A 57,671-nucleotide genomic window follows, 5' to 3' on the forward strand; every position below is an offset into this window, starting at 1 on the left:
GCGGGAACCAAGGTATTGGATTCACGCCCAGCTAATGAGAATAAGTCGATACGACGTAGGCGTGAATGTGAACAGTGTAGTCGAAGGTTCACAACGTTTGAAATGGTTGAGGAAGCACCTTTAATTGTGATTAAGAAGAGTGGTAATCGTGAAGAATTTAGTCGTGACAAAGTCATGCGTGGATTAATTAGAGCTTGTGAGAAACGTCCAGTGTCTGTAGAACAATTTGACCTGATCGTCTCAGAAGTAGAGAAAGCATTGCGTGATACAGCAGTAACCGAAGTGGATAGCCAACAAATCGGTGAATTGGTTATGGAGGAGTTATATCGGGTTGATGAAGTAGCATATGTGCGATTTGCTTCTGTATATCGTCAATTCAAGGACATTAACATGTTCATGAAGGAATTAAAGAATCTTTTATCCAAAAGTACAACAGGGGAATAAGGACAAATCTATTGACATAACATTCATTTTTTGATAAATTAATGATTGTTGTTGTATTCAAATGGGGCCTTAGCTCAGCTGGGAGAGCGCATCGCTGGCAGTGATGAGGTCAGGGGTTCGATCCCCCTAGGCTCCACCAACATTTTAAATTCAAACGGCAGAAATGCCGTTTTTTTGTTTCGATTGTTGTCATTTGACTCATGATAGGTGTAGACAGTTTGTCGACACATCAAAGTGAAATAGATGATATGATATAAAGATGAATACATCCAAATGATTGTTAGGTTCCACGAGTTTAAATTGAAATAACATTATAAAATTAGGAGTGGTAATTTGAGAAGACAAAAACCAATGACACTAGAAGAGTTAATGAGCGATTTACAAGGTCAGAAAACGTTTCAAGAAGATCCAAATCACATTTCATTAGAGAATTTGTTTAATGACGCGTTCATGAGTAAACATTCCAGTCACAAGAGTTTTGAAGATTTCTTGATCAAAGGGAACTTTCAAGTAAGGACAGAAGAAGATGTCAACAACATACCGGATGAACTTTTTGATCGTCATGTTGTTAGGGAGACTAAATTTGCTGATTGGAAATCAATGTTGGAAACGGCGAATTTGGAATACAAAAGTAAGTAATGTGTAACCAGACTGGATATGATAACAAGGATATGAAATACTGTCAATTTTTTAGCTATAGCTAAAAAATGGCAGTATTTTTTTTAGTACAATATAGGTAATTCGTATGACTAATAATATCTTTTTTGATTTATTTTTCCAAACCCAGTACTATAGTATTACATTGTTATATACATTACTTGGATGTGGAGCGGAAAATATGGGGAAAGTTACACGTACAGCTTTACGATTAACCATTCGGAAGAAACTGCTCATGATGTCATTAACATTACTGATTCTTCCTGTATTGGTATTAGGGGCTGTTGCTTATCAGATTTCAGTCAAAGAAACAAATGCTCTAATTGAGAGTAAATTGAGTTCAAGCGTAAACCTAGCATTAGCATTGATTGAGAATTTAGAAAAATCAGTTAAATCGGGGTTGTTGACAGAAGTAGAAGCACAAGAACAGGTACGCACCTTGCTTCTTGGAGCTAGAGATGAGGACGGTACTCGTCCAATTAATAAATCTATCGATTTGGGTACAAATGGATACTTCTTTATATTAGATGATAAAGGAAAACTACTCGCTCATCCTAAACTTGAGGGAGAAAATATCTGGGATAAACAAACATCCAACGGCACGTATTACATACAGGATTTGATTAAAGCAGCATTAGACGGTGGTGGGGCTACTTACTACAAATGGCCATTACCAATATCGGACAATAAATCTAACAATCAGGAAGGCGAAGCGCTGAAAATATCGTACGCCAAACTTTCCCCCACCTGGGGATGGGTCGTTGCGTCGGGCTCCTACATGAAAGATTATAACACCGGTCAACAGAACATTCTTCAGAGTATCATAACAACATTGATCATATGCGTTGTTATCGGAGTAGCAGTAATACTCTTATTTTCCCAACATATCTCAAAGCCAATTATACGTATAGCAAGAGAAGCTGAACGAATAGCACAAGGTGACCTAAGTGGTGATGAGATCATTGTACACAATCGGGATGAGATCGGACAACTGGGCAGTTCCTTTAATCAATTATCCAGAAATATTAGGAAATTAGTAGAGAATTTAAGTTTAAGCTCGAATAGTTTGGCTTCCTCATCTAAACAGTTGTCATCCACATTAGGTGAAACAACAGGGGCAATCTATCAGACTTCAACGTCAATTGCGGATGTGGCTAACAATAATGAGATACAGGCTATTTCTGCGCAAGAGACTTCCCGGTCGATAGAAGAGATGGTAGAAGGAATCCAACGAGTAGCTGAAGCTTCCTCACATGCATATCAATTATCTGTCTTAACGCTCAAAGAAGCTGATACTGGCAATGGCCTTCTTATTAATACTTCTCTGCAAATGAAAGCAGTAAGTGATTCTATAGATAACTTAAGTATTGCTGTTACAGAACTAAATGATCAATCCGAACAAATAGAAACAATCGTTAGTACGATCAAAGGAATATCTGAACAAACAAATTTATTAGCTCTTAATGCGGCATTTGAAGCAGCCCGATCAGGGGAGCATGGCAAGGGTTTTGGAGTAGTTGCTAGTGAAGTTCGTAAGTTAGCTGGACAAACTAGTGAAGCGGCAGAGCAGGTTTCTGCGATGATTGAAGAGATCAGACAGAGTATTGGCAAAGCCCATCTATCTATGAGTAAAGGCCAAAACGAGGTTGCGGCAGGTGTTCGATCTATTGATGAGACAGGGAAGGCATTTGAGCGTATAGTGGAAGCTACCCGGACAATCGTAGATCAAGTGAAAGATTCAACGTCGGCCGCACATCAGATGTCCGCAAGCTCTGAACAAATATCTGCTTCAGTTATTGAGGTCGAGCAAGTTTCACTTCACTCTGCAGCTGCTGCACAGAGCGTTTCTGCAAGCGTTGAGGAACAGCTTGCATCTATGGAGGAAATTGCATCTTCTGCTGCCAAGTTACGAGATATGTCTGATGAGATGCGTACAGTAGTAAATCGGTTTAAGATGGGATAGAATGCTACTCTTCTGAAATTATTTTGATTATTAGGAAAAACGAATATCTTTTGTATTAAACAATAACAAAGCCTGACGGCGAATGCTCGTCAGGCTTTGTTCACTTGTTAACGATTAAGAACCACCATACACTTCAAAATCAAAAAGTGAATATCCGTATGCTGTGCCTCTGGTTACGCCAAGTACTCTTACATATCTTCCGGTCTTTGGAGTTGTGAACGTAATATCATCAATTGCGCCATTACCGGTTGTTGTCGTATAAGCATCTGTCCAAGTGGTTGTGTCGTTGGAAACCTGGATTTTGTAACCTTTAGCATAAGCATCTTCCCAGTTTAATTTTACCCGGTACACGCTTTGGGTCACGGTAAGATCTACATAGATCCACTCGTTATTATTTCCTTCAATACTTGCCCATCTTGTTGATGAGTTGCCGTCAGTGGCTTTGGAAGCTTCGAGTCCTGCTTCTTCTACTGAACTAGCTACAGCTGTTTTGCCAAGTGCGAGGTTCGTGCCTGTTGTTGGCGTTGAACTTGTTGTAGCAGTTACAATACTACTATTAGCTGAAAGATTCCCAGCGGCATCAACTGCTTTCACTTTATAACTATATGCTGTGGATGCAGTTAAGCCTGTATCATTGAAGGTGGTACCTGTTGGAGTGCCAACTTGAGTGCTACCGCGGAATACTTGATATCCGACAACACCGACATTATCCGTCGAAGCTGTCCAGCTTAAATTGATTTGATTGCTTGATACAACTGTTGTAGTCAGGTTAGAAGGAGTTGTAGGTGCTTGTGTATCCGGTGTTGGTGTTACGCTTCCAGCCGTTGGTATCCACCAATTCCCTGAAATGAAGAGCATATTAAGCAAGTTGAAGGAATCGCTGAAATATCCCTCTTTCTTGTTCTTCATCCAGTCCCAACCCGAATTCACCCATGCTTGATGAGCGCTGTTTGTTGTTGCTGCTGATATAAATGGTGATACGAACACGGCAGTGGCATATGATCCTCTTGCCGTACCATTCAATTGATATCCGTCTTTAATGTTACCTGGCGTTCCAGTTGTCTTACCTTTAATCCATACCGCCATTTTGTTAGCAATATCCCGGCCTCTAGTGTCTCCGTAAAAAGCATAGTCCATTACAATTCTTAATGGAACCCGGCTTGCATTGTAGTTATATTCGTTATCATACGTATCCTCCAAGAAATTGGATGGAGCTGGTTTAGGAGGATTGTTAATAACAAAGTCAGAGATTAGACCTGTAGTAGATGAGTAAGTTGTTGAGAATTGACCGTAAACGTTATACAAGTTATTGATGACATCTAACCATACTTGATCTCCTGTAACTTCATTGAAAGCTCTTAAGTGGGAGAGCATCCAATCGGATGGACGCGTGTTTAATGTGTTTTTCTCATCCCAATCTCCAAGATTAAGCCTATTATTTGTTGTCACATTGCTTACTTTAATTCCATTGGTAATCATTTTTTTGGCTTCTGCCAAATAGTTAATCGTACCAGCCGATCCCCATTGACGATCTGCAAGAATCAAGGAATAAGCGATATCTAAATCACCGTCGGTAGCTGAGTCGAAATGACCTTGGGCACTACTGCTATCCGCAACAATCCAACCCATTAGATTAGGATTCACACTACTTTTGAAAGCTCTTGCTGTTTTGAATAAGCCGTCATAAATTGTTTTGGCATTAGAATCGTATCCAGCCATCAGAGCGGTGATGACCATTCCATATCCTTGACCTTCTGAAGTTCCAAGCCCAGTATAGCCTTCAGTATCACCAGTGCTATCGCCCTTCACATAATAACCACCAGGTAGCGAGGATAAGTTATTTTTTAAGTATTTTCCTTTCCAATAGTCATAATAACTTGAGACTGCGCTGTTCAAAGCTGTCTGGGTTACATGGTTAGGCTTAATTATGCCGGGATAACTGACTTGCTGAGGAAACGGTTTTAGTTCTCCTGCAGCGTGAGCTTTCGATTGAAATGGAGCAGGCGCACCCAGTAGTGTCATAAGCATTGTTAGACAGAGAAGAACCAGACCCGTTAATTTCATCATCTTTTTGTTCGATTTTAAAGTGTACAATTAAAATTCCTCCTTTAAATTATAATCTAACAAACCTCGACGCTATCACGGCCTCCTTTCCATATAATAGACATACAATAAATTAAAGCGCTTTAACTTTTGGACAGAAACCAATATAATATAAGCGCTTTAACTTTGGGGTTATATAAAAAGTAATTTAGAAGAAACTAAAGGTGCATGACGTGCCACCGCTAGATCAACTAGGTTACTTTTAGCCCTTAATTCTAGACGTAAATGTTGCTACTTTCTTCATAATGAATTTAACATACAAATTTTGTATGTGTCTACAGTTATTTCTTTTTTAATTGAATAAATTATCTCGACTCTTTGTTGACGGTTAAGTCCAGCGATCATTATAATTCTTCTATGACTATTCCAATTATTTCTACTAAATTATATATCCCCCCACCTCGGCCAAACCTTGTGATCCGCTCCCACCTGATCGAGCAACTAAACGAAGGGCTACACGGTAGACTAACCCTTATCTCTGCTCCTGCGGGCTTTGGTAAAACGACGTTAATCAGTGAATGGGCTGCGGGTTGTGATCGACCCGTCGCTTGGCTATCGATGGACGAAGGCGATAATGATCCGGCATGTTTGCTAACATACTTAGTCGCATCTCTGCAGACGATTGTAACGAATATTGGAAATGGTGTGTTGGGTTTGCTACAGTCCCCTCAACCGCTACCAATCGAATCGATTCTAACAGTCCTGCTCAATGAAATCACCACTATGCCGGATCCTTTTATTCTTATCCTTGATGATTACCATGTTATTAATGCCGAATCGATAGATAATGCTATCGCCTTAATACTCGAGCGAATGCCGCCACAGATGCATTTGGTCATCGCTACCCGTGAAGATCCACGGTTACCTATGGCCAAGTTACGCTCCCGAAACCAATTGACTGAAGTGCGAGCCACAGACTTGCGGTTTGATTCCTTTGAAGCAACTGAATTTCTGGGTCCAATAATGGGATTAACCCTTTCATCGGAAGACATCGACATGCTTGAATCCCGAACAGAAGGTTGGATTGCTGGCCTCCAATTAGCTGCTCTTTCGCTGAGGGGACATAAAGATGCTTCCACGTTTATCAAATCATTCACGGGCAGCCATCATTTCGTGGCAGACTATCTGGTTGAAGAAGTATTGCAACAGCAGTCCACGAATATCCAGACTTTTTTGTTGTATACATCTGTTCTTGACCGATTGTGCGGTCCTCTTTGTGATATGGTTCTTCTTACTGGCGTAGGAGGGAACTTCGCTCCCTCATCTTCAGGGCAAGAAATCTTAGAATATCTCGAACGCAATAACTTGTTCATCGTCCCATTGGACAATGAGAGACGCTGGTATCGCTATCACCATCTCTTTGCTGATTTATTGCGGCAACGATTACGTCAGAGTATCAACTCTTCTTTAGGGGATGAAGGTCGTGTTGTAGCCGAATTAAATATACGTGCAAGTACATGGTATGAAGACAATGGACTGGATATTGAAGCTTTTAATCATGCTGTTATTGCCAATGATATTCATCGAGGGGTTCGTTTGATAGAGGGTGAGGGAATGCCCTTGTTCTTTCGTGGTGCGGTGATCCCTGTAATGAATTGGCTGACTTCAATGTCACAAGAGGAAATGGATGCAAGTCCTTCGTTGTGGGTAATGTTCGCATCTTCATTGCTGTTGGTAGGCCAATTAACTGGTGTTGAAATGAAACTGCAAGCTGCTGAAAAGGCCCTGCACAGTGCCGAACGTGACGAGAAGACGAGCGATCTTATTGGACATATTGCCTCCATACGTGCAACGCTTGCTGTCAGTAAACATCAGGCAGAAACGATCATTGCAGAGTCGCGCCTTGCTCTGGCAAACTTACACCCAGACAACTTGCCTGTTCGTACAGCCACTATCTGGGCGCTAGGGTATGCTTATGAGCTTCAGGGGGATCGCACTGCAGCGTGGAAGGCTTATACCGAAGCATTATCGATCAGTCAATTGATTGGGCATGTCATGATCACCATTATGGCTACACTCGGACTAGGGAAAATACAGGAAGCTGAAAACCAGCTTTATGTTGCGGCTGAGACTTATCGGGTTGTTCTCAAATTAGCAGGTGATCCACCGATGCCAGTTGCTTGCGAAGCGCACTTAGGCTTAGCTCGTATAATGTATGAATGGAACGACCTAGATGACGCTTTGCAACAAGGATTACAGAGCGTCAACCTGGCACAGCTTTTAGAACAAACGGATAGAGTTGTTGCAGGTGAGGTAGTTATCGCAAGGATAAAGCTTGCCCAGGGGGAGGAAAGAGAAGCGACCTCTATATTAGTTAAGGCTGACCATTTCGCGCGCCAGAATAATTTCGTGAATCAGATACCCTATATTGCAGATGCGCAGGTACTTGCATTGCTGTACAAGGGAAATCTTGCGGAAGCGGCTGATGTGGCAGAGAAGCATAAACGTTCCTTCAGCCAAGCCAAGGTACATCTTGCACAAGGAAACATGCAAACGGCATTGTCTATACTTGAAACATTACGAATGCAGGTGGAAGAAAAGGATCTGAAGGATGAACAACTGAAAATATTAGTTCTAATGGCAGTTACTTTACACGCAATTGGGGCAAAGGTGAAATCTATACAGATATTGAAAAATACTCTGATGATATCACAACCCGGTGGGTTCATTCGGATATTTATCAACGAAGGTATTCTGATGGATAGATTGTTGCGTGAAGTGGCTACACTCGGAGTTATGCCGGACTATGTAGGTAAGATATTACCTGAATTTCAAGCAGAGAAAATAAAAAGTGAAGTCAAAGCCGGTTATCCATTTATCCAAGCTACAAAGTCTCATATTGAGCCATTAACCGGGCGAGAGTTAGAAGTACTACATCTCATTGCCCAGGGATTATCGAATCGTGAGATTAGTGAGAAATTATTTCTTGCTCTAAGTACGGTTAAAGGGCATAATCAGATTATTTTTGAAAAACTACAGGTAACAAGACGTACTGAAGCTGTAGCGTGTGCTCGCAAGTGGGGTCTGTTGTAAGCCTCCTAAGTAAGTAGCTCTCAAAAGTTGAATTGGTGAAATCTTTGGAAGACTGCTGATCAGGCTATTAATTACACGACTGAGGATTTCACAATGAAAAGCTAGCGTTATGATATCATTTTGAACGGATACATCAACTAAGATCTTGTGAGTGTGGTTGATGTATTATTTGTGAGTTATTTGTGAGTGTGAAATGATACGATTTGATAGAATCTAATTTCACTATAAAAGGGCGATATATTTGAAAATACTAAATTATAGCAAGTGGCTAGGAATCCTTTTGATTTTTACGATATCTTTTGGGCTCTTTATAGGAATTTATTCTCTTATAAAACCCAATTCCAACGTCATTCTTGCTAAGAATGGTATGTTGGATTTGACCCACTGGGACTTTGCTAGTCGAGGGTTGGTTAATCTGAATGGGGAGTGGGAGTTCTACGAAGATCAGTTACTGGATCCGTCCGACTTCATTCAAGAAACACCGCACAAAGTATCCTACTTGAAAGTTCCAAGTATTTGGAGGGGAGAAGAGAATAGTAAAGAAGGTATGAATAGAAAAGGCTACGGAACGTACCGTTTAAAAGTGATTATCTCGAATGAAGAAGAAATCTATGGGGTGAAATTAAATAGTGTTCGAATGTCCCATCAATTATTTATCAATGGTAAGTTAGAGGGTGGAATAGGACAACCTGCAACGGAGAAAGAGACACATACACCTGGAAATACCCCGTACAGTACCTTTTTTCAAACGGATGAACGTGAGATCGAAATTATAATTCAAGTTGCAAATTATATGTTTATGACGGGAGGCATTGTCAATTCAATTCAGTTCGGAATGGACCATGATATCAACACATTAACGGGGATCCAATTTGGTATCAATGTTTCAGCGGTTATGATTTTTGGAATGTTTGGTGCCTATCATCTGAATTTCTATCTCTTGCGTAGGCGAGAGAAACCCTATCTGTATAGTGGTCTCTATTTATTAGCGCTCTTAACTATTCAACTATTCTCTGGTGAGAAGATTGGTCTGAAATTATTTCCTAACCTTCCTTTCGAATTCACCTACAAGTTGCTTGATTTCAGTACATTTCTCAGTGCAGTTATCATCATTTTATTTTTCCATTCGATTGATAAGCGTCTACTGTCGAAGCAAAAGATACTTCAGATGCTCGCACCGATTATGGTGTACCTAGTGACTATAATAGTAATACCGTATCCGACGGTTAGTGAAATTAAACCATTGTTCTTCCTATACTTAGGAATCGTTGTCTTGTATCTACTTGGCAAGATGTTGTATTTATACAATAATAAGGATCCGGATTCAACTAATCGTAAAGAAATGATACTGTTCATCGGAGCTATTATTTCGTTAGGTATCTATATGACATTTGGGATTCTATATACTGAGAATGCCGTTGATACCGCTCTTGTGGGGACGATGGGGGTAGTTGGATTCATAACATGTATGAATATTTTGTTGGCTTTACGTTTCACGAATGCTTATGAGAAGACGGAAATTCTCACGCATCAACTCATGATTTCGAATCAGCTTAAGGATGAATTTCTGACTAATACTTCTCATGAACTTAAGACTCCGTTGCACGGTATTATGAATATTACTTCCTATTTACTTGATGATGAGGAACATATTTTATCGGTAAAGCAGAAACAGAATCTTAGATTGATCAAAGATACCTCGATAAAGTTGTCTATGTTGATTAACGATATCATGGATCTTACACGATTGAAACATGGAGAATTACGTTTGTATCCTACTGTTTTAGATCTTAAGGTGGTAACTCAATTCGTATTCGACGTACTAGAATTTGAGCTTTTGGGTAAAGATGTGAAGTTGGTGAATCTTGTCGACTCGGATATCTGGATTGTGGCAGACGAGAATCGGCTACGTCAGATTCTTTATAATCTGATACAGAATGCCATCAAGCATACGGAAAAAGGGTCGATCAAGGTGAGTTCACATGTAGTTGACGATAAAGTGGAAATTACAGTGGAAGATACCGGTTTAGGAATTGCTGAAGATAGATATGAGGAAATATTCGAGTATTTCGTGCAAGTGAATGAACCGCTACCGCAGGATGGATATACAAGTATGGGGGTTGGATTGTACATTAGTCGTAAGTTAGTAGAACAGATGAACGGGTATATCCGTGTAGAGTGGTCAGAGGTTGGAATAGGTACACGTATGACATTTATGCTACCTAGTGCGGTACATATGCATGTCTATCGAGAAGCAGCTAGTACATTTATAAGTCAATCTCTGATGGAGTGCAATGATCCACTAGATTTCATCAATCACTATGAGTACACGGTGCTGATTGTGGATGATGAAGCTTCTAACATCCGTATTCTACTAAATATTTTAAAAAGACATCACTATAATGTTATTACAGCTTTCTCTGCCGATGAAGCATTAGCAAAATTGAAAGAGTATCCTCAAGTAGATCTGGTTATTCTGGATGTTATGATGCCGAGAATTTCAGGAATTGAACTGTGTCAGATGTTGCGTAGTCAGTATTCCATTCTTGATCTACCGATTTTATTTGCAACGAGTAAGGACAGCTCACAGGATATTGCTCTTGGATTTAGGGCGGGAGCTAACGATTATGTAACAAAGCCATTTGATGCAGATACATTGATTGCAAGAGTTCAGACCTTGATCGCTATGAAGACTGCGATTGAAGAGGCTATTCTCAATGAACTTGCGTTCCATCATGCTCAGATCAAACCACATTTCTTATATAACGCACTAAGTAGTGTGATCTCCTTTTGTTATACAGATGGAGAAAAAGCGGCCTATTTATTATCGATGCTGAGTCAATATTTACGTTTTATTCTGGATATGGATCGTACGACTCAGTTCGTTCCCCTCCATCAAGAGTTGGAACTCATTCATGCATATGTTGAAATCGAAAAAGCTCGGTTTGGAGATAGATTCGAATTTGTTGCTCATATAGAGGACAGTGTTCGTGCTAGGGAGATTCCTTCATTGTGCATCCAACCGTTTGTGGAGAATGCGATTCGTCATGGATTATTTGAAAAAGAAGGATATGGTAAGGTTTCGCTTATGATAGATGAGGGAGACGAATATATAAAAATAATCATTGAGGATGATGGCGTGGGTATTCCAGACGATCTACTTTATCAAATGATCAAAGGTGATGGTAAAGTGGGAGGAATCGGTATTCAGAACATACGCAAGCGAATGGATGTCATTACAGGGGCAACATTTACGATAAGCTCCGATTTAGGAGTAGGAACCAAGGTGACGATCTATTTGCCTGTACATCATGATGGGAAATAGGTGCTTATGAGGAGAGTAGAAGCTCGGAAAATAGGTAGCTAATACCTATGCAAACTTTATAGGAGTGGTTAATTGATCGTCTGGACATGTGCATCAATCTACTTAGATACATAAATTTATGATATTGAAGATGACAGAGAGAAGATCATAATCTCTCTTTTTTTTCGCTTATTTCGATATTAGCCTCAATACTCCTCAAATCATTCGATCTTGTGAGTTATTTGTGAGAACGATTTGGTAGAATTCCAATGAACCTATACTAAACAAAGTACATAGAGACATAGAGAGGAGAACCACAATAATGAAGGCCAAAATCATGATCGTAGATGATACCAAGTTTTTGAGAAAACTACTCAGAGATATATTTGTATCCAATGGTTATGAGGTAGTTGCCGAAGCGGGAGACGGTGAAGAGGCAGTACGCCTATTTAAGCTACATAAACCTAATTTAATAACGATGGACATAACCATGCCTAAGATGAATGGGATATCTGCGCTCATCGAAATAATGAAAATTGATCCCGACGCTATTGTAATCATGTGTTCTGCCATGGCACAGAAGAGTTTAGTTCTCGATGCAATAATGGCGGGAGCGAAAGATTTTATTGTAAAGCCCTTCAATAAAGATCGGGTGATTGAGACGATCAACAATGTTTTGAGTGGATAAGACACCCTTGTGCAAGGTTTAACAGGATCCCGAACACATAACTAAAATAGATGGGTATTTCATGAAGTAGAAGAAACCACTTAACATCAATGGGGTGGTCTTTTTCACTTTTCTTTCTAAATGATAAGATTTAATTATGTATAAATATTCGTAATTGTATAATATTTTGCATAGGAGTAACAAATATATGTCTTGACAGATGATAATGAGAACCATTATCATATTGCTAGTAGATGCAAATGAAAATCATTATCATTTCCATTATTTGAAACTATGGTATGAGCAACACAATTATACATACTCGGAGGGATAGATTTTGAAAAAATTATCATTATTACTACTTATTGCGGCTCTAAGCGTGATGACTGCATGTTCATCCACGAACAAAGCAGACACAGCTGAAACAAATACAACAAGCAATGAAACGAAAGAAGCAAATACAGCGGAAGCTACAAGCAAGGTATATAGTTTGGAGAACGATGGTGTTGATCAAGCATTATTCACAGAGGCATTGAGTCAATTTCCTACGACAGTACCAGAGCGTATTGTAACGACATCTGTGCCACTAACAGAAATGCTACAAATACTAGGAATTACACCTGTAGGAGTACCAACTTCTAAAAATCCGATTCCTGCAGAATTCGATGCAGTAGAACGAATTGGTTCACCGATGGCACCGGATCTTGAAGTTGTGACAAAGCTAAAACCAGATTTGCTTCTAGGTGCGGAGTCACTTCGCAGCAGCTTAGACAAAAGTATGGAAGGTATGAAGTTAGATAAAGCTTACCTAAGTACTGAATCATTTGATGATTTGAAGCTTAGTTTGAAAGTACTAGGTACTTATTTTAAGAAAACAGATGAAATGAATGCCACACTTACCAAGATATTGGAAAAGGAAAATGAGTTAGCTAAGCTTGCAGAAGGCAAGAAAGCACCGAGTGTCATGCTTGTTATCGGAACTTCAGATTCTTTCATGGTTATGAGTGAGAAATCTTATCTAGGTAGTCTAGTGAAAAAGGTGAATGCAGATAATATCGCGACTTCCGTATTGAAAGTGACGGATACTTACTCTCCAATCAATATGGAGAACGTTGTAGCTGCTGATCCAGACATTATACTTGTATTAGCCTCAGGCGATCATGGTGCTTCCAAAGACATGTTCGAGAAAGAAGTAGCGAAGAATAGTACATGGACTAAGCTCTCTGCTTATAAAAATGATAAAGTACACATCTTGGATTACAGTGTGTTTGGTGTAACTTCGATTCTTAACGCTGAGAACGCCCTGACTGAAATTTCAAAATATTTCTATGAATAGATAGAGGAGACAGCAAGTGATAAATACATCTCGAAGCAGGATCATTGTTACTTTCACGTTAATTTTGGCTATTCTTGCTGGTATAATCGCAATCGGAGTAGGTGGCGTGTACATACCGATACCAGATATATTAAGTACATTATTTAGTTCTACTTCCGAAGCTGTGAATACTACGATCATATGGGATATTCGATTGCCACGTGTATTGCTAGCGATGATCATCGGGGCAAATATTGCTATTTCGGGTGCACTCTTGCAAGCAGTAATGGGTAACCCACTTGCGGATCCTGGATTAACAGGTGTGACAAGTGGGGCTGCTGCTTGTGTTCTTGTGATTATGCTTGCTGCACCAGAATATACACAATTTATTCCGATTGCTGCTTTTGGTGGTGGATTAATTGCTGCATCCATCGTGTATGCCCTAGCATGGAGACGAAGCGGGATTTCACCAGTAACGATCATTTTATCTGGTGTTGCCGTGAACGCTCTCTGTGGCGGATTGATTGGATTATTGACGATCATGTATAGTGATCGTCTCCCAGCAGCGGTTCAATGGCTGAACGGTAGCCTTGCTGCGAAAGGGAATAATGCTTTGATGATGGTTCTCCCATATGCAATTGTTGGCTGGATACTATCATTCTTTGCTATACGTAAAGCGAATATTATTCGCCTAGGTGATCAAGTCGCATCTAATCTTGGTGAGAATGTTAACAGAATTCGAATTCTGTTGTCCTTATTAGCTGTATTCTTGGCAGCGATCTCTGTAGCTGCCATTGGAATGATCGGGTTTGTTGGTCTTGTTGTACCGCATATGGCTAGATTACTAGTTGGCTCAGATTATAAGTATATGATGCCAATGAGCATGGCATTAGGAGCGCTTGTTCTGCTGATAGCAGATACAGGTGGACGCACGTTGTTCTCGCCATTGGATATACCTGCGGGAATTCTGATGGCTGTCATAGGTGCACCTTATTTCCTATACCTGATGAGAAAGAAGGCGTTCTAACATGTTTACTGTCGACTCGATTTCGATTAAGTATGAGCAGAAGAGCATCATTAACAACTTCTCTTTCTCCGCTAAACAAGGTGAAATTGTGTCCATCATTGGACCTAACGGCTCAGGAAAGTCGACGATACTCAAAGCGTTATCGCGGCTTATTCCTTATCATACAGGTTCTGTAGTACTTGAAGGTACAGATTTGAAATCCATGAGTGCCAAACAAGTTGCACGTAAAATGTGCATGTTAAGTCAGAAGAACCAAGCCCCGAGTGATATGACTGTGATCGATCTAGTCTCATATGGAAGATATCCTCATAAGAAGTGGTTTGAGAGATTGGACAATGAAGATATGGAAATCGTCCATTGGGCACTTGAGAAGACACATCTTACCACCTATAAGGATCGACCGATTGTGTCTTTGTCGGGTGGTGAATCGCAACGTGCATGGATTGCTATGGCACTTGCTCAGCGTCCTAAAGTGTTGTTGCTTGATGAACCGACAACCTATCTGGATATATCCCATCAACATGAAGTTCTTGAGCTTGTACGTGAGTTGAACCAGGATATGGGTATGACTGTTGTGATGGTATTGCATGATCTTAATCAAGCTTCTTGTTATAGCGATAGTATTGTTGTCGTGCAAGGTGGCGAAAAGGCGATGCATGGCACACCCAATCAAGTGATGACAACGGACATGATTAGGAAGGTTTATCGGATGGATTCGGAAATTCAATATATTCCGACAGAAAAGAAACCGCGTATCCATTTGTTAAGTACCGTGAAATAGGCGCAAACAAAATATAAGACAATATATATGGAGGAATTCACAATGAAAAAACCAGTAGATTTAGAGAAAAACAAGGAAAATTATTTACAGTTTATTGCGAATCGTAGAAATCTAATATTGAGTTTAATAGATGAAGATGGTAAGCCATTTATTAGTTATGCTCCTTTCGTTAAGAAAGAAGGTAAGCTTTATATCTATATTAGCAAGATTGCAGATCACTATAGACTTACGGAAAACAATGAGTTTGTCGATGTGCTTCTTATTGCGGACGAGTCTGCAACGAACAATAAATTTGCTACAGAACGTGCACGTTTGAATTGTACTTCTAGCAATATCGGTAATGATGGACATGAGGATATCTTCGAGTTGTTCAATGCAGATCACGGTTCGAAAATGATGGATTTGTTGCGTGGACTTGATTTCTCACTATTCGAATTAACCCCTGTACAAGGACGTTATGTCGTAGGTTTCGGTATGGCATTCGATATCGACGTGGATGCGAATCTGTTTAGTCATGTTGTCATTGATAAGAAGAAAGACGCTTAAGTAAAGGAGCCTATGACAAATGACTTTTAATACTGTACTACCGATCTGGCAAGCGATTCAGACGAGATTTCACAAGACAGTGAAGGGATTACCAGAAGAAGATTTGAACCTACAGATTGGGTCTTCATCGATTGAATCTTTGATTCGTCATAACGCGGAAGTGGAATTTATGTTCGCGGATTGGTTCTTCGGCAAGCAGTTACCAGAGGATCATAACAAGGCAAAGAACGACGATGTGTTGAGCAATAACGAGTCGGTTAATCGTGTGGAAGAGTTGGTCGAACTACTAGCATCTTCGAACACGCATTTTATTGAAGCTATGCGGGAGCTTCCTGAGGACTCGTGGCATCAAATTGTTGAATCGCGTATGGGTCCATCAACACCTCTTGAAGCGGTAGGTAGACTTATGTATCATACAGGGATTCATTCAGGGCAGATTTCACTTATTCAGAAGAACGCTCTTCGAATCGAAGAAGCGACTAATACTACTGTCTAGTAGTTTGAATGATGAATGACGTGTTAAATATTGCTTAAATATGAACGGCAGAAATGCCGTTTTTTTTTGCGTTCATTGATTCGAAATCAGAATAAGTGCTGAGGGTAACAACGATCACAAATAACAATTACAATTACACGAGATGGCATTAGTAAAGTATGATTACGAGAAAGAGCTTTTTATCTGTTGGGTACTATGAGTCGATAGAAAAGAAGCAATCCGCTATATATCTGTAGAAGTAACCAATAAAGGGGGATATAGAGATGACAACTAATCAAAATATACGGTATGCAATCGGTGAATCTGTTCGATATCTTGAATCTTATTCAAGTATGGCTATGGAGTGTTGTGAAGATAGTCGAAGAAAATGGAATGGTGCTTGGTGGCATATGGCTACTCTTTATGAAATCGGAGAAGTGAAACAAATTCCGGAGTCCGCTATTGCCAGAGCAAAATATTTGTTGGAAGCTCAAACATGGCCTGTTTTCGTCATATCCGACAACGACCACCCAATAAGTGAAACGGATAAAATGAAAATGGATTGCTGTCATTGCGAGCTCGCCGTGTACTATATGATATTGGTAGCCTACGGTTGTGATTTAGACAAGGAACTGCCTTGGATTCGGAAATGGTTCTTAAAGCATCAGTTATCTGATGGTGGACTGAACTGCGAACCTAAAGCTTATACTCATTCTAATAAGAGTTCAATCGTTTCAACACTTCCTCCACTTGAGGCAATTCTATGGTATACGAACCGCGACTTCACTATGCAGGAAGAGGTTTTCTTGGATGAAGGGGCACGATATTTAATTGAACATCGTCTTGTTTGTTCCAAACAAACTGGACACATCATCGATAAAGATTGGCTGAATCCTTGTTTTCCAAGATTTTTTGAATACGATATCTTACGTGGTATGTCCTTCTTGGTAGAATGGTCTCGTCGGAGGAACAAACCGTTGCCGATTGGTCTGCTTAATGAAGGAATGCAACAACTGAATAGCTTTCGTAAAGTAGAAGGGTTGCAAATTGGCAGGCAAGTATTCGATCCACAAGGCCCATGGGGAGGACACACATTCCCGCTGTTAGAAGCCTTATCGAAAAAGGGTGAAGTTTCTCCTTATCTAACCAGACAATTGGAAGATGTTCGGGCGCAATTGGAATATAGCTCTAATGTGTGAAGCCATATTGGAAGAGAATAAACCGCAACATATGAATTAGAGTGAGCGAGGAGGAGATAGGGTGATACGCATTTCATGTAAAAGTGAAGACTGTTTAGCAACTATTTTGCCAACCACTGCTGAAAAAACAGGTGGCTATTGCATGCCATGTCGGCAGGAGATGAATCACCAAGAGAGGCAACGATATATAAAAGAAAATCGAAAAGATGTGGATTTGTATGAGGGGATTGATGATCCGGTTGAAATTCTTAAGATCATGCACACCCCTACCTCACACGATCCATTAATTCAATACATTCCATATGGACTGAGCAGGGAGCAGTTATACATATCTTTATCTGAGGAAGACACAGACAGAATGTTAGTTTATGGTATGAGTCTATTGGATTTTGGTGATGAGGACACAAGCCAGGACATTTTGTTATCTTTGCTTTGTTATAAGAATAAGTCGCTAGCTACCTCAATCCAGGGGCTTATCTCACATGACTTATATTATCCGGGGTTATTGTTTAAGGGAGCCTCAGATGAGGAGCGGGATCAACTGCTGAATCAAGTGGAACGAGATAAGGAAAGTCGCAATCATCTATTAGTTTCGTTAGCTTGGATTGGAGATGAGCAGGTAGTAAAGCGGTTTTGTGAATGGAGGAAATCTCCCCCGCGATGGGTGGAGGAGCTCCACATCCGGCCTGAACAATATACTTATGAAGCAGGTTGGGAGCTTACCTCAATTGGTAATCGTCGTAATCTGTTTCATGAATACAACTATGCCATCGAGAAGATAGAAGCTAGTGATTTAAGTAATGAAGCAATTGAACCTGTAATCCTACTGACTGCTAGCTCGCATACCTGTCTGTGGTGTGGAGGGAAGTTGACTACACTGTTGGATCTGAAAGTGTGTCACCCATCGCTTCACTTTTTGTCTATGACTGGAGAGCGGTTTAAGCTAGATACGTGTGTTATATGTAGCTGTTATAGCGTTATGTTTATGGATGTTGATTCAAATGGTGAGTCCAAATGGAGCACATATAATCAGAAACCAGATTATTTACCAGTAATTAATATTGAAGATTATGATAACCAACATTTATCTGCAAGTAAGTTATTTAGGTTATCTAGTCAGCCTCGAAATAGCTACCACGCAGCTCACTGGACGTTAGAGTCAACTATTTCACAAGTTGGTGGGCATCCGACTTGGATACAGGATGCGGAGTACCCGATATGTCCTTGTTGTTCCAAGCATATGTTCTTTATCAGTCAGTTAGATTGGGGAGAACTAGTGGCGTATGGAGAGGGAATTTATTATACGTTTATATGTTCGAATTGTAGGATTACAGCTACATCATTCCAGCAATCATAGAGGGAGTCATTTTCTCAAAGTAAATCACAATAACACACGACTATGATTTAGAGTGATTCATTTGAAATCGACAACCGCAACCTTTCATCTTGTATGAAAGCGCTTTGCCAACTATACTAATGGTTGGTATTCAACATAATAAATAACATGATGGGGGAGTCTGCATGAAATTAGCAACATCAGTGAGTATTCCGCAGATCAAACGACGAAGGAGGCGTTGGCCACGAGTCATCGGGATTATAGGGCTTATTATTGTTATTTTAATTGCATGTGCGGGTGGCTATGTATATTGGTTACTGAATAAAACTGTGCCTGTTATAAAGGGCGAATTAAAGATTAGCGGGTTAGAGAAGGTTGTGAATGTATGGAGGGATGAGTCTGGGGTTCCGCATATAGAAGCACAAAGCGAACATGATCTATATTTAGCTCAAGGATACGTGACTGCACAAGATCGTATGTTCCAAATGGATATGAGCAGAAGGCAAGCGTCAGGTCAATTAAGCGAAGTCGTGGGTGCTAAAGCTATTGATCGTGATAAGTTCTTTCGAACATTTGGGTTACGTAGGGCAGCTGAAGCTTCATTAAGTGCGTATTCTGATTCCTCTAAGCAGGTGCTTGAATGGTATGCACAAGGTGTGAATAATTACATAAGTCAGGCAAAAGAAGCAGGATCACTACCCATTGAGTTTACAATTCTAGGATACGAGCCAACGGAGTGGGTGCCGATTGATTCGTTAACCATCGGTAAGTTTATGGCTTATGATATGGCAAATGGCTGGGAAGGGCAAGCGTTCCGTTACCAACTTATTCAGCAAGTATCTGCTGAAAAGGCGAAGTCATTATTTCCAACTTATCCGAAGGATGGCGCAACTATTATTCAAGCAATAAAGGACAATCCCATTGACTTATCGGCATTGGCATCTATTGCAATAGCTCCAGATCCGTATAATGGCAGTAACAATTGGGTTGTATCTGGAGCTAAGTCAGCTTCGGGTAAACCGATGTTGGCGAATGATCCACATTTAGGATTAGATTCCCCTGCAATTTGGTATGAGACGCATCTCTCTGCGCCTGATTTGAATGTTAGCGGTGTGATTTTTGCAGGCGTCCCAGGCATTATACTGGGGCACAATGAGCACATAGCTTGGGGTGTTACTAATTTAAATCCTGATGTTCAGGATCTTTACATTGAAAAGAGAAATCCGGACAATCCTGATCAGTTCGAGTATATGGGTAAGTGGGAAGACGCGAAAGTGTATAACGAAGAGATCAAAATTAAGGGTGAATTACCACTTTCCTATAAAGTAGCAGTAACGCGGCATGGTCCAAATATATCGGAATTTGCGAAGGATCAACAGCAGGACACAGCGCTTGCCATGAGATGGACAGCACTAGATCCGACGACCGAGCTCGAAGCAATTCAAATGTTTGCGAAAGCGCGTAATTGGGATGAATTTAAGAAAAGCTTAGAGTTCTTCAATGCTCCCCCACAAAATTTTGTGTTTGCTTCCAATGACGGCACGATTGCATATCGAGCTAACGGATTAATTCCAATTCGTAAGAAAGGTGATGGATCAGTTCCCGTACCAGGATGGACAGACGAATATGAATGGACAGGATTTATACCTTGGGATGAACTTCCAACGACAGTGAATCCACCAGAAGGGTATATCGCAACTGCGAATAATAAAGTAATCAATGATAGTTATCCCTACCATATTACAGATAACTGGTCTCAACCCTATCGTGAAGCACGAATTCAGCAAGTGCTGAACAATAAAGATGTGCTGACAACGGAGGATTTGCAAGAATTACAGTTCGACCGTAACAATCTTCAAGCTGAAGAATTTCTCGATGGATTAATCAAGCAAGTCAAGGGGAACGCAAACCTTCGGTCCATTGATGTGGAAACATTAGAACTACTGCAGAACTGGAATAAGGTGAATGATGCGGATCAAGCTGCCCCGCTCGCCTATGAACTATGGATTCAACGATTGGATGATGTATTGTTCAAACCTGAAATATCTGATGACATGATGAAGCTCTTTAATAATAAAGCTACCGCTAAGGATGAGATGATTCGTAAGACGCTTAGAGGTGAGAAGGAACCATGGATTGATGAAAAAGGAGGATTGGAACAAGTAGCACTGCAGGCGCTTCAGCTTGCAGTAGATCAAGCTGTTTCTTTACAAGGAAAACAACCTTCTAAATGGCAGTGGGGCAAGTTCCATCAAGTCGAGTTCCCCCATCCTTTAGGTTCTGTTAAGCCATTGAATTTGTTCTTCAATCCTAAGCCCGTTCCTATGGGTGGAAGTAAAGTAACGGTTGGCGCAGCAGGTTGGAACAAGGATACCGGCGAAGTGTATCATGGTGCACCTTGGAGAACAGTGATCGATTTAGCTGATCCATCGAAGTCGTATAATGTAGTTGCTCCTGGTCAATCTGGTAATTTAATGAGCAGTTGGTATAAAGACCAGATAGATGATTGGAGTACTGGACAATACCATACGACCAGTACTGTGCCATCCGTCTATCAGGCTGAGGGAAATCAGTTACAGTTAATTCCGGAATAATGAATACAAGAAACTTTCCAAACCACTTTTTAAGGGGAATGGAAAGTTTTTCTTTTTTTACGAATAGAGATGAATAGAAAACACCTTATTGCATAATTTTTCCTTGACGATAACTACCATTTAGTGCTAATTTATATACTAATTCATATCGGCATAGTTGTAATTAGAGAGGGGAGATGACCATGTCGCAAGCGGGAACTTCCATGTTAGAAATTGACCATATCCATGTATCTTATGAAGATAATAAAAGTATCATTAGCGATGTTCATCTAACGGTGAATCAAGGTGAATTCATCAGTATTATTGGTAAAAGCGGGTGCGGTAAAAGTTCGCTTCTCAACGTGATTGCTGGGTACATTCAACCGAATCAAGGTAATATTGTTATTAATGGTCAGCGAGTAAGTAAGCCAGGACCGGATCGCGGGTTTGTATTTCAAGATTTAGCTTTATTTCCTTGGCTAAATGTACTTGACAATGTTGCTTTTGGATTACGTATGGCTGGAATTAGCAAAAAGGAAAGAGTGGAACGTTGCAAAGAAGCCATTCTAATGGTCGGACTTGCAGGGTCAGAGCATAAGAGCATTTCAGATCTTTCTGGCGGTATGAAGCAACGGGTAGCCATAGCTCGAACATTGGTGACTAAACCAAGTATTCTTTTAATGGATGAGCCTTTTAGTGCACTGGATGAACAGACGAGGGAATCTCTACAAGAGGAGCTACTCCGTATCCAGAAAGAGACGGGAATGACTGTCATTTTGGTTACTCACAGTATTGATGAAGCGATCTATTTATCGGATCGGGTTGTAGTGTTTGATGATCAAGGACAAATTCATAACATTGTGAATATTGGCTTGGGAAGACCACGAATTCCAGAAATTCGGGTTTCATCGTATTTTAATGAATATAAAAAGCAGTTAATGATGGATTTAAGATATGACTTTCAAATCTACTACGAGTCAGAAGGCTCAGGGATATAACAAAGGGGAATGTAACCATGAAAGAGAGATCAGGATCCACCAAATTGTTCAGTATGTTAGGTAGCCTTGTGTTAGCCGTGGTAATCACTTCCGGTTGCGGAAACTCAAATACAAATAAGCAGGCTGAAGTAATAGATAAATCTCAAGAGGGAACACAAACGCAGCAAATCCAAGAGATCAAGGTTGGTTATGTGAATTTGATTGCCGCGGCACCGGCTATTATTGCCAAGGAGAAGAAGCTACTTGATAAGCAGGGATTAAAGGCTGAGTTCTTTTCTTTTAAGAATGGACCGGATTTGTACAAGGCTCTATCCTCAGGGAAGTTAGATATCGCGTATGCGGGAATGCCAGCGGCTGTTAATTGGGGCTCACGCGGAGCAGAATTCACAATAATTGCTAAAGTAGATCAAGGGAAAAATGGGCTGTTCACGAAAGAGTCATCTGGGATTACACAAGCTGCTGATCTTAAAGGGAAAAAACTTGGGAATCTGGTTAAAGGTAGCGGCGTAGATTATCTGATTCGTGCGGTATTACTTCCAGAAGGTCAGCTTGACGATCAATCCGTCACATTAGTACAAATGGAGACACCTAACATGGAGACTGCGATAACAAATGGGACAATCGATGCGGCTGTAGCCGGCGAACCGTTCTTGACCTTTGCAGAGTTACGTGGACTCAAAGTCGTACAGGAACTTCCAGACCCGGCATTTGTAGTTCTCGGTTCGAACGCTTTTTTAAAAGAGCAACCGGACGCTGTGAAGAAATTCATTCAAGGTCATATTGCTTCAATTGAGGAGTTGAATCAAAATGTGACCGAAAATGCCGAGGTGTTGGCCAAAGCATTTAACGTTCCGGAAATTAAAGGAACGGATAAAACGTACACTCCGACTGAGGTAATCACGCAAGCATTGAAGCGTAACAAGTTCGAATATAAATTTACCGATGACGATCTGTTATATTACCAAGAGGTGGCAGACAATAGCTTCACGATTAAATCAATCGAAAAGCAACTCGATGTATCAACGATCATCGATACAACTTGGATTAAATAACCGGGCCTTCGAAGGCAGGGGGAATATCATGAAAAAATTTCATTTCGGCATACTTGCCATCCCTTTTATCATCATTGTGTGGATGTTGGTTGCAAGGAATTATCCTCCCATTATATTTCCGGGACCATGGAGTACTTGGCTTGAACTGAAGAAGCAGCTCATATCTCCTGAATATTACCACCATATTGGGATCAGTCTTTACCGATTGTTCTCTGGATTTGCAATAGCGGCGATCTCAGCATTCGTATTTGGATTGTTAGCAGGGGTAAGTAAAGCATTTCGACAATTCCTATCTCCAATGACCATGTTGTTTCAAGCGACACCACCGATGGCTTGGGCGCCATTGCTCATATTGATGTTAGATTTAGGGAATGCACCGATGATTGCGGTCATCGTTATTGCCGCATTTTTCCCTATACTCGTCAATGTGATCCAAGGGATGGAGCGTATCAAAATTACGCATATTCGTGCAGCTCAGACACTTGGCGCTAATCGCCTTCAGTTGGCATGGCATGTGTATTTGCCGGAGGTTATGCCGTCTGCGTTCACAGGCGTCGTCGTAGGGTTTGGAATCGCGTGGCGTTCACTTGTTGCAGCAGAGATGATTGGTGGGAGTGCTGGGATTGGTTGGCTCATCTCTTCCAGTGGACAAATAGGCAACTCACCGTTAGTCATGGTAGGCATCATCACAATTGGTATATTGGCCATGTTCTTCGAATTTGTACTGTTGTATCCGTTGAAGAAGCGGTTTGCATCATGGGCCCTTAAGGGGTAATACAACATTTAAGGAGGTAACCATAATGAAAATTTATATACAGCGAGTGAAACGTTTTCTACATCTAGCACATGCACAGAATCGCACAGTAACTGTCGATCAAAGTGTGGAGCGAGGCGGCGAGGATTTAGGCTTTCGTCCTACCGAGTTATGGCTCATTGGGTTGTCATCTTGTTCGGTAATGACACTGCTTCGTTATGCAGAACAGAATACATTTCCACTTACAGATGTATCCGTTAATGCGGAAGATACGGTAGATGAGAACGGGGATATTTCAGCAATCGATTTCGGAGTCAGCTTTACAGGAGATTTAACGGATGAACAGAAAGAAAGTCTGCTTCAACATGTGAAAAATAACTGCAAGGTGCTGCGTACGGTAGGCTCTCATATCACTATCAACTTTAAAGAGTCGCTCTTAACGGATACGCCTAATGAAGGTATGAGTTGTACATTAGAAGGCGGCAATTGCTGTACCTAATATTTATTAAAGCAGGCGGGTCCTATGTGGACCCGTTTTTTGTTATTATTTTCGTAAGGAATCTATTGAATTCATTAAGGTTCAAATCTTATTACTCTTGATGAATTCAAGAAACTCTACAATAATATGCGATACTGCATCTTCTTGCGGCATATGAATAAATTGGCTTAGTCGAACGATATCCCCTTTATACAATTCGATGAGTTCCAACATGGACTCAGAATGATTGTGCTTTGCCGCATGTAGTAAAGTTAGGAATTCGCTGTCTGGGATAGTTTCTGTATCATTTTTCGCTTCCATTTGTTCACCGCCTGTTGGCTCATTTGTAGTTGTCGTGCAACTTCTGATTCGGTCTGATCTTGGATATAGAGTTTATACAAAATGATCTTTCCATAGGGAGGTAATGTATTTATGAGTTGCTGTACCACTATCTTGTTTTCAGTAGAATAGGTAAAGTTAGGTGCAGCAGGTTCTATCCCATAGAAAGAACATTCTCGTTTTTTAATGATTTTGGCGCGATATTGCAATCTCCATCCAATACGATAAACTTCGGTTTTATAACGTTCATAAAGGCTCTGTTGTGTCTCTATAATAAGTTCTCCCTTCTATTATGTTCTAAGTCTATTTACCTGTAGGGAAATACGAAGCGTAATTCCACAACCAAAACAGGAACGTTTGTTCTTATTTAGTATATCATTTATTGGTCATATTTGGTTGGTAAATTAAATTTTGATCGTAACGGTTGTTTTTTTGAAGGGTGAATCACCTATATATATGAAGGCACGAACAAGAAAGCGATGAAGTAAACTAAAGTGCCTATCATGAATATATGGAGTTGTTTATATGAAAAGAGTTCTATATGTACCACTTGATGATCGACCAGTTAACTTAGATGATGTCATCCTACAGGGTAAATCAGCAGGGATCGAGGTCATAACACCAAATAATAATGATATTAAAAACCGCTTGGACACTAAAAAAACAATTTCGGGATCGACGTTACTAGGTACGATGTCTCCCCGATTTGGGACAACATCAAACATTCGCCAATTCATTCTGAATAACGCATCCTCTGCGGATGGCTTCATTATCTCTACAGATATGCTTGCTTATGGTGGATTAATTGGAAGCAGACGTCTTCGTACAAGTGATGGAGGGATCTATCCTAACTTTGATACGGCTACCACAAATCTATTAGATGTAATTCGTGAAATTAAGCAGTGTTATCCCAGTAAGCCTGTCTATGTGATGGATACCATTATGCGATTGGCTACATCAGCGTATGTAGAGGGTCAAAATTATGATGCTTATACAGAGTCACGTAACTTCAGCCTGCAGCCTAGGCAAATATTTGAGGACTTCAACGATATTATAACTGGCTATAATACGAAACCTGATAACACGCCATATGGAGATACAGTCCATTTCGATAAAGAACAATATTATAACGCACGACACCATAAATTTAATTCAAACTATTATATTCTAGATCAACTTGCCCGCTTAGGTTATATTGACTTTCTTGCGATAGGTGTCGATGACTCCTCTACCCAAGGGGTTCAGGCAAATGAAATTGGGTTTATTGAAAGGTACATCAATGAACAGCTTGGTGGAGGTACGGAAGGTCAGAATCCTGAACGTGCTATTATTCTTCCTGATGCAGACGGGTTGGGTCATTCTCTTTTGGCACGCATGGCGAACCATTTGTATTGTGAAGGAGTCAAACCAAGATATAGGGTGCAATATTATGGACCTCATGGTTCAACGATCATTAACACATACGAATACATGACCGTACATGACAATATTTCGCGTCACGTTGATATGATTGGGGGACAATTTGTCACCAGTGGTTCGTATGATTTAGAAATTGTTGCGATTACGGACGTGAATCAAGTATCAAGTGCGATAAGCCGTATTCAATCGAATCGTAACGAACACATCCCAACGATCGTCATTGACTTTGTGGCTAAAGGGGCATCTAATGCGACGGTAACAGAGGCATTACTTGACTGTCCATTTACTGGAGGTCTTCTAGGATATAGTGGGTGGAATACAGCAGGGAATAAAATTGGGATTGCTCTTGGAATGGGACAGGCACGTTACGCATATCTAGTTACGGAAACTCATCCCGCAGCCCTTCATAAGGCAGTGAACGCGCATGGGTCACTTCTGTTCAAACGTTTCTTGAAAGATTACTATTACAAAACGGTGGTTATTGCAGAAATTCGAACATATTCTAGAGCAAATACACTGTATTCGAACGTACTTTACCCCGATCAGAACATGGGGCTTTTCAATTCTACAATTGATTACAATCATATGATTATTCTCTTGCAAGATCGGATGCAGACGTATACGAATACCCTTGCAGGGAAAAATGCTTTCTTGATTGGCTCAACGGCGTCGACGGGTAATATCCGTCAAATTAATAGTTCAACGATGTCATTCTCAAAATACAGTAGCGCAACACTTGCATATGCCAATCCTAATTACATTTGGGAGCGTGTATTCGAAATTACCTTAAGCCCTAGGGTGACAATGGAATAATGTCTCTTCTTCTATTGATTTAGCTTTCTTGTACACAGAGTAGGCACTTTAGAAAATATGCATGGGCAAAATAGACTATAAATGAGTGAAAATTGGTAAAATGATGCTGAAGTTGTACTGTATTTACAATAACAAGTGCCTTCAGATAGTCGTAAGAGTAACTTAAAATTAAACCTAATTAACTAAATAAATTTATGGAATGATTGTCGATATAATAAGTATAGAAATATTTAATCACAATGGAACAAAAAAAGAAGGTGTGTGAATATACAGGAGCTAAAGCAAGTACTAGCGTTTGCGGATCTGATTACGGAAGTAGATCCCAATATGAATGATCATACTTTGAGATGGGGGCAATTCGTAGCTTTTAAAGGAGATGCACACCGCATCATGGATGATGCACAAGCAAGTCAAATCGAAGTGGATCAAGCGCTATGGTTGCTTCTTTATGGAATTACAGAAATCGGACAGAAATATGTATCGGGTGGAGCACCTGTCTTGTTTCTTGGAAATGAATCTTCTTCATCAAATTTTCACTGAATAATAATACATGAAGACGGCAGAGATGCCGTTTTTTTGATGTGAGCTAGAGTTTATAACAAGTAAATTTTAACAAGACAAAATTCGACTTTTTCGGTATGATAGAATATGAATTTAATAATTGGAAATAGGTGCCAATGTGATTTCGAAGGAAATCATGGATTGGTTAAAAGGGAAGTGGGTGTAAATCCCACGCGGTCCCGCCGCTGTGAAAGAGGAGTTCTTGCAAGATGCCACTGGGAAACCGGGAAGGTTGTAAGGATGATGATACTTGAGCCAGAAGACCTGCCTGTTTCGTCACACCATTAACTCTACGAAGGATAGAAGGGTGTTTATTAGTGCATGCTTCTTTCAGCTGTTTACTATATAAACCTCTTAACTAAAGTTGAGAGGTTTTTTCGTGCTGTCGGAAAGTGTATTTCTTGTATTTCAAATTAAGGGGAGAGAAAGGAAGGAATTATTCAATTGAAGAGAAATAGGTTTTTAGCATGGTTGCTCGTAGTCAGTATGTTCTTTACGATGTTCGTACCAGGAATGTCAGTGTCTTATGCAGATGGAGGAGCTTCAACACCGCAAGCGGGGAATGAAGAAACATTATTAGTAACTCCACAGCAAAGCAGTGATGTTGATCAAGCCGAGGTGAATGATAGATCAGAAACCACAGATACGGGGATATCAGAGCCCACTGGTGAGTTAGATACTGCCAAAGAAATAGGTATAGAAGCAGGCGCAGAGACAGATACAGAAGCACCATCTATCACAGTAGTCGGTCTCGTTGATAAACAGGAAGTATCACAAAGTGAACTTACCTTTAACGTTACGGTAACAGACAACGTTTATAAAGATATCATTCCAGAAGTGAAGCTGAATGATGAAGTTGTTTTACCTGAAACAGTGGGAAAATACAAGGTTTCCTTGAAAGATGGGGGAAATCTGATTGAAGTCTTGGCGAAGAATGGAGCTGGAAAACCAGCTGAAAAATCGTTTAGCATTAAATACAGCAAGGTAGTTCCTCCGCTTTCAGCAAAAGAACAGTTGGATAAGAACTTGGCTTATATTCTTAGGACTGTATCGGAGCCGAATTACGGAACGGGGAATGGTGAATGGTCCGTTCTATCATTAGCTAGAGCTGATTACAAAGTAGAAGCAGGATATTATGATTCCTATTATGAGAAGGTTAAGCTTAAAGTAAAAGAATTAATGCTAAAGAATAATGGGCAACTGGATACTAAACTTAGTACCGAAGAATCAAGAGTAATTCTAGGATTAACTTCTATTGGTAAAGATGTTCATAATGTTGCCGGTTATGATATTACGAAGTCTTTGGCTAAATTTGACTATGTGAAAGCGCAAGGTATTAACGGGAGTATCTTTGCCTTAATAGCACTAGATAGTCACAATTACGAAATCCCCTTGGTTGAAGGTGGAGATCCGGAAAAGCAAACAACAAGACAAAAGCTAATTGATTATATTTTAGCTCATGAATCAAAAAACGGAAGCTGGGGCTTCATAGATACGAACGCAATGGCACTACAGAGCCTTGCTCCATATTATTCAGATATTCCAGAAGTGAAAATTGCCGTGGATCGAACGATTGAATCATTTTCGAAGTCTCAATTGAATGATGGTAGTATCGCTAAAAATATTTTTAGTAGCGCGCAAGTTATTCTTGCCTTAACTTCATTGGGCATTAATCCAGATACAGATAGTCGATTTATAAAAAATGGGAAGTCAGCTTTAGATGGATTATTAATGTTTGCTAATCCCGAAGGTGGTTTCAAATTATCAGTAACAGGGAAAGTAAATAATAATATGGCTACAGACCAAGGTACATATGCTTTAGTTTCCTATGATCGGTTAGTGAATAATAAAAACCGTTTATTCGATATGAAGGATGTACAGATCAAAGAGCCATCACAGCCAGAGCTACCTCATGCAATCGAATTACCATTGCCAGCTGGGAACCAACCTGTTGTTGACATATCTGATGACAAGAATGACTATATTATCCCGATCACACAGTCGGATAGTAATAAAGATATACAAATCTCCATCCTTGGCGATAGACTTGCAAAAGTAAGTGTAAATTTACCTTTTAAAAGTAGCCTACCCAATATAGAGGTTACCAAGGGAACTATATCTCTTTCCATCCCTAAAGGCGCGAAAATCACTAATGGTGATTCATCTTCAATAGAATTATTAACATCTAAAAGTGTAGCAGACACTGCATTAATAGATACATTAAGTTCCATCATTCCAGTGGGTCAGAAGCTCGATCATATCCTTCAAGCATTCACGGTAGGAGGATCTGGGAAGGTAGAGTTTAATCAATTTGTTACCTTAACATTAACGGCCATGAAAGGGAAAGATGCAGCTTATATCGAGAATGAATCTCCCCATGCAATACAAAAATATGCAAGTGATATTGAAGGTAAAGCTAGCGGTAAGAATGAGTATGCCTATGACAGTGGAAATGATCTGATCGTAAAGACCAACCATTTTACAGACTATGTTGCTTATACTTCTAGCACTGAAGTTATTCCTCCTGTAATAACAGGGAAATACGTAACTTTATCGGTAGATAAACTTATGATTAACAAAGGATACGTAGTCTCAAATATGAAGGTAGAGTTACGATCCGGTGACACGGCATGGACCATTTTACGCAGAGTGTTGGACAGTAAGGGGATTAGCTACTCTTGGAATAATAAATATGGAACTCCATACTTAGAATCCATTGCTGGTGATGGAGAATTCGACCACGGTAGTGGAAGCGGTTGGATGTATAATGTCAACGGCAGTTATCCGGGATACGGGGCTAGCCAATATGTTCTTAGTGATGGTGATGAAATCCAGTGGCGATATACGGCAAGCTTGGGTGAGGACTTAGGAGAAAGAGTACCCACGGGAAGCTTAATCTCAATGGGTGAAGGAATGATCATTAATTCCAATGATAAAACACCTGTTATCAATGTTCCAAGTAATATCCAAAAGGATTATAACCTGAGTATCCCGAAAGAATTACAAAACACCAACAATATCACGATTAATATTCCTGATGTTAAAGCTAAGGTCTTTCTTAGCTTAGAGGATGTTAAAGACAATATTCCAATGATAACAGTTAATAAAGGGAATATCACAGTTGTTATTGATAAAGGTACAAGATTTAAGTCTGGAGATCGCAAAATTGAACTCATGACCTCTAATCAGGATACGAAATTACAAGAAATAATCCAGAGCACACTGAGTAAGGGTGATAAAGTTACAGCTCTAAATTATGCTTTTATGATGGGAAATACGAATAGTTCCGTATTATTTGATAAGCCACTTAGCATCACCATAAAGGGTGCCAAAGGGCAAATGATAGGATTTATCGAGAACAACAAATTTACACCTATTACGATGTATGGATCTGAGGATCAAGGACTTAAGGAAACGCAAGGCAGTGAGAAGAGAACCTATGGTTATGTTAAAGGTAATGATATCTTTATCAAAACAAACCATTTCACAACTTTCGTCTCATACACTGTTGGTCTAGATGCTACAGTTCCTACGAAACCAAGTACAGGTCCAAATCTAAATAATGTGTATTCAGACGTTAGTGCCATCTCGAATTGGGCTTACGATGCTATTCTTGAAGCGACGAACAATAGATATATCCAAGGAAGCAATGGTAAGTTTCATCCGAAGGCTAACATTACTAGAGCGGAATTCACCAAAATCCTAGTTAACGTGTTAGCTCTGGATACGAAGCTTGCTACTGGAGCTAACTTTAAGGATGTACGAGTTAATGATTGGTTCTATCCTTATGTTAACGCAGCTAACAAAGCGGGATTAGTCACAGGATACAATGATGAATTCCATCCAAACGATAATATTACACGTGAGCAAATGGCAGTAACGATCGTTAGAGCTTTGAGCATTCAACCAATGAAGTCAGGTACGGCTATCAAAGATATCCATAAAGCATCTGCTTGGGCTAAGACAGATATCGAAACCGTTACTGCACTAGGCTTGATGACAGGTAGCGATAATCTATTTAACCCTAAAGATGCGGTTACGAGAGAAATGGCTGCTGTTGTATCTACTAGAATTCATAAATACAAGAATGACCATAAGACCACGGATACCAATACAGGTAAAGTAGATAGCGTAGACAGCACAACTAAGCTTGAGGTTCAGACACAAATTAAAGATACCGCAGCTTTTATGCAAAAGGCAGTTACGGATCCAATCATAGCTAGTGTTGGCGGGGATTGGACCGTATTTGGATTGGCACGTTCTGATGTGCCAGTACCCGATGCCTATTATGCTAAATACTATGCGAATGTAGAAAAGATTCTGAAAGAAAAATCAGGGAAACTGCACAATGTAAAGTATACGGAATACGATAGAGTGATTTTGGCGTTAACCGCAATGGGTAGAAATATCGATGATGTGGCGGGATATAACTTAAGAGAACCACTCGCTGATTTCGACACTTTAATTAAACAAGGCATTAATGGACCCATCTTTGCTCTTATAGCGCTAGACAGTATGCATTATGAGATACCGATCGTTGCTGGAGTAAAGACACAGACAACAAGGGAGTTACTAATCAATTTTATCTTGAACAGAGAGATTAGTGGTGGCGGATGGGCATTAGGGGAAAAGCCTGATGTCTCAGATGCCGATGTTACTTCCATGGCCATTCAAGGGCTTGTGCCATATTATGCAACAAATTCAAAAGTAAAAGCGGCTGTGGATCGTGGTGTTGCTTGGCTATCCAAGGCTCAGATGGCTGATGGAGGATATACGAGTGGGCGCTCGGTGAATTCTGAGAGTATTGCTCAGGTTGTTGTAGCCTTGTCTAGTCTTGGTATAGATGCGGATCGTGACACTAGATTTATTAAAAATGGAAAATCACCACTAGATGCCTTACTGAGCTTCGCTGCTCCAAGTGGAGGGTTCTATCATATTAAGTCAGGCGGTCAAGATAACGGTGGTGCCAAGCCGGGGGGAATTGATCTTATGGCGACAGATCAAGTAATGTATGCACTTGTAGCTTACGATCGTTATATCAATAAGCAGACTCGTCTATATGACATGTCAGATGTTAAATAGCCAATAAATTAAGAAATCGAAGCAAGGGTGGAGTATATGCCCTTGCTTCGTTATTTAAGGTGGGAATGAGTAGATGAACAAGAAAAGATGGTTCAGCGCACTATTGATCATAGGCGTACTAGCGATTGCATTCTTTTGGGGTGGAGATTATCAGAAGAGCTCAACTGAGATTGCGAATGGGACAACTAAGACTAAGGTTACAAGTGAAATAACGACCTCTTTAAATACATTGTCTCAGCAAGATGAAGAGACTAATGGACAAGAAGACACGACAACAAAAGAGTCTGATAGTCATGCTTCCAAGCCATTAACAGAAGAATTGCAAAAGTCAGAAGAAATAGAAAGTGATATAGAATCAGGAAAAGTAGACGAAGCAGCTAAAGGAATAGAAAAGGGAACAGAAACAGAAAAAGTAGTAGAAACAGTCAAACCCAATATTAAAATAGAAGAGTCAGACAAGGTTGTATCTAAGCAACCTGTGAAGGATACGGTATCCGAATTAAAGGTGCAGGAATCAAAGAAACCAGCAGCAAGATCGGAAGTTAAGGTTCCGAATACAGAAGCTAAGAAAGATATGTATCTTACCGACCCCGTTCCAAAGGGGAAACCTAAACCTGTTGAGTGGCAGGATGCAACGATAAATAAGAAGGAAGAACTTACGGTTACATTGTCCGTATCAGCGAAAACAATATTAAGTAATATGGATATATTCAATAAGGATAAACTCGAAGTGTTGCCAGCCGACGGTATTATTTATAAAAAACAAAAGGTTACTTTCTATGAAGGAGAGTCTGTCTTTGACGTGTTACTCCGAGAGATGAAAAAGAATAAAATTCATATGGAATTCTCGATGACACCCATCTACAACAGTAATTATATTGAGGGAATAAACAATTTATATGAATTTGACTGTGGAGAGTTAAGCGGTTGGATGTATAAGGTCAACGGATGGTTTCCTAACTATGGTAGCAGTCGGTATGTTCTCAAAGACGGGGACGTCGTTGATTGGGTGTACACCTGTGATTTAGGCCGAGATGTTGGCGGGGATATGGGAGCGGGTAAACAATGAAGGATTCATTTGCGACCTTTCATCCGATTGTGAATTTTATGTATTTTGTCGTAATTTTGTTGTTTAGTATGATCTTTATGCATCCTATCTTTCAAGTCATAGCACTCATCAGCGCAATTACGTATTCCATAATGTTAAAAGGAAATAGCGCTATTAAATTTAATCTACTCTATATGATTCCATTGTTATTGATCATGGCCCTAATGAATCCTGCCTTTAATCATGAAGGGAGTACCATTCTCTTCTATTTAAACAATGGAAATCCCATTACGCTTGAATCCATCCTATTTGGAATGGCAGCAGCATGTATGTTTGTAACGATAGTTATATGGTTCTCTTGTTATAACATCGTGATGACTTCGGATAAATTTATCTATCTGTTCGGAAAAGTATTGCCCGCGCTTTCGTTAATTTTGTCGATGGTGTTGCGCTTTGTACCTAGATATGTAGCACAAATTAAGGTGATCTCTAATGCCCAGAAATGTGTAGGCAGGGATATTTCACAGGGAAACATACTCCAAAGAGCGCGAAATGGGATTACTATTCTCTCGATTATGACCACATGGGCATTAGAAAATGCCATTGAAACCGCAGATTCGATGAAATCAAGAGGATATGGATTGCCTAACCGCACGAGCTTCTCCATATTTCGATTTGATAGCAGGGATAAGATAGTACTTATGATCATGCTGGGATTAACAATCATGGTTGTCATAGGTGGGGCAAGGGGTGAGAATACGATACGATTCTTTCCTTCTATTAAAATGGTGGCGATGACGCCGTTAAGTATGGTTGTGTATTTAGTCTACTTTGTTCTATGTATGATACCTGTGATCATCAATGTGGTGGAGGTAATGAAATGGAAATCTATACAATCAAAGATGTAAGTTTCACCTTTCCAGAGAAAGAACAAGATACCCTTTCCCATATTAGTCTTTCGATCAAAAGTGGGGAATTTGTAACGATATGTGGAAAGTCAGGTTGTGGCAAGAGTACATTACTTAGGCAGTTGAAAACGATACTTACACCACATGGTAAACGTACCGGAGAGATTTATTATGGGGGGCAACCGATAGAAGGACTGGACCAACGGACACAGGCATCAGAGATTGGATTTGTGCTACAAAACCCTGACAATCAGATTGTGACGGATAAGGTATGGCATGAACTAGCCTTTGGGCTAGAGAGTTTAGGGTATGAACAAAGCACTATACGTTTACGTGTTGCTGAAATGGCGAGTTTTTTTGGCATTCAGACATGGTTTCATAAAAATGTTTCTGAGCTTTCTGGAGGACAGAAGCAACTTCTCAATTTAGCTTCTATCATGGCGATGCACCCTTCGGTATTAATTCTTGATGAGCCAACGTCACAACTAGATCCAATCGCGGCGGCTGACTTTTTAGAAACGGTAAAGAAAATAAATCGCGACTTAGGTACAACTATTATAATGACAGAGCATCGACTGGAGGACATACTCCCTATCTCTGATCGCCTCATTGTGATGGATGCAGGGGTAATAATTGCAGATGATTTACCTCATAAGGTCGGACAAATATTAAGCGAGATGAATCATCCGATGTTTTGCTCGATGCCTTCACCGATGCAGATATATGCCGGTGTGGACAATGACTTGGCTTGTCCTGTAACGGTAAAGGAGGGACGGCAATGGTTAAATGCGTTCCTGTGTGATAATAAACCAGCTGAAATGGTGGATACCAAGGAAACCATAGGGATATCCAGTCGTACTGTAATCACATTTAAAGATGTGTGGTTTAAATACGAAAAGAATAGTCCGGATATTATCAAGGATTTGTCTTTTGAAGTGAAAGAGGGCCAGTTCTATTGCATCGTTGGTGGGAATGGCACGGGTAAAACATCGACACTATCGCTTATTAGCGGTATCCTCCAACCCTATAGAGGAAAGGTTCTCATAGGTGGTAAGAATACTGCCCAAATGAATGCCAAAGAGCTATTTACTAATAATCTGGGTATACTTCCGCAAAGTCCGCAAACGTTATTTGTGAAAAAAACAGTTGAACAAGATTTATACGAAATGTTGTCAGATAAGCCGCTAACGAAGGAAGAAAAGGCAGTTAAAATAGATGCAATCGTTAAGTTCGCAGAGCTTGAGGATCTACTAGCTATGCATCCTTATGACTTAAGTGGTGGAGAGCAGCAGCGAGCGGCACTAGCTAAAGTTCTTTTGTTAGAGCCGAGGATATTGTTGCTCGATGAACCAACGAAGGGCCTGGATGGATTTTTTAAGGAGAAGCTTGCCTTATTCTTGAAGAAGTTAAATGCTGATGGTGTTACGATTGTGATGGTCTCACACGATATTGAATTTTGTGCTAAGTATGCAGAAGTATGTGCGATGTTCTTTGATGGGAGTATCATTACTTCGAATACAACCCAGCAATTTTTCGCAGGGAATAGCTTCTATACGACGTCAGCCAATCGGATGGTGCGTCATGTATGGCCGAATGCAGTCAAAGTTGAGGATGTGATTGAACGATGCCAGACAAGCAGGTGACGGGTAAGCGATTAAGCGGCCGGACAGTATTAGCAACTGTGCTTATCCTCATTGTCATTCCAGCTACGATGATGTTAGGTATTCTCGTATTAAATGATCGTAAATATTATTTTATTAGCTTATTAATTGTACTTTATACGATGATTCCGTTCGCCATGGTATTTGAAAAGCGTAAGCCACAGGCACGGGAGTTAATCGTGATCGCTGTATTAACAGCTATTGCAGTAGCAGGAAGAGGCGCGTTCTTCATGTTGCCGCAGTTCAAACCCGTCGTTGCAATTGTTATTATCGCAGGTGTGAGTCTGGGTGCTGAGGCAGGATTTCTTGTAGGCGCTGTTACAGGATTTGTATCCAATTTCTTCTTTGGTCAAGGGCCATGGACGCCGTGGCAAATGTTCTGTTTTGGAATTATTGGGTTTATAGCAGGTATTTTATTTGAAAAGGGACTTCTTAAAAAGACGAAACTATCATTGTGTGTATTTGGAGGCTTAGCTACTTTGTTAATTTACGGTGGTATTATTAACATAGGTTCACTAATGATGTTCACATCACAGTTCTCATGGCAGGCGTTACTTGCTACTTACATTTCAGGTTTTTGGTTTGATATGGTGCATGCGATTGCCACGGTGGTGTTCCTCTTCTTCATTTCTCAGCCGATGATTGAGAAATTGGATCGGATTAAGATTAAGTATGGACTGATTGAGAAGTAGTAGAATTCGGTTTGTACAGTGGACATGACAAAACGGTAGATCGCTAACAAGGCGATCTACCGTTTTGATTTCTACGCTATAAATTAATTCTCGATGAGGTCGATCACGTGTTTATCGAGAATCCACATTAAAATATGATGGAAATTGAATAAATTATATCAGTGACTATTTGTTTTATAAGTGGGAGAATGGTGGTAGGTCAATATGTATTAGAATGGAGTAGATATCGAATTCAGAAACAAATAGAAGAAGAGATAGTGGAGTTACGTGAACTGGTTACGAGGGAATTGTTAGGGGAATTGTCGTCAGAAAGTGTCCGCCCGAATGAACCCGTGAAGGTTTGGTCATTCCCTAAGCCTTGGCTGTTACTAGGATCAGGGAATTATGCGGCAGTATTCTCTCACCCGGATTTTGAACATTATGCTGTGAAAATTTATGCTCCAGGAAGGCCTGGTTTAAAGGAAGAAGCTGAGGTATATAAGCGTCTTGGTGATCATCCAGCATATTCCATATGCTATTATGTCGGAACGGACTTTCTTATATTGAAGAGACTGAATGGAATCACGTTCTATGAATGTATCAAAAAAGGGATTTGCGTAACTGAACAGGCTATACAAGATATTGATGGAGCTTTAGAATATGCTTGTTCGCGCGAACTTCGTCCACACGATGTTCACGGTAAAAATATCATGATCAAGGATGGCCGGGGTCTGGTCGTGGATGTGTCTGATTTCTTAAAGCAAGATGATTGCAACATGTGGGATGATTTCAAAATAGCATATTATAGCCTGTATCGTCCTATAACATCTATATGGTTATTTCCAGTACCCGGCGCTGTGTTGGAGGCGGTACGAAAGGGATATCAGCTTTGGCGAGGTAGATGACTTAATCGATTGACATGTATCTTTAATTTGTTTTAACGTTAGTTCAATAGCGGAATAAGACCCCACATTGGGGAGAGAATTTGTGTTCACTAAACCTATCAGTACAGATTGGAGCCATACAATTGTATCGAAATTTAGAAGATTGTATTATCGACTTAGAGAAACATGGACATTTAGTTCGTATTCGAGAAGAAGTGGATCCTTATCTTGAAATGGCTGCCATTCATATGAGAGTTTATGAGGCTGGCGGCCCTGCGTTGTTATTTGAGAATGTAAAAGGTTCGAAGTTCCGAGCGGCTTCCAACTTATTTGGTACGATAGAGCGTAGCAAGTTCATCTTTCGAAATACATGGACTTCTGTACAGAATGTAATGGCTATGCGCGACGATCCAATGAAAGCGTTGAAACAACCTTTTAGAAATATTGGTAATGGATTTGCTGCAATGAAAGCTCTCCCTTTAAAGAAGTTCGGGACGCCTTCAGTTACTGCACAGGAAATTCAAATATCGGACCTTCCACAGATCCAACATTGGCCGATGGACGGTGGTGCTTTTATCACACTGCCGCAAGTGTATTCGGAAGATCCAGAGAAACCTGGAATCATGAATTCTAATCTCGGTATGTACCGTGTTCAACTGAGCGGTAATGAATATGAAATGAATAAAGAAATTGGCTTACATTATCAGATTCACCGCGGAATAGGTGTACATCAAGCTAAGGCAAACAAGGCCGGAACGCCTTTGAAAGTAAGCTGTTTCGTAGGAGGTCCTCCGGCGCACACGTTGTCAGCGATCATGCCATTGCCAGAAGGTCTTAGCGAGATGACGGTCGCTGGATTGCTTGCAGGACGGAATTTTCGCTACAGTTATGTGGATGGTTTCTGTATCAGTAATGATGCTGATTTTGTAATCACTGGAGAAATTCATACTGGCGAGACGAAGCCGGAAGGTCCTTTTGGAGATCATTTGGGTTATTACAGCCTTACCCACAATTTCCCTGTCATGAAAGTACATAAAGTGTATGCTAAGCCCAATGCCATCTGGCCGTTCACTGTTGTGGGTCGTCCACCGCAGGAGGATACCGCATTCGGAGAACTTATTCATGAGTTAACAGGGGACGCAATCAAACAGGAAATTCCCGGTGTCAAAGAAGTACATGCTGTGGATGCTGCGGGTGTACATCCGTTGCTGTTTGCAATTGGTAGTGAGCGATACACCCCTTATCAGAAAGTGAAACAGCCGACAGAAATACTCACGATAGCCAACCGTATATTAGGCACAGGGCAATTGAGCTTGGCGAAGTACCTATTCATAACTGCTGAAGAGAATCACCCTATAGACTCGCACAATGAAGTAGAATTTTTGAAGTATATTTTGGAACGGATAGATTTACATCGCGATATTCATTTCTATACCAATACGACCATTGATACGCTAGATTATTCAGGTACGGGTTTAAATAGTGGTAGTAAAGTTGTCTTCGCGGCCTATGGAGATAAAAAGAGAGAGTTATGCAAAGAGGTTCCGGATGTCTTAAAAGAAATTCGTGGATTTGAAAATGCACAATTAGTCATGCCTGGTATTGTAGTAATTCAAGGTTCAAAATTCATCGATTATAGTCAAGCGCAACAAGAGTTACAAGGGTTATCAGAGGCTATTCAAACGAAGGGGCCAATTCCATCTTGTCCTATGATCATTCTAAGTGACGACAGTTCATTCATAAGTGCGACAATTCAAAATTTCCTATGGGTTACATTCACGAGAAGCAATCCTTCGCACGACATTTATGGTGTGAACGGTCATTATGAGAACAAACACTGGGCTTGTGACAATGTAATTATTGATGCACGTACCAAGCCACATCAAGCACCGCCATTAATAGCTGATCCAACGGTTGCGAAGAACATTGAGCGATTATTTGTTAAAGGGGCAAGCTTAGGTGGGTTAAAGATCGAGTGAAAAGGGTGAGGTTTATTACTCACGGTGAGTAAGATAATACGCTCTGGCGTACGATTAGTATAGGTTCCATCATCATTGAAACGTCATAATCCTTGAGGAAAGAGGGATTATGGCGTTTTTTTGATTTACTCAAATGTTTACTTTTATAATAATCTATCATTTGTAAAAATTTGTTCATAAACTACAGGGATTTAAATGCCGATATAAGGAAGTATCACAAATTTGAAATATTGTTAATCAAAATAGAAGGAATGACCTGGAGGCTTACAATGAATAGGAAAAGTTTAATCTTCAAATCAAGTATTGTTTTATCATTGTTGTTTGTTTTACTCGGGAGTGCGATGGCTTACATATCTTTCGATCGCTTACGAATGCAGCAAGATGCGGAAATGGTTACGATGGAATGGACATTACACAATATGATAGTGGAGAGTATTCCTGCGATCGAGAAGGCAAAGACTTTGATGAACTCAGAGGATCTTATGAAGGATGAGAGTATTCAACAATTGCAGCGGCAATTAGATAGTATGAGAAGTAATGAAATCATAGCAAATAGTTATCTTTATATGCCGGAAGTGGAGAAAAGCGGGGACAATAGAAAGGTGCAATTAATACTTGGAACCCAAGGATTATACAAATCGGGTCTTTTACCAGGTTCTACGTATGAAGCGAAGGGGGCCTTTGCTTCAGTATTAGATCAAGTGGAAACAGATGGATATGCTTCTTCGGGCGTATTTAAAGATGAATATGGGACATGGGCAAGTGTTGTTAGCGAGATCAAAGATGCTGATGGAAATAGGATCGCCATTTTTGGAATTGGCTTTGACTATGATTACTTAATAGCGAAGCAAAATTATCAGCTGAAAGTGACGATTTATATTGGAGCAGTTCTTATTGTTCTTTTCGTAGCGTTAACCATTTATCTCGTGCGGATTACATTACGCCCTATCAGAAAGTTGTCTGAACTGAGTAGACAGGTAGCCGATGGAGACCTTTCCGTGATGATACCCGTTAAAAATCAGGATGAGGTTGGAATACTGTCTGATAACTTTAACACGATGATTAGCAATATCCGTCAATTAGTTCTTAACGTACAATCAACATCTTTAAACGTTACATCTTCTTCAAATGCTTTGACAATGAGTGCAGAACAGACTTCAAAGGCAGCGGAGGAAATCGCAGGTTCAGTTCAAGAAGTAGCGTACGGTTCGGAAACACAAATGCAGTCAGCTATGGAAAGCCAAATTGCCATGGAAGAAATGGCTCTTGGTATCCAGCGGATTGCGGAGTCCTCTGCGAGATTGTCTGAACATGCTAATGAAGTTACAGAAAATGCCGAGCAAGGTAATAAAGTTATCCATCAATCTGTCCATGAAATGGAAGTCATTCATACGTCCGTATCAGGTACCGTGGATATATTGGCTGAACTTCAGCAACGTTCTCAAGAGATCGAGAAGATTCTAGGCATTATTACGAACATTGCAAGACAGACGAATCTACTAGCACTGAATGCTTCTATTGAAGCAGCGAGAGTTGGAGAACATGGTAGAGGGTTCGCGGTCGTTGCGAATGAAGTTCGGAATTTGGCTGAGCTATCTCATAACTCCTCTCAGCAGATTTCAATTCTGTTAACGGATATTGTTACCAGTGTTGATCGTGCTTCGGGAGCTATGAATACGAGCATGGAGCAAGTTACTCATGGGATCAAATCTGTGTATTCGGCAGGGGAGACATTCCAAGAGATCGTTACCGCTTTGCAGAGTGTTAATGAACAAGTACAGGAAGTCTCAGCAGCTTCGGAACAAATGTCCGCTGGGAGCGAAGAGGTTGCAGCTTCACTCGATGAACTTGCTAAAATAGGCAGAAATGCATCACAGAACTCACAAAACGTCGCAGCTTCTTCCGAGGAACAAATGGCCATGATGCAAGAGATTTCGAGTTCTGCCACAACCCTTAGGGATATGGCACACAATCTAGAGAATGAGATCGGAAAGTTTAGAGTGGAATAAAGATGTGATTCGTTATAACACAAGACTCATAGAATAATAATATGCCAATAACTGGACTGTAAAGGGTCTAGATATTGGCTTTTTTTACTAATTTTCTTCTCTAAGATATCCGTTCATTCGACTTTTTTCGATATAGATGTCCTATTTCTAGAATACCTTGTTATAATAAAACCGTTACACAACATGGGGGGGCATGGTAATGGTCAGGAAATTATACAGAAATTATTTTAAAAACAACGTGTTCTTGAAAATGATCCTGCTTTATTCCGGTATTACGATCGTTACAATTATTACCTTGTCCTATTTGATGTTTCGCTCTATGTCTCAATCCATCGTAGAGAAAGAACTTGATATCCAGAAGAATGCGATGGAGAGTGTAAGTCGTTACCTAGATGATAAGTATGTTGCAGTAAAGGATATGACGATAGCTACGTACAGAAATGAGTCTTTGTCTAGTAATCTGTCTTATTTCTTGACACATCCATTTCAAGAGTATGCTCAACATAAGTTGGACCAATATTATAACGAGAATGCTGACAAGTCGACAGATGTGCTAGAATTCCTAAAAGATCAGCTTAACAACGATGCGGATATACGCAACTTAATGTTATATAGTGCGGATCAGCAGAATCTATTTGCCTTTGATCAGAATAAGCACTTCAATATGGTTTCGACAAATGCTGCTCATTCGTATATCCCGGATGCTATGGCGCAAGAAAGTACACATATTTCTCTGCCGAACGTATGGGTTCGCACAGCGATTAACCAGTGGGATTCGCGTCTGTTCTCCATCCGTGTACCGCTTAATGATAAAATGACGTTAAAAAATATAGGACAATTATTAGTTTTTTATGATGCTGATAAGATTTCAAATGTACTGTCCAGTTATAAAGATAAATTAAAAGGCGATATTACCGTTATATCGGTAGATGGGAGGGTATTGTATGACTCAACCTCTCAATATTATGAGAAAAGTTACCCTTATGCAGAACAAACATCTCTCTATAGCAACAAAAGTACTAAGCCGGCAGATAAGGGGATGTATATTAATAAGCTAATCTCCAACGAGGGTGGGTATATCGTCATTGGCGCAGTGCCTAAGAATGTTATTTCACAAGCTTATAACGGACTGAGGAATACGATTATTATGATCAGTGCGATATGCATTATCATCTCTATTGTTATTCCTTCACTATTCGTAGCTAATTATGCTAAGCGCACAAATGGAATTATTAAGTTCACACGGAAGGTGAAGAACGGGGATTTAAAGGCTCGAATTGAGGATCATGGTGAAGACGAACTTGGGCAAATTTCGAAGAGTTTCAACAATATGATGGATGATCTTAATCTCTATATCGATAGGGTGTTTAAAGCGGAAATCAAGCAAAATCATACAGAATTGGCGGCACTACAAGCAAGGATTAACCCTCATTTTCTATATAATACGCTTGAGGTTATCCGTATGCGAGCTATCTCTCAGGGTGCTGGTGATGTGAGTGAAATGATCTATATTCTATCCGTGTTGTTCAAAAGCCTTGTTCAACAGAAGGAGATTCACTTATTCAAAGATGAACTGGAGGCGTGTCGTCTATATCTTGAATTGTTCCGGATTAGATTTAAGGATAAGTTCTCTTTCCAAATTGATATCGATCCGATTCATTCCTCAAGAGTCGTAATGAAGATGTCACTGCAACCGCTGATTGAGAATTACATCGTACACGGGATAAGAACTGAACGGACTGATAATCAGTTATCGATCCGTGTTCTACAGGAGATAGGATTCATCAAGGTTATTATTGAGGATAACGGACGAGGAATTGATCCGCAAAGGCTTGCACAAATAAAAGATTCACTGGACAAGCCGGAAGAAGAAGGAGGGTCATTCGGATTACGTAGTGTGCATGCTCGTCTGAAGTTATTATATGGTGCGTCTTACGGGATTGATATACAGAGTGAATTAGACAACGGGACGACTGTAATCGTATGGTTTCCCGATATGGAAGGGAAGGGGAATCAGTATGTATAAAGTACTTATTGTTGATGATGAACCGTTTATCCTTGAAGGATTGTATAACATTATTAATTGGGCCGATTTCGGAATGGAAATAGTGGGGCATGCAGAGAATGGGCAGCTGGCAATGGATATTCTTAGACATACACCTGTAGATCTACTGATTTCAGATATCTCAATGCCGGTAATGAATGGGCTGAAGTTGATCAATAGTGCTCGGGAGATTCAACCTAATCTACTAGCAATCATACTTAGTGGGTTCAGTGAATTTAATTATTTGAAGGAAGCTATGAAACTTGGGATTGAGAATTACCTATTGAAGCCCATAAATATTGAAGAATTGAAATCTACACTACGAACTGTGGTAGAGAAGTTAAATCTATTAATTGTAGAACAATGGTTCGATAGTAAGGGCGTGCAAATATTAAAAGATAATATACTGCACCGCTGGCTGAAGGGGTATATGGCTACGACGGAGTTCAATGAACGGGCAGAGCTTATTGGGATTCAGCTTAAACGTCCTCTGGCTTCTGTGGCCATTGTACGGAGTGAGAAGGCAGGCGATGAGGTATTTGACTTGATTGCGAAGCTATTGGATAATGATGAATCATTTACGCCATTTCGTGATATTGATGGGGACATCGTTATTCTTTCCACTATGGAAGTGATGGAAGAGAAGAGGTTGAAGGAACATCTAGAGAATATACAGGAGCATCTTTCTGCGTTTCGTCCTATTCGAATATCTATGGGAAGTGTAGGGTTTTTACTTCAGCATGCTTCTCGAAGTTATGTTGAAGCCAAAAAGGCATTGGAGTATTTCTTCATCTATCCCGAACGCTTGATTATGGATTATAGTGAGCTTCCACTAAGTGAAGGACCATTCAAATCGGAATTTCCTATAGACTGGCCAGAATACGTCAAGCTTATTTTGGCGAAAGAGACGGAAAGTCTGGAAGAGCGAATCCGGGAAGATTTCGAAGAGATTCAGAGACTGGAAGGCATGACACCAACTCGTCTACAGGATATTGCTCTTGAACTGATCATCCGATTCAAAATGGAACTAAAGGGAATTAATCACAAGGAAGAATCTGAACCATTCACTTTGGGTTTCACGAAGGTTAGGGAAGCGGATAAGGGAACTGATCTGATCAAGGTGATCCAAGAGGTGGCTGTTTCCGTTATCGATGCGTTGGTAAGAGATGTGAAGAACCCGGTTGTTCAGCAGGTGCTGAAGTATATTCATGAGAACTATGCTGGAGAGTTTTCCCTCAAGACATTAGGTGCAGCCTACAATATCCATCCAGTCTATTTGGGTCAGCTGTTTCATAAGGAGACGAATGAGACTTTCACCGGATACATTAATAAATATCGTGTAGAAATGGCTAAGGAGCAACTTAAAACGACTCATCTGAAAGTTCATGAAATCGCTTCAAATGTAGGTTATTTAGAAAGCGGATACTTTTATAAACAATTTAAAAAATATGTAGGAATTTCCCCAATCGAATATAAAGGACTGCTCTAGTATTTCTGGTAAATAAGGGGTTATAAGGAATACTAAGGAATAACTTCTGTTTTATTTTATATTTTCGATAAAATGGTTGTGCTGTCCTTATAAGGATAGGACAACCGTTTTCTTCTTGTAAGAGTACATTATTTTCTTTAATTCCTACACCATTTATTAAGTTTCTCCTCTATTTGTAAGTGCTTACATCGACTAAAGTAAAGATAGTCGTTAAGCAAAGTATGATAGGCAAACAGAGTATACAGGCTGGCGAACTTACTGTAATGACATTGGATGGATTTGTGGAGAAACACTACAGAACAGAGGGGGAATTATAAGATGAAGAAGAAAAAGAGCTTTACTATTATGCTTGCCACGTTGATGGCTTGTACATTAACGCTTAGCGCATGTGGAGGAAATAAAGATAATAGTGCTAGTAGCGGTGGAAGTTCCGAGAAGCCTGTTGAATTGATTTGGTATACGATCGGTGCACCACAGAAGGATACAGACCTCGTTATAGCCGAAGTGAATAAATATACGAAAGAAAAAATAAACGCTACTGTGAAGATGAAAATGATCGACTACGGTGATTATTCGCAAAAAATGCAGGTAATGGCTGCATCTGGCGAGCCGATGGATATTCTATTCACCAGCTCATGGGCCTTCGATTATGTACAGAATGCTAGAAAAGGCGCATTTACGCCTATTGATGATTTATTGACTAAAGAAGGTAAAGGGATTACGGAAACATTGGATTCAGCATTCCTTGAAGGTTCCAAAGTAGATGGTAAGAACTATGGCGTTCCAGCCAACAAAGAGCTACCAGCATTGGAAGCATGGCGTTTCAACAAGGAACTCTTAGAAAAATATAATCTCGACATTAGCGAAGTTAAATCTTTAGAGAGTGTAGAGCCCCTGCTCAAAACGATCAAAGAAAACGAGCCTAACGTCACGCCATTTGCTATTAGCAAAGATTACATGCCGTTGATGCCTTTCGATTACCTAATCGAGAAAATGCCGATGGCTGTAAAATTGGATACAACAGACTATAAAGTTGTCAACCTTTTGGAAACACCGGAGTTGAAGGCTAGTCTTGCTACAATGCATAAGTACTACAAAGCAGGATATGTCTCTCCTGAAGCAGCTACCACGACTTCGACAGATGATCTGATGAAGACTGGGAAATGGCTCATGGATCGTGCTTCTACTCAGCCTCTTGCGGATAACCAGTGGTCGGCTAGTTATGGCTATCCTGTAGTATCCACTCCAGCGGGCGATTCTATCGTGTTTAACTGGTCTGTTATGGGATCCATGCAGGCAATTTCGGCAAACTCGAAGTATCCTGAGAAAGCTATGGAGTTCCTGAATCTACTCAATACGGATAAGTATTTACGTAATCTGTTAGATTCCGGGATCGAGAAAGTTCATTATGAAAAAATCGGCGAGAATATGATGAAGAATTTGCCGGACTCTAAAAACTATGATATCCCTACATTCTCAATTGGTAACGTTCTACTTACTTATTTGAACGAGGGTGACCCTGAGAACAAATGGGATGAATTCAAAACGTTTAATGATGCAGGTAAAAATGCCCCATTGCTTGGTTTCAACTTCGACACTTCGAAGATCACAAATGAAATTGCAGCTGTACAGAACGTCAAAGAGGAATTCTGGTCCTCACTAATGACAGGTACTGTTGATCCAGATGTATATTTACCGAAAGCACTAGAGAAACTCAAAGCTGCCGGATTGGACAAAATTATGGCTGAAGCACAAACACAAGTTGATGCATGGGTAGCAACTAAGAAGTAACAAGCACAGGAAGTTTGAATCTGAAAGAATCGGGTGCTTTCTAGCTTCGCCCGATTCTTTTTTTTTCTTATTCGTTATAACCCAATGGGAGGGATATTTATGATCGGTGGATTTCTAAAGAATCTTTTCAAGAACAAAGTCATGCTGCTTATGGTATTGCCCGGCACACTATGGTTCCTATTCTTCGCTTATCTGCCAATGCTAGGAACGATTATTGCGTTTAAGCAGTATCGTTACAGCAGAGACGGATTCTTGGCTAGTATTGTACAAAGCAAGTGGGTGGGATTTGATAACTTTAAATTTTTGTTCAGTACGAATGATGCGTATGTCATTACACGAAATACGTTACTATATAATGTTGCATTTATTACGTTAGGTCTTATCTTGTCTGTAATTCTTGCTGTGGTATTGTCTGAAATCGCGAATAAAAAGCTCGCCAAAGTGTATCAGACAGGGATGTTCCTACCTTACTTCTTATCATGGGTTGTAGTAGGTTATTTTGCATTCAGCTTTCTGAGCATGGACCGGGGGATGCTGAACCAAATCACAGGATGGTTTGGGATGGATCCAATTCAATGGTACTCTGATCCGAAATACTGGCCTTATTTCCTAGTTCTTATCTTTCTGTGGAAGGCTGTCGGTTACAATAGTGTCGTATATTTGGCAGCAATCATGGGGATTGATAGATCACTCTATGAAGCTGCAATGATTGATGGAGCTAGTAAGTGGCAACAAATCCGTAGTATTACGATTCCTATGCTGAAGCCGATCATTACGATCATGACCTTGCTTGCTATCGGGAAAATATTCTATGCCGATTTCGGATTGTTTTATCAGGTTCCGCGAGATTCAGGTACTTTGTACAGTGTTACTAACGTTATTGATACCTATGTATATCGTGGACTTAAAACAACGGGTGAAATAGGAATGAGTACGGCTGCTGGACTATATCAATCTGTTGTTGGTTTCGTTCTTGTTATGACTTCGAACTATATTGTACGTAAAGTCGATAAAGATAGCGCCTTATTCTAGAACCTATGGAGGGAGTGAGTACTGTGTCAAAAAGAAATCCGAAAGAAAAAGACATCCATCGCCTTAGAGGTTCATGGAATGTAGTGTTCAATTTAATCGCTGGTATTTTTGCTTTCCTCTGTGTATTTCCTTTCCTGTTCGTTGTCATTATTTCCTTTACAGATGAAGGAGCACTGGCACGTGATGGCTATAAATTGATTCCATCCCAGTGGAGTCTGGAAGGTTACCGGTACGTATTTCAGAATGGTGAAGCACTGTTGAATTCCTACTTCGTGACAATTTCAGTCACGGTCGTGGGAACCCTGATAAGTCTCTTTATCACTGCGTTGTATGCCTATGCTATTTCGAGAAAAAGCTTCAAATATCGTAACTTTTTCGCCTTTCTAGCTTTCTTCACCATGTTATTTAATGGTGGTTTAGTACCGACTTACATTGTTGTCACACAATTATTGGGACTGAAAGATACGTTTTGGGCTCTGGTTCTACCGCTTGCTCTAAATGCGTTCTATATTATGATTCTACGTACCTTTTACACGACTAGTGTACCGGATGCACTTATTGAAGCAGGTAAAATTGATGGTGCAGGAGAATTCCGCATATTCTTAAAAGTGGTATTGCCGCTTTCACTGCCGGGTCTTGCAACGATCGGTTTGTTCAGTACACTTGGTTATTGGAACGATTGGTTCAATGCACTTCTCTATATCGACAATCCAAATCTAGTACCGCTACAGTCGATGCTGATGCGGATCGAAACGAGTATGCAATTCATTCTTCAGAATTCACAGAATAGCTCATTAAGTCTGGGTGCTATGCAAAATATGCCTCAGGATACTGCACGAATGGCGATGGTTGTCATTGCGACCGGACCAATTATCTTCGCATATCCTTTCTTCCAACGTTACTTTATTCAAGGTCTGACTATCGGTGCTGTTAAAGAATAAATTATATATAGAGAAGAGAGTGGAGCTATGATCTATCAAGACAGCAGTAAGCCAACTGAAGAACGGGTAGAGCATTTGCTCGGTCTTATGACTATAGAAGAAAAAGTGGGTCAACTCATTCAACCTTTCGGTTGGCAGACTTATCAACATAGCGATGGTGAAGTTGTTCTCACGGATGCTTTCAGGGCTCAAGTGAAGAACGGAGGTGTAGGTTCACTTTACGGTGTACTACGTGCTGATCCATGGACAGGTGTTACGCTTGAATCAGGGCTTTCTCCAAGAGAAGGCGCTGAGGCTGTCAATGCGATCCAGAGGTATGCTATAGAGCAATCGCGCCTGAGTATCCCCATTTTGATTGGTGAAGAATGTTCACATGGCCACATGGCCATTGGAGCAACTGTTTTTCCAGTACCTTTGTCAATCGGTAGTACATGGAATGTGGAATTATACCGTGAAATGTGCCGAGCTGTAGCTAGAGAGACGAGAAGCCAAGGAGGAGCGGTAACCTATTCTCCAGTGCTTGATGTGGTCCGCGATCCAAGATGGGGACGAACGGAAGAATGCTTCGGAGAGGACCCCTACTTGATCAGTGAGTTCGCTGTTGCCTCGGTGGAGGGACTTCAAGGTGAACGTTTGGATAGCGAGGACAGTGTGGTCGCGACATTGAAACACTTCGTTGCTTATGGTAGTTCAGAAGGTGGAAGAAATGCCGGTCCTGTTCATATGGGTCTAAGAGAATTACTTGAGGTAGACATGCTACCGTTTAAGAAGGCTGTTGAAGCAGGTGCCGTCTCAATCATGCCCGCTTACAACGAAATTGATGGTATTCCTTGTACGGTGAATACGGAATTACTTGAGTCTATTCTCCGAATGGAATGGGGATTTGACGGGATGTTAATTACCGACTGTGGTGCAATTGACATGTTGGCATCCGGGCATGATACGGCGGAGGATGGTATGGACGCGGCAGTGCGGGCGATTTCAGCTGGAATTGACATGGAGATGTCTGGTGAAATGTTTGGTCGCTATTTATTGGAAGCTGTTCGACAGAATAAACTTGATCCAGCAGTATTGGATCAAGCTGTACGGCGGGTACTCACACTGAAATTTAAGTTGGGGTTGTTCGAACAACCCTATGCTAATCCTGATAAAGCTGCCAAGGTCATTGGTAGCGAGGAGCATATTAAGCTTGCACGGCAGACGGCTTCAGAAGCAATCATTCTACTGAAGAATGAAGAGAATACGCTACCTTTATCAAAGTCAACCGGTAAGATTGCTGTGATCGGACCCAATGCCGATCAGGGATATAATCAACTGGGTGATTATACATCGCCACAGCCGCGATCCAAAGTTGTTACTGTACTGCAAGGTATCAGTAACCATCTACAGAATGATCCTGAACGACTCTTATATGCTCCCGGTTGCCAGATCAAAGGCGACTCGAAGGAAGGGTTCGAATATGCCCTGACTTGTGCGGAGCAGGCCGACACCGTTGTCATGGTGGTTGGAGGATCAAGTGCTCGCGACTTTGGTGAAGGAAGTATTGATTTGAAGACGGGAGCATCCAAGGTGACCGAGCATTCTTGGAGCGATATGGAATGTGGTGAAGGTATTGACCGGATGACCCTCGAACTTGCAGGGGTGCAGTTAGAACTAATTCAGGAGATTCATAGACTGGGTAAGCCAGTTGTTATTGTATATATTAATGGCAGACCCATTGCGGAGCCATGGGTAGACGATCATGCCCACGCTATTCTTGAGGCATGGTATCCAGGACAAGAAGGTGGAAATGCCATTGCTGACATATTGTTCGGTGAGGTGAATCCATCGGGTAGGCTCACGATCTCTATTCCAAAACACGTAGGACAGCTTCCAGTTTATTATAACGGCAAGCGTTCACGTGGCAAGCGGTATCTAGAGGCAGATTCGCAGCCTAGGTATCCGTTCGGTTATGGTCTAAGTTACACGGAATTCAGCTATTCAAATTTAACAATAACAGCGGATACAATGACTCCCAAAGGGACCGTATCCGTTTCAATTGAATTGACGAATACAGGTCAGGTTGAAGGTTCGGAAGTGGTTCAATTGTATATTACGGATGTCGTTAGTACGGTTACAAGACCAGCGAAAGAACTGAAAGACTTCTGTAAGGTGGCCTTGCAGCCTGGTGAGACCCGAAGCGTGGAATTCACAATTTCTACACAGCAACTAGAATGCATTGGAATCGATTATAAACCTGTTGTTGAAGAAGGATTATTCCGGATTCATGTAGGTAGAAATGTCAATGACACATTATACACTGATCTAATGGTTAAGGAGGTTCTATAGTATGGAACGTATTACACGATTTATTCGCGAATTGTCCGAGCGTCAATGGCTCGAACAATCGGAACTCAGTAACTGGGAGATTACCCGGGCGACCTACAAACTGCCAGGGGAGTATGAAGATCGTGCTCTATATCCAGAGGGAAATGGATTGGCCCATTTTCCGAGTGTACAGGGGACGACCTACTTCTTCAGAAAAGTTGTTGAGCTGTCGGAAGACTGGATGAATGGTGACGCGGGCTTGTTGTTTGAATCGGGTGGAGAGGGATTGCTCCGTATAAATGGCTTATCACGACAGGGACTTGATCGGAATCATACGTATGTGACGTTAAAGCCGATATTACAGCAGACAGAACACACCATCAGAACGCTGGAATTGGAAATCGAATTATATGATCCGATTCCCGAGCCGGTCGATCCGCTTAACCAGCAGGCTGTTATTCAGCCGCCGATTCGCTCGGTACGTAGTCTGCTTGTGCTGCCTAATCGTCCAGTTCAAAGCCTGATGCATACGGTAACAGTCATCAGAGCATCTGCTGTTCTTTTAGCAGAGCAGGATTTTCGTACGTATCGACTAATTCAAGCGCTGTATGAAGCGATGGACGTATTTGTTGCCATGGACGAGAAGGAAATACGTGAAGGTAATACGATCATCTCGCTAGAAGAGAAATTGAAGAAGCGTGTAAACGAGATTGGTGGAAATGCTGAAGGGATTCAGCATATGGTTGGGCAGTCGCATATTGATATTGCCTGGTTGTGGCCGGTTCGAGAAACGGTCCGCAAGACCAGTCGTACATTCTCAACCATTGATGCGTTGATGAGCGAGTATCCCGATTTCAAGTATGCGCAGAGTCAGCCATTGCTATTTTCTTTTCTCAAAGAGAACGACCCTGAACTTTATGAACGTGTCAAAGCAAGAATTGCAGAAGGACGATGGGAATTAGTTGGTGGGATGTGGGTCGAGCCCGACCTGAATATACCAAGTGGTGAATCACTTATGCGACAGATGCTATATGGACAACGTTTTTATAAAGAAGAATTTGGGATGACTTCTGATATTGAATGGCTTCCGGATACGTTCGGATACTGTGCTTCGCTGCCTCAAATCTTGAAGCATGGTGGTGTGAACTATTTCATGACTACCAAACTGGGCTGGAACGACACTAACGTATTTCCATATGATCTGTTCCAGTGGGTTGGAATCGATGGAACACCGATGCTTTCATATCTCAATCATGGTGTGAATGAGAATACGATGCCTAAGGATATCCATGATCATTGGCAGTCCTATAGGCAAAAAGACAAACATGATGAACAAATGTTATTGTACGGACACGGTGATGGTGGTGGTGGTGTAACCCGCGAAATGCTCGAATATATAGAGCGTGGTGAGCTGATGGTAGGCCAACCGGAGGTCCGATATAGCACAGCCGCAGATTTCTTCGGCGCAATAACAGAACAGGATCCAAAGTTACCTCAGTGGCGTGGGGACCTATACTTGGAGCTTCACCGTGGAACCTACACGACGCATGGACGGAACAAGAGAAGCAATCGCAAAGCTGAAATATTGTATCGTGAAGGGGAACTTTGGAATGCCTTGGCGGCACCATTGCTGACACAGGCAGAAGAACGTGAAGTCCAAGGCATCCTTCATGAGGGATGGAAACTGATTTTACTAAATCAATTTCATGATATTATACCAGGTTCTGCAATTACGGAAGCCTACGAAACATCTGAGAAAGAATATACGCAAATTTTCGAAAAAGGAAACAGTGGTCTTCAGTATGGACTAAATAAACTTGTTGCTAATATAACAACGGAAGGCACAGGTACCCCATATCTTATATTCAATAGCTTGGGTTGGGAGCGGGATACTGTTGTTGAGAGCGAAATAACAAGTGATCAAGCGTGTGCTGCATTCTATAATCATGAAGGTAAACGTCTGGATACGGATAGGATACGTGGAGAAAATGGAGATAATGATAAATTGTCCGTCCGGGTATCTGATATTCCGGCATTTGGATATAAGATAGTATGGCTTAGAGATGAAGAAATGATTGTCTCAGCAGAAGATGCTACGGATCGACCGAATATGCTGGGAGATCAGTGGGAGACAGCATTCTACAGTGTGCGATTTAATGCTAATGGAGAAATGGTAAGCTTATTCGACAAGAAGGCCCAGAGGGAAATTGTGAAGGCTGGTGAACTGGCCAATCGTTTTCATTTCTACCATGACCGTCCTACGCTGTGGGATGCTTGGGATATTGATGAACGATATGAAGAACAGCGAGCAGGCGAAGCGGTGCTGCTTGAGAAGAAGCTGATTATGAGCGGAAGTACACAAGACATTCTCAGGTTCCGCTGGCAACTTCACCAATCTGAAATCACGCAAGATATCGTATTTTACCATCACGATTCTCGAATTGACTTTAAGACACACGTACGTTGGAATGAGTCACACAAGCTACTTAAGGTAGGATTCCCAGTTGATATTGTGACGGACAAAGCGACGTATGAGATTCCCTTTGGTGCGCTAGAACGACCAACGCACCGCAACACGAGCTGGGAGCAGGCACAATATGAAGTCTGTGGCCACCGCTTTGCTGACGTGTCGGAAAGAGGATATGGTGTCAGTCTGTTGAATGATTGTAAATATGGTTATGATGTCCAAGGCAGTACCCTTCGGTTGTCTCTATTACGGGCACCTAAGTGGCCCGACATAACTGCTGATTTAGGGGAGCATGAGTTCACTTACTCACTATATCCACATGCCGGTGATTGGCGGACGGCCCATACGGTAAGGAAAGCAGCTGAGCTTAATCACGCTATGCCTGTTGTTGTAAGCGAACAACGGAAGGGAACGTTACCGTCTTGCTTGTCGTTCATTCCATTCAAGAGTCAAGAAGTGGTACTGGACACTATTAAACCAGCAGAAGATGGCAATGGTATCATTCTTCGTTTCTATGAATCTTCTGGTGGACGCGAGACGGTATCTCTAAGTTGGCCTTATGCACTTACGAATGCTTATGTATCGAATGCTCTTGAGGAGCAATTTGAAGAACTGGAAATGCTCGAGGGAACGATTGAACTTCAATTTTCCCCATATGAAATTAAAACAGTGAGACTAATCCCAAACATATCATAAAGGAGTGACCATGATGGAACAATTCAGACTTCCAACGATCATAATGCCGAAGTTTCCACTTCCTCAGGCTATTCAAGAAGTATTAAACGAGGCAGAGGAGAAGCTAGCTCATCGTCCTAAATTGCTACAGCTGTTCAAGAACTGTTTCCCTAATACGCTTGAGACGACGACTAAACTCATGGATGACGGCACAACGTTCGTGATTACAGGAGATATCCCAGCTTCATGGCTGCGTGACTCTGTGGAGCAGGTTATGCACTACATTCCATTTGCGAAGAATGATGCTGATCTTCAGCGTATTATTGGTGGATTAATTAAGCGTCATATTCAATATATTCATATCGATCCGTATGCGAATGCATTTAATGAAACAGCAAATGATTGGCATTGGAGCACAGCCGATATCACGGACATGTCCCCATGGGTGTGGGAACGTAAATTCGAGATCGATTCTCTATGTTTCTCTATGCGTCTAGCACATGCTTATTGGAAAGAAACAGGATTGACTGATATATTTGATGCCGGATTTAAGGCAGCTATGGTTAAGATCTTTAACTTGTTTAAAACAGAGCAACGCCATTTCGAATTGTCACCTTACCGGTTTACACGTAATAACGGTATTCCAGAAGACTCGCTACGTAACGACGGAATGGGTATGCCTGTCAACTATACGGGCATGGTATGGTCTGGGTTCCGCTCAAGTGATGATGCTTGTGACTTCCACTACAATATTCCAGGGAATATGTTCGCTGTTGTTGCATTGCGTCAAATGCAAGAAATTATGGAATGGGTATTCCGTGACATCGAGTTTCTGGACGAGCTAAAGGCGCTAGAAGCGGATATTGATCATGGGATCCAGTTGTATGGTATTTACCGTCATCCGACATTCGGACCGATTTATGCCTACGAAACTGATGGTTTCGGCAACTACTGTTTGATGGACGATGCGGGTACACCGGGTCTTATGTCTATTCCTTATTTGGGCTATGTAACGGCAGACGATGAAATCTATCAGAATACGAGACGTTTTGCCTTGAGTAAAGAGAATCCATTTTACTTTGAAGGTTCAGCAGCTAAAGGTATTGGCAGTCCGCATACTCCGAAAGGGTACATCTGGCATATGGCCTTGTCTATGCAAGGATTGACGGCTTCAACGAAGGAAGAGAAGCTAGAAATGATTGCAATGCTAGAAGCGACAGATGCAGATACAGGATTTATGCACGAAGGGTTCCATGTCGATGATCCTAGTATTTTCACTAGAAAATGGTTTGCTTGGTCTAATAGTTTGTTCTCACAGCTTGTCTACAAAGCGATGAAGGAGGACCTTCTATGAGCAAACCGATAGTCATATTTTACGATTCAGAGTTTCCAATCTCTGGTTCAATATCTGTGCAGGCTATCGAGTCGATGAGTCGTTTCGGCACGATTGTGGATGCGGATCAGCTTGCAGAAGCACTTCGGGGAACCGAAGGTGGTTGTTTCATCAACCTGCACGCCCCATATTTTCCGAAATTGGCATGGTCAGACATCCTTGATTATTTGAAAAGAGGCGGCGGGCTGATCAGCATCGGGGGTGCGCCATTCAAACATCCGGTTCGTAGAGAAAGTGGACAATGGCATGTAGAAGCTGAACAGACTTCTTATCATCAGCAGCTGTATATTCATGAGGCTCTACGCGTTGAGTGCTCAAACATTCAATCGCTAGTTGCATCGGATGACATTCCTCTGCTTAAGGGGCAAGAGTCCCTGTTCACACCGAGTACGGATACATGGAACCTTGTACCACATACGACGAAGACGAGTGATCTACCGCATCAAATGGGTTCCTCAGGTCCGATGAGTACACGGATTTATCCTATACTGAAGGGACTTATAATGGATGGCCGAGAAATGGCTGCTCCAGTGGTACTTTGGGAGAATACGCTCGGTTTGTTTGGAGGTTCGCGTTGGTTGTTCGTAAATACACCAATTACTGCTTCTTTCGGGGAACAAGAGGGTCTATCCGCGCTACACACATGGGCTGAGTTCTGCGCTAAGGGCGTCACAGAAATGTGGATTAAACCAACTTACGGGTCCTATGAGGCAGGTGAGCGAGCGATGCTCACGCTTCAGATTCAACAACTAGAACGGGTAATACCATCTTCCCAGAAGGAAGAACCGTGGAAGTTTACAATTACGGTAGTTCATGAAGAAGATGCATCCCTACGTTGGTCTCACAGCTTGGAGATGAAGGCTAATGCGGAATTGAACATCATTCGCATTCCTGTTCCTTTGGAAATCAGAAGCGGTCTGTACCAGATTGAATGCCAAGCAGAAGCCAGTGACGGTGAAGTTCGTATACTGCGTCAAGGTTTCTGGGGACACGCTCCTGAGATGCTTGCAGCAGGAGAACCGATAACGGCTGGAAGAGATTATTTCATAAAGGATGGTCGTCCACTACCGGTAGTAGGGATGACTTATATGACAAGTGATGTAGCTAGGAAATTTCTGTTCCTACCAAATGTTGCGGTCTGGAATCGTGATATGGCTCAGATGCGTAAGGCAGGGATTAACTGGATTCGTACGGGTATCTGGACGGCCTATCGTAATATGATGCAAGATGATGGTCATGTCTCTGAAGATGTACTACGCGCGATTGATGCATTTATCATGACAGCGAAGAAGCACGATCTTCAAGTGACCTTTACATTCTTCTCTTTCACTCCGGAAACGTGGGGTGGGGTGAATCCTTACCTAGATCCACAAAGTGTGGAAGCCCAGAAACGATTCATTCGTTCTATCGTATCTCGTCATAAAGAGACTTCGAATATAGACTGGGATCTGAT

Annotated in this window: 40 protein-coding genes, 1 tRNA gene, 1 pseudogene and 1 riboswitch (2 of these 43 cut by a window edge); of the genes and pseudogenes, 38 read left to right on the forward strand and 4 right to left on the reverse strand. The window is 41.0% G+C overall.

Annotated elements, in window-relative coordinates; translation table 11 throughout:
- The 4 genes from nrdR to PBAT_RS16835 all read left to right on the forward strand — a co-directional run.
- On the forward strand, positions 1–444 hold the 3' portion of the coding sequence (nrdR, locus tag PBAT_RS16820; protein WP_068532067.1) for a transcriptional regulator NrdR. It extends 24 nt beyond the left edge of the window; 444 of the gene's 468 nt are visible here — the last part of the coding sequence; the start codon falls outside the window, past its left edge; it ends in the stop codon at positions 442–444.
- A gap of 63 nt (positions 445–507) precedes the next feature.
- A tRNA-Ala gene (locus tag PBAT_RS16825) sits at positions 508–583 on the forward strand.
- A gap of 212 nt (positions 584–795) precedes the next feature.
- Positions 796–1,083 (forward strand): hypothetical protein, encoded by a 288-nt coding sequence (locus tag PBAT_RS16830; RefSeq protein ID WP_068598975.1) that lies wholly within the window; start codon positions 796–798, stop codon positions 1,081–1,083.
- Between the two features lie 199 nt (positions 1,084–1,282).
- Positions 1,283–3,064 carry a methyl-accepting chemotaxis protein gene (locus tag PBAT_RS16835; RefSeq protein ID WP_068651059.1) on the forward strand — a complete coding sequence of 594 codons (1,782 nt, stop codon included), beginning with the start codon at positions 1,283–1,285 and terminating at the stop codon, positions 3,062–3,064.
- 114 nt (positions 3,065–3,178) lie between these two features.
- Here PBAT_RS16835 and PBAT_RS25980 read toward each other — a convergent pair whose 3' ends face one another.
- The gene (locus PBAT_RS25980; RefSeq protein ID WP_420848793.1) at positions 3,179–3,913 is read right to left on the reverse strand and encodes a discoidin domain-containing protein; all 735 of its coding nucleotides are present in this window, start codon (positions 3,911–3,913) and stop codon (positions 3,179–3,181) included.
- A pseudogene (locus tag PBAT_RS25985) lies at positions 3,890–5,131 on the reverse strand (family 8 glycosyl hydrolase); the annotation flags it as partial. The gene PBAT_RS25980 and the pseudogene PBAT_RS25985, both read right to left, overlap by 24 nt.
- 393 nt (positions 5,132–5,524) lie before the next feature.
- Between PBAT_RS25985 and PBAT_RS16845 the strand changes: the two are divergent.
- From PBAT_RS16845 to PBAT_RS16915, 15 genes are all read left to right on the forward strand, one after another.
- The gene (locus PBAT_RS16845) at positions 5,525–8,200 is read left to right on the forward strand and encodes a winged helix-turn-helix domain-containing protein (protein WP_068651061.1); all 2,676 of its coding nucleotides are present in this window, start codon (positions 5,525–5,527) and stop codon (positions 8,198–8,200) included.
- Between the two features lie 367 nt (positions 8,201–8,567).
- Positions 8,568–11,525 carry a hybrid sensor histidine kinase/response regulator gene (locus PBAT_RS16850; protein ID WP_246168838.1) on the forward strand — a complete coding sequence of 986 codons (2,958 nt, stop codon included), beginning with the start codon at positions 8,568–8,570 and terminating at the stop codon, positions 11,523–11,525.
- A 301-nt stretch (positions 11,526–11,826) separates the two neighbouring features.
- Positions 11,827–12,192, forward strand: a complete 366-nt coding sequence (locus tag PBAT_RS16855) for a response regulator (protein WP_068651063.1) — start codon at positions 11,827–11,829, stop codon at positions 12,190–12,192.
- 316 nt (positions 12,193–12,508) lie between these two features.
- Positions 12,509–13,507: an ABC transporter substrate-binding protein gene (locus PBAT_RS16860; RefSeq protein ID WP_084403156.1), complete on the forward strand. Its 999-nt coding sequence runs from the start codon at positions 12,509–12,511 to the stop codon at positions 13,505–13,507.
- A gap of 16 nt (positions 13,508–13,523) precedes the next feature.
- The gene (locus tag PBAT_RS16865; protein WP_068651064.1) at positions 13,524–14,513 is read left to right on the forward strand and encodes a FecCD family ABC transporter permease; all 990 of its coding nucleotides are present in this window, start codon (positions 13,524–13,526) and stop codon (positions 14,511–14,513) included.
- A 1-nt stretch (position 14,514) separates the two neighbouring features.
- The gene (locus PBAT_RS16870; protein WP_068651065.1) at positions 14,515–15,294 is read left to right on the forward strand and encodes an ABC transporter ATP-binding protein; all 780 of its coding nucleotides are present in this window, start codon (positions 14,515–14,517) and stop codon (positions 15,292–15,294) included.
- 42 nt (positions 15,295–15,336) lie between these two features.
- Positions 15,337–15,840, forward strand: a complete 504-nt coding sequence (locus tag PBAT_RS16875; protein WP_068651066.1) for a HugZ family pyridoxamine 5'-phosphate oxidase — start codon at positions 15,337–15,339, stop codon at positions 15,838–15,840.
- Between the two features lie 19 nt (positions 15,841–15,859).
- Positions 15,860–16,336: a DinB family protein gene (locus PBAT_RS16880; protein ID WP_068651067.1), complete on the forward strand. Its 477-nt coding sequence runs from the start codon at positions 15,860–15,862 to the stop codon at positions 16,334–16,336.
- Positions 16,337–16,599: 263 nt separating this feature from the next.
- Entirely contained in the window at positions 16,600–17,514 is a 915-nt protein-coding gene (locus tag PBAT_RS16885) for a hypothetical protein (RefSeq protein ID WP_068651068.1), read from the forward strand.
- 61 nt (positions 17,515–17,575) lie between these two features.
- Positions 17,576–18,871 (forward strand): DUF1963 domain-containing protein, encoded by a 1,296-nt coding sequence (locus tag PBAT_RS16890; RefSeq protein WP_068651069.1) that lies wholly within the window; start codon positions 17,576–17,578, stop codon positions 18,869–18,871.
- Positions 18,872–19,035: 164 nt separating this feature from the next.
- On the forward strand, positions 19,036–21,444 hold the full coding sequence (locus tag PBAT_RS16895) for a penicillin acylase family protein (RefSeq protein ID WP_068651073.1): 2,409 nt from the start codon (positions 19,036–19,038) through the stop codon (positions 21,442–21,444).
- A gap of 182 nt (positions 21,445–21,626) precedes the next feature.
- Positions 21,627–22,421 (forward strand): ABC transporter ATP-binding protein, encoded by a 795-nt coding sequence (locus tag PBAT_RS16900; RefSeq protein WP_068651075.1) that lies wholly within the window; start codon positions 21,627–21,629, stop codon positions 22,419–22,421.
- A gap of 17 nt (positions 22,422–22,438) precedes the next feature.
- Positions 22,439–23,473, forward strand: a complete 1,035-nt coding sequence (locus PBAT_RS16905) for an ABC transporter substrate-binding protein (protein WP_068651077.1) — start codon at positions 22,439–22,441, stop codon at positions 23,471–23,473.
- Between the two features lie 28 nt (positions 23,474–23,501).
- The gene (locus tag PBAT_RS16910; protein WP_068651079.1) at positions 23,502–24,248 is read left to right on the forward strand and encodes an ABC transporter permease; all 747 of its coding nucleotides are present in this window, start codon (positions 23,502–23,504) and stop codon (positions 24,246–24,248) included.
- 25 nt (positions 24,249–24,273) lie between these two features.
- Positions 24,274–24,726, forward strand: coding sequence for an OsmC family protein (locus PBAT_RS16915; protein WP_068651082.1), 453 nt, complete (start codon positions 24,274–24,276; stop codon positions 24,724–24,726).
- A gap of 81 nt (positions 24,727–24,807) precedes the next feature.
- Here the strand turns inward: PBAT_RS16915 and PBAT_RS16920 are convergent, their stop codons facing one another.
- Both PBAT_RS16920 and PBAT_RS25990 read right to left on the reverse strand, forming a co-directional pair.
- The gene (locus PBAT_RS16920; protein ID WP_068651084.1) at positions 24,808–25,026 is read right to left on the reverse strand and encodes a hypothetical protein; all 219 of its coding nucleotides are present in this window, start codon (positions 25,024–25,026) and stop codon (positions 24,808–24,810) included.
- Positions 24,978–25,154, reverse strand: a complete 177-nt coding sequence (locus tag PBAT_RS25990) for a sigma factor-like helix-turn-helix DNA-binding protein (RefSeq protein WP_246168627.1) — start codon at positions 25,152–25,154, stop codon at positions 24,978–24,980. The genes PBAT_RS16920 and PBAT_RS25990 overlap by 49 nt, the downstream gene beginning before the upstream one ends.
- Positions 25,155–25,569: 415 nt before the next feature.
- Between PBAT_RS25990 and PBAT_RS16925 the strand changes: the two genes are divergently transcribed.
- From PBAT_RS16925 to PBAT_RS17015, 19 genes are all read left to right on the forward strand, one after another.
- On the forward strand, positions 25,570–27,276 hold the full coding sequence (locus tag PBAT_RS16925) for a DUF4127 family protein (protein ID WP_068651090.1): 1,707 nt from the start codon (positions 25,570–25,572) through the stop codon (positions 27,274–27,276).
- A gap of 261 nt (positions 27,277–27,537) precedes the next feature.
- Positions 27,538–27,816, forward strand: a complete 279-nt coding sequence (locus tag PBAT_RS16930) for a hypothetical protein (protein WP_068651092.1) — start codon at positions 27,538–27,540, stop codon at positions 27,814–27,816.
- Between the two features lie 112 nt (positions 27,817–27,928).
- Positions 27,929–28,123, forward strand: a riboswitch (cobalamin riboswitch).
- A 158-nt stretch (positions 28,124–28,281) separates the two neighbouring features.
- Positions 28,282–32,919, forward strand: a complete 4,638-nt coding sequence (locus tag PBAT_RS16935; protein WP_068651094.1) for an S-layer homology domain-containing protein — start codon at positions 28,282–28,284, stop codon at positions 32,917–32,919.
- 73 nt (positions 32,920–32,992) lie between these two features.
- On the forward strand, positions 32,993–33,988 hold the full coding sequence (locus PBAT_RS16940; RefSeq protein ID WP_068651096.1) for a DUF4430 domain-containing protein: 996 nt from the start codon (positions 32,993–32,995) through the stop codon (positions 33,986–33,988).
- Positions 33,985–34,875 carry an energy-coupling factor transporter transmembrane component T gene (locus PBAT_RS16945; RefSeq protein WP_068651098.1) on the forward strand — a complete coding sequence of 297 codons (891 nt, stop codon included), beginning with the start codon at positions 33,985–33,987 and terminating at the stop codon, positions 34,873–34,875. Before PBAT_RS16940 ends, PBAT_RS16945 begins: the two co-directional genes overlap by 4 nt.
- Positions 34,848–36,518, forward strand: a complete 1,671-nt coding sequence (locus PBAT_RS16950) for an ABC transporter ATP-binding protein (RefSeq protein ID WP_068651099.1) — start codon at positions 34,848–34,850, stop codon at positions 36,516–36,518. Before PBAT_RS16945 ends, PBAT_RS16950 begins: the two co-directional genes overlap by 28 nt.
- Positions 36,500–37,228 (forward strand): ECF transporter S component, encoded by a 729-nt coding sequence (locus tag PBAT_RS16955; RefSeq protein ID WP_068651102.1) that lies wholly within the window; start codon positions 36,500–36,502, stop codon positions 37,226–37,228. The genes PBAT_RS16950 and PBAT_RS16955 overlap by 19 nt, the downstream gene beginning before the upstream one ends.
- 161 nt (positions 37,229–37,389) lie before the next feature.
- Entirely contained in the window at positions 37,390–38,112 is a 723-nt protein-coding gene (locus PBAT_RS16960) for a serine/threonine protein kinase (RefSeq protein WP_248912434.1), read from the forward strand.
- 122 nt (positions 38,113–38,234) lie between these two features.
- Positions 38,235–40,070, forward strand: coding sequence for a UbiD family decarboxylase (locus PBAT_RS16965; RefSeq protein WP_068651108.1), 1,836 nt, complete (start codon positions 38,235–38,237; stop codon positions 40,068–40,070).
- 269 nt (positions 40,071–40,339) lie between these two features.
- Positions 40,340–42,079: a methyl-accepting chemotaxis protein gene (locus PBAT_RS16970; protein ID WP_068651110.1), complete on the forward strand. Its 1,740-nt coding sequence runs from the start codon at positions 40,340–40,342 to the stop codon at positions 42,077–42,079.
- 199 nt (positions 42,080–42,278) lie between these two features.
- Positions 42,279–44,105 (forward strand): sensor histidine kinase, encoded by a 1,827-nt coding sequence (locus PBAT_RS16975; RefSeq protein ID WP_068651112.1) that lies wholly within the window; start codon positions 42,279–42,281, stop codon positions 44,103–44,105.
- Positions 44,098–45,612: a response regulator transcription factor gene (locus PBAT_RS16980; protein WP_068651114.1), complete on the forward strand. Its 1,515-nt coding sequence runs from the start codon at positions 44,098–44,100 to the stop codon at positions 45,610–45,612. Before PBAT_RS16975 ends, PBAT_RS16980 begins: the two co-directional genes overlap by 8 nt.
- Positions 45,613–45,930: 318 nt before the next feature.
- Positions 45,931–47,403 (forward strand): ABC transporter substrate-binding protein, encoded by a 1,473-nt coding sequence (locus tag PBAT_RS16985; protein WP_068651116.1) that lies wholly within the window; start codon positions 45,931–45,933, stop codon positions 47,401–47,403.
- 99 nt (positions 47,404–47,502) lie between these two features.
- Positions 47,503–48,435 carry an ABC transporter permease gene (locus tag PBAT_RS16990; protein ID WP_068651118.1) on the forward strand — a complete coding sequence of 311 codons (933 nt, stop codon included), beginning with the start codon at positions 47,503–47,505 and terminating at the stop codon, positions 48,433–48,435.
- 5 nt (positions 48,436–48,440) lie between these two features.
- On the forward strand, positions 48,441–49,376 hold the full coding sequence (locus PBAT_RS16995) for a carbohydrate ABC transporter permease (RefSeq protein ID WP_068651119.1): 936 nt from the start codon (positions 48,441–48,443) through the stop codon (positions 49,374–49,376).
- Positions 49,377–49,403: 27 nt separating this feature from the next.
- Entirely contained in the window at positions 49,404–51,704 is a 2,301-nt protein-coding gene (locus PBAT_RS17000) for a glycoside hydrolase family 3 N-terminal domain-containing protein (protein WP_068651121.1), read from the forward strand.
- Between the two features lies 1 nt (position 51,705).
- Positions 51,706–54,846, forward strand: coding sequence for an alpha-mannosidase (locus PBAT_RS17005; protein WP_068651123.1), 3,141 nt, complete (start codon positions 51,706–51,708; stop codon positions 54,844–54,846).
- A 13-nt stretch (positions 54,847–54,859) separates the two neighbouring features.
- On the forward strand, positions 54,860–56,179 hold the full coding sequence (locus PBAT_RS17010; RefSeq protein WP_068651125.1) for a glycoside hydrolase family 125 protein: 1,320 nt from the start codon (positions 54,860–54,862) through the stop codon (positions 56,177–56,179).
- A protein-coding gene (locus PBAT_RS17015; protein ID WP_068651127.1) for a beta-galactosidase crosses the window boundary here: on the forward strand, positions 56,176–57,671 show its 5' end (the start). 1,630 nt of this gene lie beyond the right edge of the window; only the first 1,496 of its 3,126 coding nucleotides appear in the window; the start codon lies at positions 56,176–56,178; its stop codon lies beyond the right edge, outside the window. The genes PBAT_RS17010 and PBAT_RS17015 overlap by 4 nt, the downstream gene beginning before the upstream one ends.

The organism is Paenibacillus antarcticus (assembly GCF_001637225.1).
GTDB lineage: Bacteria > Bacillota > Bacilli > Paenibacillales > Paenibacillaceae > Paenibacillus_AQ > Paenibacillus_AQ antarcticus.

Excerpts from the sequence above, each read along its gene's own strand:
- PBAT_RS16980 (WP_068651114.1), top strand. The coding sequence starts at position 44,098 with ATGTATAAAGTACTTATTGTTGATGATGAACCGTTTATCCTTGAAGGA.
- PBAT_RS16920 (WP_068651084.1), bottom strand. The coding sequence starts at position 25,026 with ATGGAAGCGAAAAATGATACAGAAACTATCCCAGACAGCGAATTCCTA.
- PBAT_RS16915 (WP_068651082.1), top strand. The coding sequence starts at position 24,274 with ATGAAAATTTATATACAGCGAGTGAAACGTTTTCTACATCTAGCACAT.
- PBAT_RS16985 (WP_068651116.1), top strand. The coding sequence starts at position 45,931 with ATGAAGAAGAAAAAGAGCTTTACTATTATGCTTGCCACGTTGATGGCT.
- PBAT_RS16940 (WP_068651096.1), top strand. The coding sequence starts at position 32,993 with ATGAACAAGAAAAGATGGTTCAGCGCACTATTGATCATAGGCGTACTA.
- PBAT_RS16850 (WP_246168838.1), top strand. The coding sequence starts at position 8,568 with ATGTTGGATTTGACCCACTGGGACTTTGCTAGTCGAGGGTTGGTTAAT.
- PBAT_RS16995 (WP_068651119.1), top strand. The coding sequence starts at position 48,441 with ATGGAGGGAGTGAGTACTGTGTCAAAAAGAAATCCGAAAGAAAAAGAC.
- PBAT_RS16835 (WP_068651059.1), top strand. The coding sequence starts at position 1,283 with ATGGGGAAAGTTACACGTACAGCTTTACGATTAACCATTCGGAAGAAA.
- PBAT_RS17000 (WP_068651121.1), top strand. The coding sequence starts at position 49,404 with ATGATCTATCAAGACAGCAGTAAGCCAACTGAAGAACGGGTAGAGCAT.
- PBAT_RS16945 (WP_068651098.1), top strand. The coding sequence starts at position 33,985 with ATGAAGGATTCATTTGCGACCTTTCATCCGATTGTGAATTTTATGTAT.
- PBAT_RS16970 (WP_068651110.1), top strand. The coding sequence starts at position 40,340 with ATGAATAGGAAAAGTTTAATCTTCAAATCAAGTATTGTTTTATCATTG.
- PBAT_RS16925 (WP_068651090.1), top strand. The coding sequence starts at position 25,570 with ATGAAAAGAGTTCTATATGTACCACTTGATGATCGACCAGTTAACTTA.
- PBAT_RS16875 (WP_068651066.1), top strand. The coding sequence starts at position 15,337 with ATGAAAAAACCAGTAGATTTAGAGAAAAACAAGGAAAATTATTTACAG.
- PBAT_RS16895 (WP_068651073.1), top strand. The coding sequence starts at position 19,036 with ATGAAATTAGCAACATCAGTGAGTATTCCGCAGATCAAACGACGAAGG.
- PBAT_RS16855 (WP_068651063.1), top strand. The coding sequence starts at position 11,827 with ATGAAGGCCAAAATCATGATCGTAGATGATACCAAGTTTTTGAGAAAA.
- PBAT_RS17010 (WP_068651125.1), top strand. The coding sequence starts at position 54,860 with ATGGAACAATTCAGACTTCCAACGATCATAATGCCGAAGTTTCCACTT.
- PBAT_RS16845 (WP_068651061.1), top strand. The coding sequence starts at position 5,525 with ATGACTATTCCAATTATTTCTACTAAATTATATATCCCCCCACCTCGG.
- PBAT_RS16990 (WP_068651118.1), top strand. The coding sequence starts at position 47,503 with ATGATCGGTGGATTTCTAAAGAATCTTTTCAAGAACAAAGTCATGCTG.
- PBAT_RS17005 (WP_068651123.1), top strand. The coding sequence starts at position 51,706 with ATGGAACGTATTACACGATTTATTCGCGAATTGTCCGAGCGTCAATGG.
- PBAT_RS16975 (WP_068651112.1), top strand. The coding sequence starts at position 42,279 with ATGGTCAGGAAATTATACAGAAATTATTTTAAAAACAACGTGTTCTTG.
- PBAT_RS16910 (WP_068651079.1), top strand. The coding sequence starts at position 23,502 with ATGAAAAAATTTCATTTCGGCATACTTGCCATCCCTTTTATCATCATT.
- PBAT_RS16830 (WP_068598975.1), top strand. The coding sequence starts at position 796 with ATGACACTAGAAGAGTTAATGAGCGATTTACAAGGTCAGAAAACGTTT.
- PBAT_RS16955 (WP_068651102.1), top strand. The coding sequence starts at position 36,500 with ATGCCAGACAAGCAGGTGACGGGTAAGCGATTAAGCGGCCGGACAGTA.
- PBAT_RS16950 (WP_068651099.1), top strand. The coding sequence starts at position 34,848 with ATGGAAATCTATACAATCAAAGATGTAAGTTTCACCTTTCCAGAGAAA.
- PBAT_RS16870 (WP_068651065.1), top strand. The coding sequence starts at position 14,515 with ATGTTTACTGTCGACTCGATTTCGATTAAGTATGAGCAGAAGAGCATC.
- PBAT_RS16880 (WP_068651067.1), top strand. The coding sequence starts at position 15,860 with ATGACTTTTAATACTGTACTACCGATCTGGCAAGCGATTCAGACGAGA.
- PBAT_RS16885 (WP_068651068.1), top strand. The coding sequence starts at position 16,600 with ATGACAACTAATCAAAATATACGGTATGCAATCGGTGAATCTGTTCGA.
- PBAT_RS16900 (WP_068651075.1), top strand. The coding sequence starts at position 21,627 with ATGTCGCAAGCGGGAACTTCCATGTTAGAAATTGACCATATCCATGTA.
- PBAT_RS16905 (WP_068651077.1), top strand. The coding sequence starts at position 22,439 with ATGAAAGAGAGATCAGGATCCACCAAATTGTTCAGTATGTTAGGTAGC.